The following is a 55,786-nucleotide window of genomic DNA, read 5'->3' on the forward strand; positions in this document are numbered from 1 at the left end:
GTCGCCGGGCCGAATGTCGAAACCTCGCAGCGTGCCGCCACGCCGTTTGCGCTGGTCTTCCACGAACTGGCGACCAATTCGGCGAAATATGGCGCGCTCTCGAACGATACCGGCCACATCACGCTCGACATTCACGAGAGTGGCGATGACCTCACTCTGACCTGGACCGAGCATGGCGGACCGCCGGTCGAAGAGCCGCCGGAAACCGGCTTCGGTTCGCGCCTGGTCGAAATGAGTATCACCGGCCAGTTGCAGGGCACATGGCAGCGGCGCTTCCCGCCAGAAGGCATGGTGATGACACTCACGGTTCCCAAGGCGGCGATCGCCCGTTAGCCTTGTCGCTCCGATGGAGCGTTCCGCCCAACCTTTTCTCCGCTTCGATGCCGTCCGCAAAAGCTATGGCGCTGTGCGCGCGGTCGACGACGTGTCTCTCGATGTCGAGCGGGGCGTATTCGTGGCGCTTGTCGGCGCGTCGGGCTCGGGGAAATCGACGCTCCTGAAAACGGTCAACCGGCTGGTCGAACCCGATGGGGGCCGCGTGCTGCTCGACGGGGCGGATACCGCTCAAGTCCCCGCGCCCGCGCTGCGCCACGGCATCGGCTACGTGTTTCAGGGCGTCGGCCTGTTCAACCACATGACGGTGGGCGAGAATGTCGAAATGGTCCCGCGGCTCGAAGGTCGGCGACTGGATGCCGGTCGCATTGCCGAGCTGCTTGAACTGGTCGAGCTCGATGCGGAGATGGCTGCGCGCTATCCCGATGCGCTTTCCGGCGGGCAACGCCAGCGGGTCGGTGTGGCGCGCGCGCTGGCCGGAAGCCCCCGCCTGCTGCTGATGGACGAGCCGTTCGGCGCGCTCGATCCGATCACCCGGGACTCGCTGGGAGAGCGGGTGAAGCGGCTGCATGGCGAGCTGGGACTGACCACCGTCATGGTGACGCACGACATGGCCGAGGCGCTGCTGCTGGCGGACCGTGTGCTGGTGATGGAAGCGGGGCGCATTGTGGCCGACGCAACGCCCGAGGCACTGCTGGCGGGCGATGGCGGCGAAGTCGCGCAAGCTCTCGTCGCCGTGCCGCGCGATCAGGCGAAAGCGCTTGCGGGGATGACCCGGTGAAAGGCCTGCTCGATGCGCTCCTGAAGCTCGGCCCGCAGCTTGCCGAACATGTCCTGCTGAGCGCGGCGGCGGTCGCGCTTGGCATCGCCGTCGCCCTGCCGCTCGCCGTCTGGGCCGGGCGCTCGCCATCGGTCGCGCGGATATCGCTCGGCTTCGCGAGCCTCGTGCAGACCATACCCGCGCTCGCTTTGCTGGCGCTTTTCTTCCCGATCCTCCTTGCCGCCCGCACCGTGTTCGGCGAAGGGCTGCCCACGCTCGGCTTTCTGCCCGCATGGCTGGCGCTCGCGCTTTACGCGCTGTTGCCGATCCTGCGAAACGCGGTGACCGCACTTACCAATGTCGACGCCGAAGCGTTGGAGGCAGCCGACGGGCTCGGCATGACCGGCTGGCAGCGGCTGCGACTGATCGAGGCCCCGCTCGCCGCGCCGTACGTGATGGCGGGCATTCGCACCGCCAGCGTCTGGACCATCGGCGCGGCGACGCTGGCGACCACGATCGGCCAGCGCAGCCTCGGCGATCCGATCTTTGCCGGACTGCAGACACAGAACTGGGTGCTGGTGCTGGCGGGCTGCATCGCCTCTGCCGGGCTCGCGCTGATCGCAGACGCGCTGCTCGGCCTGATCGAGCGCGGCTTTGCCCTTCGTCGCCCCCGCCAGGCCCTTCTCGGTGCCTTTCTGGCCCTTCTCGGCATCGCTGCCGCTGCCCTTTCGCTTGCCGACTGGCGCGAAGATAGCGGTGAGGCCGTCGTGATCGGTGCGAAGAGCTTTTCCGAGCAATACATCCTCGCCCGCGCCATCGGCACGCTGCTGGAGGAGGAAGGCTATGCGGTCGAATATCGCGACAGCCTCGGCTCTGCCGTGGCGCATAATGCGGTGGCGAGCGGGGAGATAGACATCCTGGTCGATTACACCGGCACGATCTGGACCAACCAGCTCGGTCGCACCGACAGTCCGGACCGCGAAGCGATGTATGACGAGCTGGTGCGCTGGGAGGCGGAGACATCCGGCACCCGCATCCTCGGCCGGCTTGGCTTCGAGAACGCCTATGGCCTTGCCATGCGGCAGGAACAGGCGCGCGCCTTGCAGATCGCCTCTATCGCGGACCTCACCAACTCAGCCGCGCAGCTGACCATCGGCGGCGATCCGGAATTCTTCGAGCGGCCCGAATGGATGGCGGTGCGCGGAGCCTATTCGCTGCGCTTCGGTGAACGGCGCACATTCTCTCCGACGCTGATGTACAGCGCGCTCGGTTCGGGCGCGGTCGATGTCATCAGCGCCTACACATCGGATGGGCGCATCGCCGCCGACAATCTTACCGTGCTGGCTGATCCGCGCGGCGCATTCCCGAATTACGACGCGATCCTGCTCGTCTCGCCGACCTTTGCCGAGGACGAGCGTCTGGCCGCGGCCTTGCAACCCCTGATCGAAAGCGTCGATGTCGAGGCGATGCGGGAGGCCAATTACCTGGTCGATCGCGAAGAGGAAAAACGCACACCGCAGCAGGCCGCCGACTGGCTGCTGGAGCGGATCCGCTAGCCTGCGGGAAAGCCCGCGCCGTCGGGCCAGGTCGGGGCGGCAAGCCCCATGACCTTGAACAGTTCGCCCATCTGGTCAGATGCAGTGAGCCGCGCCTTGGCTTTCATCAGCATATCCCGGTGCTGCGGCGCGCTCGCAGCCAGTGCGTCGGCGCGCGGATCTATGCCGAGCGCGGTCAGGAATTCGCCCTGCGTCAGCGTGCCGAACACCTTGCATTCTTGCGAGCGGGCGACCAGTGCCATTTGCGCGAAATCGACATGGGCGGAGAGGTCCGCTTCACCCGGCGCATCGAACACGCCCACCTTCTGGTGGTTGCGCACCGCCTGCAGGGTCGAGCCGCTGCGACCATGGCGATAGCCGTAATCGATGAAAAGCGCGGCGCCGCCCTGCTCCGCGAGACGTGTCGCGACCTCGCTTACCACTGCAGCGCAGGCCGGGCTCGTCTCGATCACAGTGCCTTTGGGGTCGCTCCGGCGCTCCTCCGGCACAGCGGAGTCCATCGCATGCCTGCCAGGCGTCTCGGCGAAAGCACCCTCGGCATCGACCCCGACCATCACTTCGCGCCAACCCTGCGACGTCCGCACGATCTGGCGTACGGGCAGCGCGTCGAGGAACTCGTTCGCCACGAGCAGGATGGGGGCGTCTGCCGGGATCGAGCCCAGATCGTCATGGTGGACGACATCCGGCACAGCCTGAAGCTGCGCATCGCGCATGCGGGGCGACGTTTCCACGAGGTGGACTCGCGGCGCGAGACCGTGCTGCTTCATCGCCCGCAGGGCATCGCGCGCAAGCGTTCCCCTGCCAGGCCCTAGCTCCACGTAATGAACGAGGTCCGGACTGCCAGCACGCGACCACATGTCTGCCAGCCACAGCCCGATCAGTTCCCCGAACATCTGGCTGATTTCTGGTGCGGTCGTGAAGTCTGCGCCTTCGCCGCCGATAGCCTCGCGCGTGGCGTAATAGCGGGCGTTCGATTCGGCCATGAAATGCGCCAGGCTGATCGGCCCGGTGGCGGCGATCAGGCGGCGAAAGGTCTCGCCGAGATTGCGCTTCGCATGTTCGTCACGCGGGTCGCCCATTGCGCCCGCCTAGCTGTCGATCTTCGGCGGAGCGCCCTTCACCGTCGGCTTGGCGGTCAGCGAAGACTTGCCGCTCGCCTGCGCCGGACGGCGCAGGGCGTAAATCACGAGGCCGAGGCCGAGGATGAGCAGCGGTATGGTCAGCCACTGGCCCATGGAAAGCCCGGTATTCTCGGCCAGCTTGGTCAGTTGCGCATCGGGCTGGCGATAGAATTCGACCGTAAAGCGGGCGATGGCGATCAGCGCGGTGAAGACGCCGACAAGCAGGCCGGGCCGGAAACGCGCGCGCGTCAGCCAGAACAGGCTCATCATCACCACCAGCACCATCAGCCCTTCGCCGAAGGCCTGGTAAAGCTGGCTGGGGTGGCGCGGAAGCTGTTGTGGATCGGTCGGGAAGATCATCGCCCATGGCAGGTCGGCCGAGGCGACACGGCCCCACAACTCGCCATTGACGAAATTGGCCAGCCGCCCGAGCAGCATGCCGACCCCGACATTGACGCTGATATAGTCGCATACGCGCAGGAACGGCAGCCCGGCGCGCCAGCTCACGAACGCGATGGCCGCGACCACGCCTGCGAGGCCGCCATGGAAGCTCATGCCCCCGTCCCAGACGCGCAGCGCGCGCCAGCTGATGAAGCCATCGCCGGAAAAATCGGTCAGCAGTGCCGGTTCGTAGAAGAACAGATATCCCAGTCGTCCGCCCAGGATGACGCCAAGCGTGCAATAGAAGAACAGGTCGTCGACATGGATCTGCGCCATCGGCGCGCCCGGCGCCTTGATCATTTGCGAGGTGTGCCAATAGGCAAAGATCAGGCCGATCAGATAGGCGAGCGAATAGTAGCGCAACTGGAAGAAGCCGAGATCGATGCCGGGTGAAAAACCGAGCTCGCTCCAGCGGATGACCTCGCCAGATGCCTCCGGTGCCCCCGCTGCCATCATCAGCATATCAAGCATGAAATTCGCGCCCCTCGGCCTTTCGGGCCACCCCGGCCCGTTTCGCGCCGCGCTCTATGCCAAAGCTGACTGCGGCGAAACCCCCGCCGCGCCTTTCTCGCTTTGCATAAGATGCGCACCGCGCCTATTTCCGGGGAGTGAGCCTTCCCCGCATCCGCAAACAGCGCAAGATCATCGACCGTCGCGCTCTGTCCGCCGCGATCGCGCAGGTCGTGGCGGATCAAGGCGCGCTCGGCGGACGACAGGACGTGGTCGCGGCGCTGCGGAAGGCGCTCGATGCCGGACGGGAGACGCTGCGTCGGCGCCTCGCCAAGCGGCCCGGCGCGGGGCACGAGCATGCCAATGGGCAGGCCTTCCTGATCGATCAGCTGATCCGCGTCGTGCACGATCATGTGATCGAGGATATCTACCCCGCCGCCAATCGCTCTTCCGGGGAGCGGATCGCACTGCTCGCCGTCGGTGGATACGGGCGCGGAGAGATGGCACCGTTTTCGGACATCGACATCGCCTTCATCACGCCGGGAAAGCCCACCAGCTGGTGCGAGCAGGTTATCGAGGCGATCCTCTATTACCTGTGGGACCTCGGCCTGAAGGTCGGCCATTCGACGCGCTCGCTCGATGAAGCGGTGCGAATGGCGAAGGCGGATTTGACGATCCGCACTGCGCTTCTGGAAGCGCGCTTCCTGTGGGGCGACCAGGATCTTTACGACGCGGCGAGCGCGCAATTCTGGAACGAGATCGTGCCGGGCTCGGAAGGCAGCTTCGTGCAGGAAAAGCTCGCCGAACGAAACGCGCGCCACAAGCGCATGGGCGATTCGCGCTACGTCGTGGAACCCAATGTGAAGGACGGCAAGGGCGGCTTGCGCGACCTGCAGACGCTGTACTGGATGGGCAAATATGTCCACCGTGTGCGCAGCGCGGCGGAGCTGGTGCAGAAGGGTCTCTTCACCGAGAAGGAATATCGCAGCTTCCGACGCGCGGAACGGTTCCTGCTGGCCGTGCGCGCGCATCTGCATACGATCGCCAAGCGCGCCGAGGACCGGCTGACCTTCGACCTGCAGCGCGAAGTCGCCGCACGCATGAATTATGCCGACAGGCCGGGCAAGAGCGCAGTCGAGCGCTTCATGCAATTCTACTTCCTGCAGGCGAAGCATGTCGGCCACCTGACGGGCGTGTTCCTCGCGCAGCTGGAAGAACAGACGGCAGAACGCAGCCGATTGTCCGATTTCGTATCCGCGATCACGCCGCGCCGCACGTGCAAGGTCGAAGGCTATCTGGTGGAAGCGAACCGCATCGCCGCGCCGTCCGACGACTGGTTCCAGCAGGACCCGGTGCGGCTGCTGGAGATCTTCGCCATTGCCGAGCGTGAAGGGCTGGAAGTCCACCCTGCCACCATTCGCATTGCCCGGCGCGATGCGGCGCTAGTTACGGCGGAGGTGCGCAAGGATCGCCGTGCGAACGATCTGTTCATGCAGGTGCTGGCCGGCAGGAACGATCCCGAAACCGTGCTGCGCTGGATGAACGAGGCGGGCGTGTTCGGGCGCTTCGTCCCGGATTTCGGCAAGGTGGGCGGGCAGATGCAGTTCGACATGTATCACCATTACACGGTCGACGAGCACACGATCCGCGCGATCGGCCTACTGAGCGCGATCGAGCGCGGTGCGCTGAAGGAGGATCACCCGCTTGCCAGTCGCATCCTGCAAAAGCTGGGCAATCGACGGGTGCTGTTCCTGGCCGTCCTGCTCCATGATATCGCGAAAGGCCGCGGCGGGGATCACTCTGTGCTCGGCGCCGATGTCGCGCGCAAGCTCTGTCCGCGGCTCGGGCTGGATGCGAAGGAGACCGAGCTCGTCGCTTGGCTGGTGCGCTACCACTTGCTGATGAGCGCCTTCGCCTTCAAGCGCGACTTGTCCGACCCGAAAACGATAATCGATTTCGTCGCCGAAGTGCAGAGCCTCGAGCGGCTGAGGCTGCTCACCGTGCTCACCATCGTCGATATCCGCGCAGTGGGGCCGGGCATCTGGAACAGCTGGAAACGCCAGCTGCTTGCCGACCTGTTCGATGCCGCGCAGGAACGGCTCCGCCTCGGCCACAAGAGCCACGGACGTGCCGAGCGCGTGGCCGCCAAAAAGGCACGGGTCCGCGACCTGCTGGGTGATAAGGCCGGGCTGGTGGAGGACCTGGCCGAGGCCTTTGCCGATGCCTACTGGATTGCCGAGCCGGAGGACGTGATCGCGCTCAACCTGCCGCATTACGCGGCGGCGCAGGAAATGCAGCACACGCTCTCGATCCACACCGAATACGATGCCGCGCTCGGCGCGACGCTGGTAACGGTGATCGGGGACGATCATCCCGGCCTGTTCTATCGCATTGCGGGCGCCATCCATCTTGCCGGTGGCAACATTATCGATGCGCGCATTCACACTAACAGGGCGGGCAAGGCGCTCGACAATTTTGTCGTACAGGATCCGATGGGGCGGCCGTTTCGCGAAGAGACGCAACTGGCCCGCCTGAAGACTTCCATCGCCGACGCGCTGGCGGGCAAGATCGACATGGTGCCGCGCCTTGCGAAAAGGCCGCTGAAGCAGATGCGCGCGGAAAACTTCCGGATCGCGGCGGATGTCAGTTTCGACAATGCCGCATCGAATCGCTTCACCGTGATCGAGGTCAACGCGACCGATCGCCCCGCTTTGCTCAACCGCTTGACCCGCGCGCTTTACGAACAGAGCCTGCTCGTCAATTCGGCGCATATCACCCACTATGGCGAGCGCGCGGTGGATACCTTCTACGTCACCGACCTGACCGGCATGAAAGTGGACTCGCCATCGCGGCTCAAGAAGGTCGCGCGCGCACTGCTCGATGCAATCGCCGCCGGTGAAGGCGAGCTGGCCGACGCCGCTGCCTAGTCGGCGCTCCCCACGATATGATCGAAGACGTAATCGCCGAGCGGTACGGCGAAGCGACAACCGGCGACGTCCGACTTGGCCCAGGCGACTTCGGCCTGCAGCATCTGCAGGCCGGCGAAACGCATTTGCACCGGCGTGCCGCGTGCAGGCATGTCGAGAACGGTGACTTGGAAGCCCTGAGGCGTCAGATCCGCGATCCGTGCCTTGCGCCAGGCGCGCCCGGCGATGCGAATGTCGCAATCGATATCGACATTTGCGCGCGTCGAAACGGCGCGCTTCTCCGGCTGCGTGCCGGAAACAGGCCGTGCTCCATTGTCCATCATCATTCTGTTGACCCCGCAGCGACGGTGAAAACCGTTGCGTGGGCGTCTACGACAAGAAGGTTACCATCGCATTGAGGGCAATTTGGCCGCGCATCTCGCTACCGCAATCGGGCGACGCGAAGATAACCTGAGCGCCCCTCGAACCGCATTTCGTAAGCACCGCTCCAATGCTGCGTCACCGTGGCGACCCAGCCATCGCGCACGCGGTTGCGAAGCGTGGAGCCGCTTATTTCGCGCCAGAGCTGGCCGTTATCCAGCAGCAGCACTTGCGAGCGACGCTGGCCCTGCAGCACTTCGCTCACCGTAGCGGTAAGCGTCGCCTCGCTCTCCTGCTGCTCGATCGCGCGGTCTTCTCCGCGAAAGCCGAAGACCTCTTCGCGCTGCTCCTCCTCGCGCGCTTCCCGTTCGGCAACGACCACACGCTGGCGGGCATAGGTCGCGTCGAAACAGGCAAGGCGCTCGGTATCATCGGTGATTGTTACACAGGAGGCGTAGGGGTCGTCCTGTGCGGTGGCGGACAGCGGTATGAATGTGGTGGCGATCAAGCCGATGCATGGAATGAAGAATTTCATCCGCAAGCAATCCTACGTGGCATGCCTGCGTGTCAAGCGTCCGCCACCGTCGCTAGGCCTGCACGGACCAATGTGACCTCATGATGTGCTCGTACACATACACCGATAGCTTCTGTTCGAACTGACAACCGATTTGTGGACGCCTGATCCAGCGCACCTGCGCCCGCAATGTCTCGAGGCCGGCAAGCCGGACGTAGATCAATGCATTATTTTCGACCGCCTCGCTCGTATGCAGCCGAAACCCTTCGCAGGTCAGATCGGAAATCCTGGTGCGCCGCCATTGTCCTGTGGCGAGACGCGCTTCGCAAGCAATGTTGACCATTGGCCGCTGGCTGCGACCGGAGAAAATTTCATCGGAGGGATCGTAACGCATGGAAGGGCGGGTAGGTCTCAGCCCTTAATTATTCACGAAGCCCTTGAGAGAAAACGGTTTAATATAAATCAATTTGCAGCGTCGCGCGCTCCGAACAGCGCCGTTCCCACCCGTATATGCGTCGCACCAAGCATGATGGCAGTCGCATAATCGCCGCTCATGCCCATGCTGCGCCCCTCCAGTCCGTGATCGTCGGCCAGCTTTGCCATGAGTGCGAAATAGAGTGCGGGCTCGATCCCGTGTGGCGGCACACACATCAGCCCGGCGAGAGGGATATTGGCGGAACGCGCCTGGCCCAGCAGCGCCGGAAGATCGGCAATGGCGCATCCGCCCTTCTGGTCCTCCGCACCGATATTGACCTGGATGAAGCAGGGCACTTGCTGCCCCACCTTGTCGAACGCCTTGGCGAGCGCTTTCACCAGGCTTGGCCGGTCGAGCGAGTGAATGCTGTCGAAAAGCGCCGCCGCGTCCTCCGCCTTGTTGGATTGCAACTGACCGACCAGGTGCAGTTTCACGTCTTCGTAACGCTCGCGCAATTCAGGCCACTTGCCCTGCGCTTCCTGCACGCGGTTTTCGCCGAAGACGCGGTGACCGGCATCGAGCAGAGGTGCGATCGTCTGAGCATCGTGCATCTTGCTGACGGCGACCAGTGTCACATCGTCGGGTTCACGCCGGGCGATCTTGCAGATGCGGGCGATTTCCGCGTGGACGGCGGCGAGGCGATCGGTGGCATTTTCGCTCATGCGCGCGCTATAGCGAAGGCGTGACACAGGGCCACCCTCTACCCGATCTCTGGCTGCTTTCTGACGAGCGCAATGCGCATCGGCTGCACATTGCCTTGCGAAGTTTTCCCGTGCCCGTCGGCTTCGTCTACCGGCACTACCACCTGCCACCCGCAGAGCGTTTCGCCGAATATCGCCGTCTCGCCCGGATCGCCCGGGCCGAGGGTCACCTTGTCATCCTTTCGGACAGCGCGATGACGGCGCGCGAATGGGGCGCGGACGGGATTTATGGCGCGCCGCTCTCCCTCTATCCGCGGCGAGCCGACCTGCTGCGCATCGCCACCGCGCACGATATGCGGGAAATTGCGCAGGCGACCCGGATCGGTGCCGATGCGGTGATGCTGTCCCCAGTCTTCCCTACTCGCTCCCATCCCGGCGCGAAGACCCTCGGCCCGCAGCGCTTCCTGCATATGGCGAAGCATGCGCAAATGCCGGTCATCGCGCTCGGCGGAATGACGGCACGGCGCGAGCGCCGACTGCGCCGTGTCAAATGGGCCGCTATCGACGGGCTCTCCGACTGATCTTTCGCCATTTGCGCCGACCTCCGTCGGAGCGTCCTCGCTAGGCGCGCAGCAAGCCGCCCCCGCTGCGGACGGGCGTTTGCCCTCGCCTCGCTTCGCTCGGAGCTCCGCAGAGCTTCTGAAATGTCGTGCTGGGATCGGTCGCGATAGCGGCTGACAGCCTGCGAATTGCAGGCCCGCAGCTGCCCCGCAGCCGGAACTAATCCCGGCGGAGGGAATAGCAGCGAGGACGTCCGCGCGGATGCGCGGGCACAGAGAAAGCAAATGCGGAGGCCGGATCGAAAGACAAAAAATTTGACCCTCGAGTCCCGCTGTGGGATTCTCCGTCCCGGGACGCAGACGAAAGGGATCGATCATGGCCACGCGGGCCGCAAATCAGGGCGCGGATTGGAAGGCGGCCTTCCGCCGCTCGCTCGCGCGGGCGAGCCAGCTGACAGGCGCGGTGCTGCTTTACGCCTTCACCGCCTTCCTCGCCATTGCTCTCATCAGCCACAGCCAGACGGACCCGTCGCTCTCCACCGCAGCGGGAGACGTGGTCGACAACTGGATGGGCAAGCCCGGTGCCTTCGTCGCCGATCTCGCGCTGACCGGCTTCGGTCTCGTAGCCGTGCTGTTCCTTCCCCTCACTTATGTTTTCGCCCGCAAGCTCTGGCGCGATGCCGATGAGGACGAGCAGTGGGGCGGCGCGTGGTGGCGCACGGTCGCGCTGATGCTGCTCGCGATGGCGCTGCTGGCCATCGTCCTCTCGCTCGTCACGTCCCCGCGCGAATGGAGCCTCCCTGCGGGCACGGGCGGCCTTGCGGGGCTTCTCGGCGACGCGGGCATCCGCGCGCTTGCCGGACTTCTGCCCGAAGCCGCGCGCTTCTGGGCGATTCTTGCCGCCGGCATCGCCGCGCTTATCGGCGGAGCCGCGCTGGCGGGCCGGGTGCTGGCGCTCGACTGGGCGAGCCTGCTCACGATACCCGACTGGATCCGCAACCGCCCGCAGCTTGTCGCCCCGGCCAATCCGTTCAAGCCCGAAAAGCCGCGCAAGTCCCGGCGCAAACCCGATATTTCCGCGCAGGACAATGACGGGGATGCGCCCGACAATCCGCTGGCCAAGCGGGCTCCGCCGACGATCAGCGATGCCGCTGCGCCGCCGCGCCGGGCGAAGCCTGCGGCCAAGGCTGCGCAAAAGGACATGTTCGCCGATTACGATCTGCCGAGCATCGAATTGCTGGAAGAAAATGGCGCCGACAATGCGCCGCCGCTCGACAAGCTGGCGCTCGAACGCAACGCTCGTCTCCTTGAAACCGTGCTCGACGATTTCAACGTCAAAGGCGAGATTACCGCGGTAAAGACCGGCCCGGTTGTCACCATGTACGAACTGGAACCCGCCGCGGGCATCAAGGCCAGCCGCGTGGTCGGCCTGGCCGAGGATATCGCCCGCAACATGTCGGCGATCAGCGCCCGCGTCGCGCCGATCCCGGGCAAGACGGTAATGGGCATCGAATTGCCCAATGCGGACCGGCAGATGGTGTCTTTTCGCGAACTGGTGGAAAGCGAAGCCTTCGTCGGCTCGAAGGGCGGGCTGCCGATCATTCTCGGCAAGGGCATTTCAGGCGATCCGATCGTCGCCGATCTTGCTGCCATGCCGCATCTGCTGGTGGCGGGCACCACCGGATCGGGCAAGTCGGTGGGCCTGAATGCGATCCTGCTGTCGCTGCTCTACCGCTTCACGCCCGCCGAGTGCCGCCTGATCCTGATCGATCCCAAGGTGCTCGAACTCAAGAGCTACGACGACATCCCGCACCTCCTCGCTCCGGTGGTTACCGAGCCGCACAAATCGGTACGCAGCCTGAAATGGGCGGTGGAGGAAATGGAGCGCCGCTATCGCATGATGAGCGAGATCGGCGCGCGCAACCTCGGCGGTTTCAACGAGCGGGTCGCGGCCGCCGCCGCCAAGGGCAAACCGCTCAAGCGCACGGTGCAGACCGGTTACGATCCCGAAACCGGCGAGGCCGTGGTCGAGGAGAAGGAACTCGATTACGAGGTGCTGCCGCAGATCGTGCTGATCGTGGACGAACTCGCCGATCTGATGGTCACCGTCGGCAAGGAAATCGAGGTGCTGATCCAGCGCCTCAGCCAGAAATCGCGCGCGGCGGGCATCCACCTCATCATGGCGACGCAACGCCCATCGGTCGATGTCATTACCGGCGTCATCAAGGCGAACCTGCCCACCCGCATCAGCTTCAACGTCACCAGCCGGATCGACAGCCGGACGATCCTGGGCGAACAGGGCGCGGAGCAGCTGCTCGGCAAGGGCGACATGCTCTACAAGCCGAACACCGGCGCGCTGAAGCGCGTGCACGGGCCGTTCGTGTCCGACGAGGAAGTCGAAAAGGTCGCCGATCACTGGCGCGGCCAGGGCGAACCCGCTTACGTCGACAGCGTGACCGAAGAGCCGGAAGACGGCGGCTTCGGCTTCGAAGACGAATTCACCGCGTCGGACAATCCCGAGGAGCGCAAATACCGCCAGGCGATCCAGATCGTGTGCGAGAACCAGAAGGCGAGCGGCAGCTGGCTGCAACGCCAGCTCGGCATCGGCTACAACACGGCGGCGAAGCTGATCGAGCGGATGGAAAGCGACGGCATTGTCGGTCCGGCGAACCATGTCGGGCGGCGGGAGATTTTCCGGGACCGGGACGGGAATCCGATTTGAGTAGAGCGGCGTGAGGGTATGGCTGGGTCCAATCTTGGCGCTGGCGACTTGCGCGCCGGCTGCGCAAGCTCAGACCGCGACTGCGTCCGAGACAAGCATTGGCGACATTTTGCCGATGGTGCTCGACGATCAAATCATGCCTGCGCTGATCATACTCGAACAGATCATCGCGGAGGATGAGCGGGCGAGCCGGATCGGTGCGCAGTATTGGTCTTTAAGCGGTGATCTCGGAACCGCCGACGAGCTCTGGGTGCGTACCGTTGACCCCCCGTCCGGTGCGTTGCCAGACCTGTCGCAAGCACAGCCGATGCCTGCGATAGAAGAGATCGTACGCCAATCTGCAGGCAAGCGTGTGGTAATTATCAACGAAGCACACCACTCGCCGCGTCATCGCGCGTTCACGCACCACTTGATGCTCGCATTGCGCGAAGAGGGCTTCACCCATTTCGCAGCAGAAGCCTTTTGTTCGGGAGCGCATTGTGGCTCGCTTTTAATGAACGGCGCTCCAATGGGAGGCGGAGATACAGGGTTTTATGTGATTGAGCCGGTATTCGGCGATCTCGCGAGGCAGGCGGGCGCTACCGGCTACAGTTTGGTCGGCTATGAAATGACGCCGGAGCAAAAAGCAAATGCAGGCGCAAATCCAGATATCGATTCGATGAACTTTCGCGAACTTGCGCAAGCCGAAAATCTCAAGGCGGCGCTCGATGCTGATCCGGACATGCGTGTGTTGATCCATGTGGGCTTCGGACACGTGGAAGAGAGCTTGCCAGAGCGGCCGCTGCATCTCTTTGCCGGACGGCTCAAAGAATTGACAGGTGAAGACCCGCTGACGATCGATCAGACTCTGGGAACCCCGCAACCGGGCAACCATGATAACCTGTTGTACCAGGCGTTTATGGAAGAATTTGGCGCTCCGTCATCGTCAATGGCGATTGCGTATGGCCAAGATCGGCCCTCAGGAATTTACCGTACAGACCTCAGTGTCTTTCATCCAGAGTCGCAGATGGTGAACGGGCGTCCCGATTGGCTCTCCATGACGGGTTATCGCAGATCGCATACCATCGCTCTTGAACCACTTAGCCAGCGGAGCTTGGTCCGTGCTTTTCTCGTTGGCGAGCCTGCTGGAGCGGTGGCGATGGACCAGATGCTGACGAACCCAAATGCCGATGCCGTTACACTGATGCTGCCGCGTGGCGAATACAGGTTGATGCGTCAGAACGAGGCGGGCGACAACATACCTCTCGGAAGTGTCAGCATCGACTAGCCCCGCCATGCACATCGTGCTTTAAGCGTCGCCGATGAACACCAAACGCGAAATGCGCATCGTCGGCTGGCGCGAGCTGGTCGAATTGCCGGAGCTCGGCCTCAGCGGCATACCCGCCAAGATCGACAGCGGGGCGCGCACGTCCTCGCTTCATGCCGAACTGCTCGAGGAATTCGAGCGGGACGGCGAGCGCTTTGTGCGTTTCTGCGTAGACTGGGGCGGGGAGAGGCACGAATGCGAGGCGGTGCATGTCGATATTCGCGGCATCACCAGTTCCAATGGCGAAACGCAGCGCCGCTACGTCATCAAGACGCCGCTGAAGATCGGCACGCTGACATTCCGCGCGGAAATCAGCCTGGCCGATCGATCCGACATGAAATTCCCGATGCTGATCGGCCGGTCGTCTCTGCGCCGCCGCTTCGTCGTCGATTCCGGCCATAGCTGGCTGCAGACCCCCGGCAAGGCGCCGGTCAAAGGACACAAACCGGTATGAAAATCGCAATGCTAGCCCGCAATCCTAATCTCTATTCGCACAAGCGACTGGTGGAGGCTGCGGAGGAACGCGGTCACACACTCGATATTCTAAATACCACGCGCTGCACGGTGAATATCGCCAGCCATCGTCCGACGCTCACTTATAATGGCGAAACTCTGTCGGGTTACGAAGCGGTGATCCCTCGCATCGGCGCGTCGATCACGAATTACGGCCTTGCCGTGCTGCGCCAGTTCGAAATGAGCGGTGTGTGGCCGCTCAATGAAAGCGTCGCCATCGGCCGCAGCCGGGACAAGCTGCGGAGCATGCAGATCCTCGCCAAATACGGCCTCGGCCTGCCGCTGACAGCCTATGCCAATGACCCCAAGGCGGCCGAAGAGATCATCAAGGCCGTGAATGGCCCACCCGTGGTCATCAAGCTGCTCGAAGGTACGCAGGGCATCGGTGTCGTGCTCGCCGAAACGATGAGCAGCGCGAAATCGGTGATCGAGGCGTTCCGCGGCGCGAACGTCAACATCCTGGTGCAGGAATTCATCAAGGAAGCGGGCGGCACCGATATCCGCGCGCTCGTCGTCGGCGGGAAAGTCGTGGCGGCGATGAAGCGTACCGGCGCGGCGGACGACTTCCGTTCCAACCTGCATCGCGGTGGCAGCGCGCAGCTTATCAAGATCACGCCGGAGGAACGCTCCACCGCCGTGCGCGCGGCCAAGCATATGGGCCTCAACGTCTGCGGTGTCGATATGCTGCGATCCAATCATGGGCCCGTAATCATGGAGGTGAACTCCTCCCCCGGCCTCGAAGGGATCGAGAAAGCGACCGAGAAGGACGTTGCCGGCACGATCATCGACTACATCGCCGCCAACGCGAAGGCGGGAGCGACCAAGACGCGCGGCAAGGGATAACCCGTAGCCCGCGCAAACCCTTTCGCTTTAGGGTTAGCGTTTCCTAAACCACTCGCTCCGTAATGGCCCTGAGGATGAACGGGGCCGCCATCATTTCCGCCATGTCGCGCAAGCTTGCGCCTGCGATTGCCGTGCTTGCGTTGTTTGGCGCGCCAGCGGCGGCGCAGGATGCGCTTGAGGTCGATCCCTATGCCCGGCTCGAAACTGGCATCGTCCTGTCCGAAAGCGCGGACCGCGAGGACGATCTCATCATCAATGGCAATGGCGGCTATCTGCGCGGACAGATCGGAATGGATTTCGATCTGGCCGACACGAAGCTGCGACTGGAGGCCGACCGTATCGAGGTCCAGCGCTTCGACAGCGCAACGGGGCGGGGTAGCTTCAACCGGGACCGGCTGACGGCCGCGATCTCTCATGAGATCGGCGAGGATTGGGAAGTCGAGCTGGGCGGACGCATCTATGACGATCTCGTCACCGTCGAAGCGGCCGATACGGACGAACGCCAGGTCTCTCTGCAAGTCGAATACGAGCCTGTGCGCGCACATCGCTTTCAGCTTCGCGGCACTTGGCGGGATCGCGAATATGATGACGGAGAAGGCGTGGATGGCGCATCCTCCACCGGAGACGGCCCGCGCGTCGATGCGGGATATCGCCTTCGCATCGGGCGCTATCACTATGTAAATGTCGATCTGCGCGCCGAAGAGATCGGTTCCGCCAATCCACGCCGCGCTTACACGCGTGAAAGCGTGAGCGCGTCCTACACCCGGCCGATCACCTCGACGCTTCGCGTGCGCCCGGCTGCGGAGCTACGCCACAGCCGTTTCGATGGACGCATGACCGATGCGCTGGAAGCGCGCGAAGACACGCAATTCGTGCCCGAAGTCGAATTGCTGTGGTGGCCGGGCCGTTGGCGGGTGGAGGCAGAGGCGAAATACCTCTTCTCCAGCAGCAATGACGCTTTGCGAGAGCGTGAAGGATACCGCTTCAGCCTGAGCGTCGGTTATGTCTTCTAGGTGGTGGCGCAAATGGCGCTTGTCCCGCTGGCGAAAATTCCAGCGCGTGATGGCGAAGGCTACGCCGCAGGTAAAACGGCCCGCCCTGCTCGGCGCGGCCGTTTTCGGCGTGATCGGCCTGCTCGCCGCGCTCGGCATCTCGAACACCACCAATGTCTGGTATATGCCGCAATCTCAGGGGGAGACGGCGGTGTCCTTCCAGGTGTGGGGCATGCGTCCGTCCAACCTGCTGATGGCGCTGCCGATCGGGGCTTTCCTCGTGGTGCTGGCGCGCAGTTTCGTGGGGATGAAGGCGTTCGGGCTGTTTACGCCCATGCTGATCGCCATCGCCTTCCTGCAGATCGGCCCGATCTTCGGACCGATCGTGCTGGGGTCGGCCGTCGGCGTCGGCATGCTGGTCGCGCCATTGCTGCTGAAGCTACACATGACGCGCGTGGGTTTCCTGGGCGTGTTGATCAGCTTTGTGGTGTTCGTGCTCGCCGGTCTGCAGGTGGTGCTGAACACCGAATTGCAGGTCGATGCCTTTCCGGTGGTGGTGACTGCGCTGGTGGTCGAACGCTGGTATCGCCAGTGGGAAAGGGATGGCTGGAAGGAAGCCGCCTGGATTGCCGGAAGCACCTTCGTGCTCGCGCTGATGATTCAGTTCGTGATGGTCAGCCGGGTTGCCCTCACCCTTATCGAAATCTCGCCTCTGGTGCTGCCCGGTTTCGCCGGTCTCGCGATCGCGCTGCTCGGCCGATATCGCGGGCTGCGCCTGTCGGAAATCAAACGCTTCGCCCCAATCTGGCTGGAAGGAAGACGCAATGCTCGGATTCGTGAAATGGTTCAGGAAGGAGCAAAGGCAGCAGAGCTCGATCCTGTCGAGTCAGATTTCGATGCTGGCTTCGGAGGAGACGCCCTCGACGCTGCCCCTGCGCCCGTCCCGGCGATCGAGAGCGCGAAGAAAATTTTCGCGCTTCGCCCGCTCCCAGTATTTCCGGAACCGCTTTTCGGGCGTGCGTTTGCGTTCGCCGGTGCCCAGGGTGGGGGACCTGGACGAGATTCTCGGCATCAACCAACGCAACGCGATTATCGCGAAATACAATCCGCGCTCGGCGATCGAGGAAGCGCGGGACAAAGTGGCGGCCAAGGTCGCCTTAAACGCCGGCGGCGTGACAACCACGGGCACGATCTGCGTAATCTCCAGCTATGGCGACCTGCTTGATTTCGATCCGGTGCGCGACCTGCCGGAAAGCTGGGCAATCAAGCCCGCGCGTGGCAGCCAGGGCGACGGTATCCTGCTCGCCCTGCGACGCGAGGGAAACAACTGGTTCAAGGGTTCCGGCACGAAGCTGACGCCGACCGACGTGATGAACCACCTGCGCCGCATCGTCGATGGCGGCTTTTCGGGCGACGGCGCAGCGGAAGACGCGGCACTGATCGAGCCGCTGATCCGCGCCGACAAGCGCATTACCCAGCTTGTGCCGGAAGGCCTGCCCGACGTGCGGGTCATTTCCCTGCGCGAGCATCCGCTTATGGCGATGATGCGTATCCCCACCAACGCATCGGATGGGAAGGCCAACCTTCACCAGCGCGCCATCGGCGCCGCGGTCGACATCGAAACCGGCATCATCACCCGCGCCATGTGCGTGGGCGAGGAACTGACGCATCACCCCGACTCGGATGCGCTGCTGATCGGCTTCACCGTGCCCGAATGGGACCGCGTGCTGGACATCAGCTCGAAATGCAGTGCCGCCATCGGTCTCGGCTATCTCGGCGTCGATATCATCCTGGACGAAAATGACGGCCCGATGGTGCTTGAGGTGAACGCCCACCCCGGCATCGAAATCCAGAACATCAACCAGAAGGGCCTGCGCCGTCAGATGATCCTGGCTGGCGAGAAGATGTGATCGCGCGCTCCGTCGCATCCAGAATGACCTGAACCGTCTCCTGCGGCTGATCCCACATCGGAAAATGTCCGCTATGTTCGAACCAGTGCAGCTCTGCATCGGGGAAGGCCGCCATGGCGCGTCGTGCCTGCTGGGGCAGACACAGCCGATCCTTTCGGCCCCATCCGATCACGATCGACTTCTGTGTGTCTGGAGGGCCCTGCTGGTTTGCACCGGTGCCGAGATCTTTCACAAGGGCATTGAATGTGCGGGTATCGGCAAAAGACCGCAATTCACCGGAAATAATTGCAGGATCGAGGGCCCACGGCCTTGCCGACAGCTGGGCCATCAGGGCGGTTCGCCCCGCGACATTCCTCAAGATCGTTGGAAGGGCCGGTCGCAGAGCCCGAACCAGACCGATGGATGCCGTTATGGTCGTTCTGAAGAAAGTGCGCTCCCACCCTTTCCAGAAACCACCCGGATCCAGAGCAACGACTGCGCCCGCACTTCCTCGCCGGGCCATTTCGAGGACGAGCCGGGCGCCCAGCGAGCTGCCCACCATATCGATCCCGCGCAAATCTTCTTCCGCGAGCCATGTGTGGAGGCTCCGCGCCAGACCGTCGAACGTGCCGCTGTCGTTCTCTTCGGGCGTCTGGCCATGTCCGGGCAAGTCCACGGCAATGACCTCCCTGACCTGCGATAGCTGAGGTGCGATCGTATCCCAGGAATGGCTGCTTCCCCCCAGCCCGTGGACAAGGAGAAGCGGTCGGCCGCGCCCGGCGCGCGTGTGGTGCATAGGCATACAAGGACAACGCTTCGGAACGAACTATGGCCCGGTCGTGTAGGTAAATCGTTCGGGTTCACCTCGGTGGCCGACAATGGACCACCCTCTGACGGCCGGATTTCCAACCCGCAAAGGACACGCACGCCGAAGGTCGCTCTGCTCCGCCCGCCGGATCGAAATCGACGCTGGATAAATCGCCCGCGCCGCTAGGCCGCGGCGGATCGAGTGCCTATCGTCGGGCGCATGGGCGCAACCATCGACATCGGCACGGACGCACACGGCACGCCTGTGCCTATCGATGTCGAGGAATTGCTCGCCACGCGGCTGCTGGTGCAGGGCAATTCGGGCAGCGGGAAATCGCACCTGCTGCGCCGGCTGCTCGAACAAAGCGCGGGGCTGGTGCAGCAGGTGGTGATCGATCCGGAGGGGGATTTCACTTCGCTCGCCGACCATTTCGACCATGTGGTGATCGAGGGCGCGAATTATTCGCCGCGCGAGATCGAGGCACTGGCTGGACGCATCCGCCAGCATCGCGCCAGCGTGGTGCTTGCGCTTGAAGAGCTCGAGGTCGAGCAGCAGATCCGCTGCGCCGCGCAATTCCTAACTGCGCTGTTCGATGCGCCGCGCGAACATTGGTATCCCGCGCTCGTTGTGGTGGACGAAGCGCAGATGTTCGCGCCCTCCGCCGCGGGTGAGATGGCGGAAGACACGCGCCGCATGACGCTTTCCGCCATGACGAACCTCATGTGCCGCGGCCGCAAGCGTGGCCTCGCGGGTATCGTTGCCACGCAGCGTCTGGCCAAGCTCGCCAAGAACGTCGCAGCAGAAGCCAGCAACTTCCTGATGGGGCGCACCTTCCTCGATATCGACATGCAGCGCGCGGCGGACCTGCTCGGCATGGACCGCAAACAGGCCGAGCGTATCCGTGATCTGCAGCGTGGGCATTTCCTCGGCCTCGGCCCGGCGGTCAGCCGCCGCCCGGTCGCCGTGCATATCGGCAGCGTGAAATCAGGCGGAAGGAATGGGGCAAGTGCGCTCACCCCGCTGCCCCAGGCCGATGCGGAGGAAATGGGCGCGCTGCTCCATGGCGGGCTGGCGGAGGAAGCGGCAGAGCCGGTGCGCACGCCGGCGCCCCGTCCGCCTGCGCCCGATCTCGACACTGTGGCCGAAGCGATAGCCGCAAAGGGAGACAGCGCACCTGACGATACGCAGGAACATCCTCGGCCCGTGTCGGCAGGGAGCGTCGACGATGTGCTCGCCGCCATGCTGGCAGAGGAAGGCGCGAGCTTCCGGCAAGCAAGCGCGCTGTTCCGCGATTTCGCGACGCGTTGCCGAGAGCGCGGGGTGCCTAGCGCGCATATCGACATGCCCGCCTTCCGCCGCCTGTTCGCCTTTGCCAGCGCCGGGGTCGCGCGGCTGGACGATGGGCAGCGCACTGCGGTGGAGCGAATGGCGCAAGACGTCCCTGAAGACGTGCTCGCGCCCTATCTCGCCATCGTGGTCGCCGCCGCCGAAGGCCGCCGCGCGCCCGACGAGGACACGCTCGCTCGCGTCTACGGCACCGCCAGCCCGGGCCGCATTCGTCGCCTGCTCGAACATCTTGAAAAGTGCGGCCTGATCGCCGTCCACGAGGATTTCGGCGGAGAGCGGACAATCACGGTGCCGGGGATCGAGGCGGTGGCGGCTTAGAACGGCCAGTCAAATCGCTTCGCTTGCGCGGAACTGGTCTCAACTGTAACGGCTCGGCCCGAAGGAGATTCCCCATGCGCATCGGCTGTCCACGCGAAATCAAGAACCGCGAATATCGCGTCGGCCTGACGCCGGAAAGCGCCGGGGAACTCGTCATGCACGGCCATGAAGTGTGGATCGAAACCTGTGCTGGCGAAGGCATCGGCGCGTTCGACGATTCCTATCGCGAGCGCGGTGCCAGAGTGATCGATACTGCCGAGGAAATCTTTGCCGAATGCGAAATGATCGTGAAGGTGAAGGAACCGCAGGCGGAGGAAATCGCCCGACTGCGCGAGGGACAGGTGCTCTACACCTATCTCCACCTCGCTCCCGATCCGAAGCAGACCGAAGGCCTCGTCAAATCGGGTGCGACCTGCATCGCCTACGAAACCGTCACCGGGCGGCGCGGCGGACTGCCGCTGCTCACCCCGATGAGCCAGGTTGCCGGGCGCATGAGCATCCAGGCGGGCGCGACCGCGCTGGAGAAAGCGCATGGCGGGCGCGGCGTGCTGCTGGGCGGCGTACCGGGCGTGATGCCGGGCAAGGTCGTCATCATCGGTGGCGGCGTGGTCGGCTTCAACGCGGCACAGATGTCCGCCGGGCTGGGCGCGGACACCGTGATCATGGATCTCGACCCGACAGTGCTGGAAAAGGTCGGCACCCATTTCGAAGCCCGCGCCAGCACGCGTTTCGCGTCTCGCGCCAATGTCGAGGAATCGGTGGCGGAAGCGGATCTGGTCGTCGGCGCGGTGCTGGTGCCGGGGGCCGCCGCACCCAAGCTCGTCAGCCGTGATATGTTGAAGACCATGAAGCCCGGCGCGGTTCTGGTGGACGTGGCCATCGATCAGGGCGGCTGCTTCGAAACGAGCAAGGCGACCACGCATGACGATCCGACCTATGTGATCGACGATATCGTGCATTATTGCGTCGCCAACATGCCGGGCGCGGTCAGCCGGACAAGCACCTATGCGCTCAACAATGTCACCCTGCCCCACGCCCTGCGCATCGCCGATCTCGGCTGGAAGCAGGCGATGAGCCTCGATCCGCATCTGGCGCAGGGTCTGAACGTCCATGCCGGGCGCGTGACCTATCCCGCCGTGGCGCGCGAACTGGGCTACGACCTGCTGTCGATCGAGGACGCGATCGCCTGACGCTAGGGGCGTTCTCAACCGAATCGTAAGCACGCGGATTAATGTCGCTCTAAGCCAAATACCGTAATGTCCCCCGATGGAATGGGGAGTTCGCGTCTGGTTGAAATGGGTGCTGCTGGCAGCGCTTGCCGCCGTGTGGATGCCCGCCAGTGCCGCCGCGCAAACCGCGCCTGCATCCCCTGTCGAGCGCTGTCACGCGGCGAGCACGGTGGACACGCCGCTGGCATCCTCTCTCACATCGCTTCGCTGGAACTGCACCGGTTCCGCGCCATCGCACACGCCGGAAAGGGTGATCCTGCGCTTCGACGCCAGCGTTTATGGCGGCGCAGATGAGCGTCCGCTCGAACTTACCACGCGCCGCGCTCCGCTCGAGACTCTGCACATCCTCGTGGAGGCGGATGACGGGTCTATGCGGATGGCCAGCTATGCGTATGACGACATGCGTCCGACGCTGCACGATGCGGATGTGGCGGCGAGCGTGCCGCCGCTCTTCGACGCCGCGAAATTCATCTACGTCGCCTTCGATGCCCCGACCAATGCGATGACGCTTTCGGAAGCGCGCCTGGCGGAGGAAGGCGTGGCCATGTCGGCCGACGAAATCCTCACGCTCTTGTGGCTGGCCGCATTGTGCGGCGCTCTTGCCATGCCGCTGATCTTCAATGCGTCGGCATACCGGGTGCTGCGCGAACCCTTCGTGCTCTGGCACGCCGTCCTCTCGCTTGCGCTGCTGTTCACCGTCATTCTCGATTCCGGCTTCAGCGCGCATCTCTTCGGCTGGCCCCCCAGCATGCTGAGCGCGCTCAATTCGTTGTGCGTCGGCGTGTCGGTGACGGCGGCGGGGATGTTCTGCCACAGCTTCGTCGAACCGGGTCGGATGAGCCCGGCGCTGCGGCGCGCGATACCCTTCGCCGGCCTGTGGACGCTGCTGGTGACCGCCTGGCATGTCTCGGCCCCGTTCGCGCTTCGCCCTGTCCATACCGAGCTTTTCCACCTGGCCTTCGTCCCGGTGCTATCGCTTTACCTGGCCGCGCTTGTCAGTGCACTCCTGCGCGGCAGCCGGGCGGCGCGCTTCCAGCTTATCGGCTGGCTGCCGCTCCTTATGGTCGGCGCGGTGCGCATCGGCAGCCAGACAGTGCCGGACATTGCTCCAGCCGACGTCCAGACGCTGTTCTATATCGGGTGCTTCGTCGAAGTGGTGGCGACCGCGCTGGGTGTCGCCGATCGCTTCATGATCCTGAAACGCCAGCGCGACCGGGCCCGCGCCAAGGCGAATGTGCTGGAAGAGGTATCGGAACGCGATACACTGACGGGCCTCTACAACCGCCGCATCGTCGAAGGCCGCTTCGATGAATTGCGCCGGCAGGGTTTCACCACGCTCGCCGTGATCGATCTCGATCATTTCAAGTCGATCAACGACACCTTCGGCCATGCCCAGGGCGACGAGGTGCTGCGCAGCGTTGCGGGAGCCCTCGAAGGCGATGACGACACGACAGCCATGCGCATGGGCGGCGAGGAATTCGTGCTGCTGCTGCGCGGCGAGAATGCCGAGCAACGCGCCGAGGACAGGCGCACGGCCATCCCCCGCGCCGTCGCCCGCGATACCGGCCTGCCGACCCGCGTCACGGCCAGCATGGGGCTGGTTGTGGCTCCGATCGCGACGATGCCGAATGCCAGTTTCGAGCAACTCTACGCCCGCGCTGACCGACTGCTCTACGAGGCAAAACATGCCGGCCGAGACCGGACGATGAGCGAGCGTTTGCAGGCTTTCAGTCCGCTGGCCCGGAAGGCCCGCAGCCCGCAGGACCGCGCCGCGGCGTAGAACTAGCGCGCCGTCGCCCAGCCGCCTTCGGGCATGAACGGCGCCGCCACTTCGCCCGGCACGCGCATCAGCTTGCCCGTGGCCTTGTCCACCATCGCCCAGGTCGTTTGCGCACGCACCAATTCCTTCCCTTCGGTATCGGTGAATGTGAAATGGCGCACGAAACGAGGCCCGCGCGGCCCCTCGTGGATCGCCGTTTCACCGGTGGTCTCCTCGCCCTCCACGATATTGCCGCGATAGTCGATCTCGTGCCGCAGGACGAGCCAGACATAGAGGTCGCGATCTTCCTCGCGCGCATCGCGCTCCCAATGTTCGCCGGACAATTCCTCCATCCAGCGCAGCCAGACCGCATTGTTCACATGGCCGTTCACGTCGATATGCTCAGGCCGCGCAACAAAAGTGCGCGCGTAAGTGTTGCTCACTCCTCCACCCCCAGCTGCCAGAGGATGAAGGCCACTTCCTCCGCGGTTTCGCGCAGGCCCTCGAACCGGCCCGACTTGCCGCCATGGCCCGCGCCCATATTGGTCTTGAGCAAGAGAATGCGGTCGTCGGTCTTCAGCTCGCGCAGCTTGGCCACCCATTTGGCGGGCTCCCAATAGGTCACGCGCGGATCGTTGAGCCCGGCGGTCACCATCAGCGGCGGATAATCCTGCGCCGTCACCTGGTCGTAAGGCGAGTAGCTGAGGATGTGGGTGAAGGCCGCCTTGCTCTCCACCGGATTGCCCCATTCGGGCCACTCACCCGGCGTAAGCGGCAGGCTTTCATCGAGCATCGTGTTCAGGACATCGACGAAGGGGACGTGCGCCACCACCGCGCCGAACAGCGCCGGATCCTGGTTGATGACGGCGCCCATCAGCTCGCCGCCCGCAGAGCCGCCGCTGGCACTGATGCGCCCCTCGGCGGTGTAGCCGCGCTCGACCAGCCCACGTCCGACATCGACGAAGTCGTTGAAGGTGTTGGTGCGCTCTTCCATCTTGCCTTGCAGATACCATTCGCGCCCCAGATCGTCCCCGCCGCGAATATGCGCGATGGCATAGGCGACACCGCGATCGACGAGGCTCAGGCGGCTGGTGGAAAAGCCCGGCGGCACGGCATAGCCATAGGCGCCATAGGCGTAGAGATGCAGCGGCCCGCCCATCGCGCGATCCGCACGGTAGAGGATGCTCACCGGCACCATCGCCCCGTCGCGCGCGCGCACCTGGATGCGCTCCACCCGGTATTGGGAAGGATCGAAGCCGGAAGGGATTTCCTGCACCTTCAGCGTTTCCAGTTCGCCGCTCGCCACATGGTAATCGTAGACGGTGTCGGGCGTTATCGGGCTTTCATAGCCGAGCCGCAGGCGGTCCACCGCATATTCAGGGTTGTTGCCGAGGCCCGCCGAATAGGCGGCTTCGGGAAAGGTGATCGCCCGCATCTGCGACGGTTCGCCATATTGCCGGATCTGCACCTGATCGAGCCCGGCCAGCCGCCCTTCGGTGACGTAGAAATCGGCAAACAGGTCGAAATCGGTGAGGTAGAACTCGTCCGATCCGGCAATCAGCGTCGTCCATTCGCCCGGGCTCGCGAGCGGCGCGGTGACGAGGCGGAAATTGACGTGCTGATCATTGGTCAGGACGAACAGCGTGTCGTCGCGGACGTCGACTTCGTATTCGACGCCGGTCACCGCTTCGCGCACGACAGTCTGCTCGCCCAGCGGGTCGCCTGCCGGGATCAGGCGCACCTCGCTCGTCTCGTTGTCGCCGGTCGCCAAGATCAGCCAGTCCTTCTGCGCCGAAAGGCCGGGCGATACGGTGAAGCCGGTGCGCTCTTCATGGAAGATCTGCGTGTCCTCGCCGGTCTCGCCCAGCCGGTGCGCGAAGATGCGGTCGACGCGCCAGTTCTCGTTCGCCCGGCCATAGACGATCATGCTGTCGTCTGCCGCCCAGACGAGGCCGGAATTCACGTTCGCAATCCGGTCGGGCAGCAATTCGCCGGTCTGCAGATCCTTGATGAAGCCGGTGTAATACTCGCCGCCCGTCGTGTCGGTCGAGTAAGCGAGATAACGCCCGTCCTCGCTCACCGAAAGCGCGCCGAGGCTGAAATATTCCAGACCATCGGCCAGCGCCGGTCCGTCGAGGATCAGTTCGCGCGCATCGGAGCCTGCCCGGCGGCGGTAATATTTGCGATATTGCCCGCCTTCCTCGAATTCGGACCAGTATTCGTACTCCCCATCGCGCTGCGGCACGGTGGCATCGTCCTCCTTGATGCGCGCGCGCATTTCCGCGAACAGCTCGTCCACCAGCGCCTGCCGCCCCGCCATCTGCGCTTCGAAATAGGTGTTCTCGGCGCGGAGATATTCGAGCACGTCCTCGTCGTCGATCTCAGGGTAACTCTGGTCGCGCAACCAGTTGTAGGGATCGGAAATGGTGATGCCGTGTCGCGAATATTCGTGGGGGCGCTGCTCGGCGCGCGGCGGCTGGATGCTGGTGTCGTAATTCGCTGTCGATCTCACGGGCTGGCTGTCGCTTTCTTGCGCAAGTGCGGGAGTGGAGACGGCAAGTAGGGCCGCGAGCGCCCAGATGAAACTCGTAAATCGCATATCGTGCCCCCCTCAGGAACGGCTCGCCCCGCATGACTGGAAAGGGGCAGAGCGAAGGTCTATGTTCGGCGGCGTAAATCAAAGAATACCGAGTAGGAAAGCGAAAACACGCCATGCTGATGCAAACTCACGAAGCCCGCCTGTCCGCCCTGAGGGAGGAGCTCGCCCGCCGCGAGCTCGACGGTTTCGTGGTGCCGATCAGTGATGAGCACCTGTCCGAATATGTCGGCGACTATGCCCAGCGCCTCGCCTGGCTGACCGGCTTCGGCGGCAGCGCTGGCGGCGCGGTCGTCCTGAAGAACGACGCGGCGATGTTCGTCGACGGGCGCTACACCATCCAGGTGCGCGACCAGGTCGACGGCAAGCTGTTCGATTACAAATCCGTGCCGAAAGACACGATGGGCGACTGGATTGCCGAAAAGAGCGCCGAGGGCGCGCGCATCGGTTTCGACCCGTGGCTGCACACGCGCGGCTGGGCGCAGGCGATGGAAAAGCGCCTTGCCAAAGCGGGCGTTGAACTCGTCGCGGTGAACGGCAATCCGATCGACGCCGTATGGGCCGATCAGCCAGAACCTTCCCCTGCCAAGGCCTTCGTGCAGGACGACGAACTGGCAGGCCGTTCGAGCGCGGAAAAGCGCGCCGAGATCGCCGATTGGCTGAAGAGCGAGAAGCTGGACGCGGTGGTTATCAGTGCGCTCGATTCGGTCGCCTGGACGCTGAACATTCGCGGCGCGGACGTATCGCATACGCCGGTCGCGCTGAGCTACCTCATGGTGCAGGCGGACGGCACGGCGGATTGGTTCATTGCGCCCGACAAGGTGCCGGGTGAAGTCGCCAGCGCGCTCGGCAATGCGGTGCGCATTCGCCCGAAGGACGGATTTTCCGATGCCTTTGCCGCACTCGCCGGAAAGCGCGTCGCCGCCGATCCGGAGCGCAGCGTGTATGCGATTTTCGACCGGCTGGACGAAGTCGGCGCTCAGATCGCGCTCGAGACCGATCCCGCGGTCCTGCCCAAGGCGATCAAGACGCCCGCCGAGCAGCAGGGCCACCGCGACGCGCAAGCCCGCGACGGTGCAGCCGTCAGCCGTTTCCTCCACTGGCTCGAAAACGAAGGGCCGAAGGGAATGGTGGACGAGCTTTCCGCCGCCGCGCGCCTGCACGATTTCCGCAAGGAAAACAGCGAGCTCGTCGATCTCAGCTTCGACACGATCTCGGGCGCGGGCTCCAACGGCGCGCTCTGCCACTATCGGGTGAGCGAGGAGACGTGCCTGCCGCTCGAGCCGAACAGCGTCTACCTCGTCGATAGCGGCGGGCAGTACCGCGACGGCACGACCGATATCACGCGCACCGTCTGGATCGGCCCGGACGCGCCACCGCAGGAAGTGAAGGATCGATTCACTCGCGTCCTGAAGGGCCACATCGCCCTCGATACGCAGACCTTCCCCACCGGCACGCCGGGCAGCGCGCTCGACGTGCTGGCGCGGCAATTTCTTTGGCAGGCAGGCGTCGATTACGCCCACGGCACCGGCCACGGCGTCGGCGCCTTCCTCGGCGTCCATGAAGGCCCGCAGCGCATCGCCAAGGGCCGCGGCGGGCAGGCCGGCACCGATCAGGAGCTGATGGCCGGCATGATCCTTTCCAACGAGCCCGGCTATTACAAGGCGAACGAATACGGCATCCGCATCGAGAACCTGGTGCTGGTGGAGCAGCGGCAGATCGAAGGCATGGAAGGCGAGTGGCTCGGCTTCGAAACGCTGACGCTGGTGCCGATCGATCGCACGCTGGTCGACAAGGCAATGCTAAGCGAAGCCGAAATCGCCTGGTGGGACGATTATCATGCGAAGGTTCGCGAGGTGCTTGCGCCGAAACTCGATGGCGAACAGCTCGCATGGCTCGAAAAGGCCTGCCAGCCGCTCTGATCGGTCGGACAATGTCCCCTTCCCGTCCTTTCCTCGCCCCTCATCGAAACGGCGGATGAACGGCCTCTCCGGCGCGCGACAATTTGCGACAAAAGACGCGTTTCTGGGCAAAACCCTGCGACATCGGCACCCTAGAACGGCTCTCATGGAGCAGCGGGGTGCCGATCATCCCCTCCTCCCCTTCAAGACGGCACCCCGTTGCTCTACCCACCCAATACGGAGAGCAAAAACATGAAAAAGACCCTGATCATCGCCCTCGCCGCGACCGGCCTGACCGTCGGCGGCACCGCCATCGCCCAGGACATGCAGCGCGGCGGCGACACGACCCGCGCCGAAGCACAGGAACGCGCCGCAGAGCGGTTCCAGCGCATGGACGCCAACAATGACGGCCAGCTCGACGCCGCCGACCGCGAAGCCAAGGCGCGCGAGCGGTTCGCCGAAGCCGACGCCAACAATGACGGCATGCTGAGCTTCGAGGAAATGCAGGCAAGCCGTGAAGAGCGACGCGCCAATCGGCAGGAACGCCGTGCCCAGCGCGGAACCGAAGCCGGTGAACGCGAAGGCCGACGCGGCCGCATGGGTCGCCGCGGCAATCGGGGCGAGCGCATGCTCGGCAATGCCGATGCCGATAACAATGGCGTGATCTCGCAGGCGGAATTCACCGCAGCGGCGATGACGCGCTTCGATCGGGTCGATGCCGACAGTGACGGCATCGTCACTGCCGAGGAACGTCGCGAGCAGCGCGGCGAGCGTCGTGGCGGACGCGGCCGCCGCTAATGTCGGAAGAGCAGATCAAACTGCTGCTGGTGGATGACGAAGCCAGCCTGCGTGAACCCCTGGCGGAATATCTGACCCGCCAGGGGTTCGACGTGCGCGAAGCCGAAGATGCTTCCAAGGCGCGCGCCGCGCTGCTCGATTTCACACCGCATCTGGTTCTGCTCGACATCATGATGCCCGGCGAGGACGGCCTGGCGCTCTGTCGGCACCTTACCGAGGCAAGAGACCTGCCGGTCATCCTTCTCACCGCCAAGGGCGAGGCGACCGACAGGATCGTCGGCCTCGAAATCGGCGCCGACGATTATGTCACCAAGCCATTCGAACCGCGCGAGCTGGTCGCCCGCATTCGGTCCGTCCTGCGGCGGATAGGTAAGGGTGCGAACAACGGCGACGCTGCGAATGAAGCGCATTACGAATTCGACGGCTGGCGGCTGGATCCGCTCAAGCGCCGTCTGGCCGATCCCGATGGCACGGTGGTGCCGATCTCGTCGGCGGAATTTCGCCTCCTCGTCGCTCTGCTCGAGCATCCCGGCCAGGTGATGGACCGGGATCGCCTGCTCGACCTGGTGCAAGGGCGCGAGGCGCATCTTTTCGATCGCGCGGTCGATAACCAGGTGAGCCGCCTTCGGCGCAAAATCGAGGAGGACTCGCGCGATCCAAAGCTGATTCAGACTGTCTGGGGCGGTGGCTACCGTCTGGCAGCCGAAGTACGCCGCGTCATGCCGAGCAACGGCTGACGTACAGTATGCGCCGATTCCTGCCGAAGAGCCTACTGGGCCAGATGCTGCTGGCCGTCGCGCTCGCGCTGCTGGTGGCGCAAGCGCTGTCGGCTGTCCTGCTTTATCGCGCCGAGCAACAGCGCAGCGAAGCGGGCATCGTCAACGCGCTGGCCTTCCAGCTGATCGCCGAACCCCGGCGCGAGCGTGGGCGCGAGCGAATGCGGCGGCGCGCGGTCCGCACGCTGGAAAATGCGGACATTCGCGAAGGCTGGCGCGCACCGGGACGCGAGGCGGCACTGCGCAGCGTGCTGGAGCGTGAGGGCGTCGTAATCGCGGAACTGGTCGTGGTCATAAGGCCGCCCGACGCGGCGCGAGCTCTGGCCGCCATCGATGGCCTCGATGCGCAGCGTATTCGCCCCTGGCTTGAACGCGACAGCGGCGTCGTTTTCGCCGGTCTCAAGCGCGAAGGCGAGGATCGCTGGCGCATTGCCCGCGTGCCGCAACCGCCGCCCGGCAGCCGAGCCTTGCGTGGCATAGTGCTCCAGACACTTATCCTTTATCTCGTGCTCGTGGGCGGCCTCGCTCTACTGCTGCGACGGCTGACCCGCCCGCTGGCAGCACTTACGAAGCGCGTCGAGACATTCGGAGGGATGCTCGATGCGTCGCTCGCTCCGCTGCAGCCGGAAGGCCCGCAGGACGCCCGCCGCCTGATATCCGCGCACAACGCCATGGAGGCGCGGATCGCCGCACTGCTGGACGAAAAGAACGTAATGCTGGGCGCGATCGGCCACGACCTGAAAACACCGCTGGCCGCCTTGCGCGTGCGGATCGAAGGCGTCGAAGACGACGCAGAGCGCGAGCGGATGGCGGCCACCATCGAAGACATCACCTCGTCCCTCGACGACATTCTCTCGCTTGCCCGCGTCGGCAGGCCGACCGATCCGGTGGAGCGCACCGACCTCTCGGCGCTCGTGGCCGGTGTGGTCGAGGAATATGAGGATATGGGCGAGGACGTGGCCCTCGGTCGCATCGACAAGGTGGCACTGCCACTGCGCGCAACCTGGCTTCGCCGTGCCATCCGCAATCTCGTCGGCAACGCGCTGCGCTACGGAAAGCGCGCGCGGATCGCCGTGCTGCACGAAAATGGCAGCGCCGTCATTCGAGTCGCAGATGCAGGGCCGGGCATTCCCGAGGACAGCATCGCGGCCATGCTCGAACCCTTCGCCCGGGGGGAAACCTCGCGCAATCGGGAAACGGGCGGCGCGGGTCTTGGCCTGACACTTGCGCGCGCGATTGCGGAGCAGCACGGCGGCACGCTGACGCTGGCCAATCGCATTGGCGAGAATAGCGACGTCGAAGGATTGCTTGCCGAGATCAGCCTGCCGCTCGGCTAGACCAGAAATCGAACGCCTGCTTTTGCAGCCGCTCGACGAAGCCCCGCGCCTTTGTGCCCGTCCATTCACCCGTATAATCGCGCCGACCAGTCCACCAGCCTTGCCCCGGCAACCCATCGCTTTCGCGCACGACAAGCACTGCAAGTTCCGGCTCGCCAGCCTCGGCGGCAGCGCGGTCCACCGCATCCAGCGTCTTGCACAGCGCCCGCATCTTTGGCCGCGTGAACCGATAGCCGAGCTTTCCCAGCGCTTCGGAATAGCTGAGCGCGCGGCCATCGCGCGCCGCATCGCGCACCATTTCGGTTACACGCGCGACATCGTGCAGCGCACTCCAATCGTCCGGTTTCGCCAGCCCGCATTCATCCAGAAATTCGGCGAGCGAGCGGTCCATGTCAGCGCATCAACCCGCCGATAATATTTCGCACGAAGGCGGTCGCGCCGGTTCGCATCGGATTGGCGCGCGATTTCTTGCCCAGCGCCGCGGCAACGGCGATGGAAGTCAGCGAACCTGCCGCGGCGCGCACCGCCGCCTTTCCGGATTTCTCCCACAGGGAGGTGGACTTGCGCTCTCGCTTGGCGACCTCATCGCGGCCCTTCGCCTCGACCTCCTGCGCCGTTTCGGCGGCGTCCTCGGTTTTCTTTGCAAGCACCTCTTCGGCACTTTCGCGGTCGACCGCCTCGTCATATTTCCCCTCGTAAGGGCTGACCGATTGGATGATTGCGCGTTCCTTGGCGCTGACCGGCCCCAGCCGGCTGCGCGGCGGCTTGATCAATGTGCGCTGCACGATCGTCGGCGCACCCTCCTCGTCCAGCGTGCTCACCAGCGCTTCGCCCACACGCAGTTCGGTAATCGCGGTCTCGACATCGAGATCGGGATTGATGCGAAAAGTTTCCGCCGCTGCCTTGATCGCCCGCTTGTCGCGCGGAGTGAAGGCCCTCAGGGCGTGCTGGACGCGGTTGCCCAGCTGCCCGGCAATTTCCTCCGGGATGTCGATGGGGTTCTGCGTGACGAAGAACACGCCCACACCCTTTGATCGGATCAGGCGGACCACGCGCTCGATAGTATCTTCCAGCGCGTCCGGCGCATCGTCGAAAAGCAGGTGCGCCTCATCGAAGAAGAAGACCAGCTTCGGCTTTTCGGGATCGCCCACTTCCGGCAGGGTCTCGAAAAGTTCGGCAAGCAGCCAGAGCAGGAAAGTGGCGTAGAGTTTGGGGCTGCGCATCAGCTGGTCTGCCGCCAGCACATTGACGGTGCCGCGCCCGTCCTCATCGACATGCAGGAAATCGGCGATTTCCAGCGCCGGTTCGCCGAAGAACTTGTCCGCCCCCTGGCTCTCGAAACTCAGCAACTGGCGCTGAATGGCGCCGACCGACTGTTTCGAGACGTTGCCATATTCGCCCGACAACTCCTTGGCATTGTCATAGGACCAGGCGAGGATCGCGCGAAGATCCTCGAAATCGAGCAACAGTAGGCCGTTCTCGTCCGCATAGCGGAAGACGATGTTGAGCACGCCCTCTTGCGTTTCATTGAGATCGAGCAGGCGAGAGAGCAGCAAGGGCCCCATTTCGGACACCGTGGTGCGGATCGGGTGCCCCTGCTCGCCATAGAGGTCCCAGAACACCACCGGATTGTCCGAATAGGCGTAGTCGTCCATGCCGAGCTCCTTCGCCCGGCCTTCCAGCTTGTCGGCATGCTTGAAGTTCGGCGAGCCGGGCATGGCGATGCCGGAAAGATCGCCTTTAACATCGGCCACGAAAACAGGAACACCGTGCGCAGAGAAGCTTTCCGCCATGCCCTGCAGCGTCACCGTCTTGCCCGTGCCGGTCGCGCCCGCAATCAGGCCGTGGCGGTTGGCGCGGGAGAGATCGAGCGCCTGCCGATTGCCGTCCAGATCGTTGCCGAGAAAGATATCCGCCATTCGCCCGCCTATTCGATTGTTGCCGTAATGCGGCACCGACCGTAGAGCCGGGCGGATGGATGGCAAGACCCCCTTCGTCCTGCTCGACGATGCGCGCGCCGATGGTGCGAGCGACGCGCAATATTATGCCGCGCCGCGCGAGGTCTTCGTGGCGCGCGAGCCGAGCGAGGTCGAGGAAGTACTGAAAGCGTCCGAAGCGGCGCAGAAAGCTGGCGGCGGTCATCTGGCGGGCTATATCGCCTATGAAGTCGGTCTGGCGCTGGAAGAGCGGTTGCAGAGCCTCGCATCCGGCCGCGGTGGAGCCGATGGACCACTCCTCTGGCTCGGCCTATTTGACAGCGTCGAGATCATTCCCGCGAACGAAATGCCGGACTGGCTTGCCACGCGGGCGCAGGGGCAGGCCAGTATCGGTCCGATGGGTCCGCAGATTTCGCCCGGCGCCTATTGCGAGGCGTTCGATCGCCTGCAGGACGCAATCCGGGCCGGCGATGTCTACCAGGCCAATCTCACCTTTCCGCTTGCCGGCCCGGCGAACGGCGATCCACTGGCGCTGTATGCCGCGATCCGGCCGAGCGCGGAGGCGGGTTACGGCGGACTGATCTTCGACGGGTCGCATTTTCTGCTCAGCTTCAGCCCGGAACTGTTCGTGTCGCTCAAGGGACGGGAAGCGAAGGTGAAGCCGATGAAAGGCACACGCCCGCGCGCCGCCGAGGAAGGCGAGGACGCAGCCATTGCCGAGGAGCTGGCGACATCGGTGAAGGACAAGGCCGAAAACCTGATGATCGTCGACCTGATGCGCAACGATCTCAGCCGAGTGGCCGAAGCAGGTAGCGTGCGGGTGGAGGATGCCTTCGCGGTCGAAAGCTATCCCACCGTGCACCAGATGGTCAGCACGGTGCGCGCTCGCCTGGCAGACGGACACGGCGCGATGGACATGGTGCGTGCGCTCTTTCCCTGCGGCTCGATCACGGGTGCGCCGAAGATCCGCGCAATGGAATTGATCGCCGAGGTCGAGCGCGATGCCCGCGGCCCTTACTGCGGCGCGATCGGGCGCATCGGGCCGGACGGGGATGCGGCTTTCAATGTCGCGATCCGTACCATCCGCCTCACACCGGGAGAAAACGCGCGGCACAAGGTGACGCTGGGCGTCGGCGGCGCGATCGTGGCCGACAGCGATGCAATGACGGAATGGCGCGAATGCCTCGTCAAAGCCGCATTCGTTCGCGGCGCGGCGGGCGGGCACGACCTGATCGAGACCATGCGCTTCGAGGCTGAAAACGGGATCGTATTGCTTGAATTGCATCTCGAGCGAATGAAAGCGAGCGCCGGCGAGCTGGGCTTCAGCTTCGACCGGCACGAGACGCGCAATCGCATCCAGGCGCTCTGTTTCGAACTTGAGCAGGATGCAAAGGTACGACTGGTGCTGTCCCGCTCCGGTGCCATCACGCTGGCGAGCGAACCGCTGCCGGAAGCTCCGCCAAACCCTGCGCCCTGCATCGCGCTGCCGCATCCCACCGTCGCGCATGACTGGCGATTGCGGCACAAGAGCACGGACCGCCACTTTTACGAGAATGCGCTCGAAGCGGCGCGTGAGGCAGGCGCCTTCGAAGCGATCCTGGTGCGCGAAAACGGTTTGGTGACGGAGGGCAGCTGGACAAACATCTTCGTGCGAGCCGATGATGGCACACTCCTTACCCCACCTGCCGATCTCGGCCTGCTACCGGGTATTTTGCGCCGCTCCCTCATCGAAAGCGGCGAAGTGCGCGAGGCCGAGTTGACGCTGAGTGATCTTGCCGGCGGCTTCTTTATCGGCAACGCCCTTCGCGGCCTGCAGCCAGCCGAACTGAAATGACGGACATATCCGTCCTTTACGAAGACGGCGAAGCGCTCGTCATAGACAAGCCTGCCGGTCTCCCGATCGAACGGCCACGCCGTGGCGGGGCCAGCCTGGAAGATCACGTCGAAGCGCTGAAACTGGGCTTCCAGCGCGCGCCCGTCGCCGTGCACCGGCTCGATACCGATACGTCCGGCTGCCTGCTGCTTGCGCGCAATCCGAAGGCGCTGAAACGCTTCAACGCGGCCTTTCAGGACAAGCTGGTGGGCAAGACCTATCTCGGTATCGTTGCGGGAGCGGTGCAGGACGATGAGGGGTCGATCGACCTCGCGCTAAAGAAGATCAGCTCGAAAGAACGCGGCTGGCGGATGATCGTGGCGCGGGCGGGCAAGCCCTCGATCACGCACTGGACCAAGCGGGCCGAACTGCAAGGTGGGCTCACCCTTGTCGAGTTTCGCCCCGAAACTGGCCGAACGCACCAAATCCGCGTCCATGCGGAACACGCCTTCGGCTATGCCCTGCTCGGCGATCCGGTCTACGGGCACAAAGATGCGCGCGTCGGCCGGACAATGCTGCATGCAAGCGCGCTCGTCGTCGAGCGGCCCGGAAAGCCCGACATCACTGCACAGGCCCCGCTGCCAGAGGATTTTGCGAGGCTGGGCGCGGGCTGATGAGCAAGACGCTCGACCGGGCGAACGCCATCGCAGAAGAGAGCTTCATCGCCGCCTCGGGCCCTGGCGGGCAGAACGTCAACAAAGTGGCGACGGCCGTGCAACTGCGCGTCAATATCTACGCGCTCGGCCTGTCGCCGCGCGTATTTCACCGTTTGAAGGACGCGGCTGGGAATCGTCTGAATACCGCCGGCGAGATCGTCATCGATGCTCGGAATCACCGCACGCAGGAGGCCAATCGCCGCGAGGCGCGCGAAAGATTGGCAGAGCTGATCGAAAGCGCGCTGAAAGAGCCGAAGAAACGCGCGAAGACGCGGGTCAACCGTGTCGGCAAGCGCAAGCGCCTCGCCAGCAAGAAGGCGCACGGCCAGAAGAAGGCCCTGCGCGGCAAGGTCGACCTCTAAGACAGCGCGGCGGCGCTTGACTTTTAACCGATTCTCTAGCAGAGGCGCGCACCGTGAGGGCGGCGCCGTGCGTCGCCCATGTTTTTTCGGGCCGCTGAGGCCTCTCAAACCTTTACGAGACAGACCATGGCGAAGCCCGCAACCATCAAGATCCGCCTGAACTCGACCGCGGATACCGGCCACTTCTACGTTACCAAGAAGAACCCGCGCAATCACACCGATAAGTTCGTGTTTCGCAAATACGATCCGGTCGCGAAAAAGCACGTCGAGTACAAGGAAGGCAAGATCAAGTGATCTGCCCTTCGCGGCGCATCTGAAAAGTGCTGCGATCAAGCTGAATGCCGGGAACGCGCCGGGTTCACCGATGGTTCAACGCTCCATGACTATTTGCAGGAGCATGAACGCTTTGAAACGCATTATCTCCAAGCCCGTCGCCGCCGCCATTTTCGGTGCTGCGACGCTTGCCGTTCCCGCCTCGCTGGCTGTGCCGGAGGCACCCGCCGTCGCCAGCACGCAGGCGAACGACCTGGATCGCGCCGTGCGCGCTCTTCGGGCGATCACCACCATGCGCGCCGATTTCGTGCAGACGGACCGCGCCGGCAACGCCCTTCGCGGGGAACTGACGCTGCGCAATCCGGGCCGTATCCGCTTCGAATACGACGGCGATACCAATATGCTCGTCGTGTCCGATGGCCGCGCTCTGACGCTCGTCGATTACGATGTAAGCCAGGTCGAACGCTGGCCAATCAGCAATTCGCCATTGGGCGCGCTGCTCGATCCGGATCGCGACATGCGTCGCTACGGCACCTTGCAGTCTTCGGGCAGCGACAATGTGATCAGCGTCCTCGTACGCGATCCCAATCGCCCCGAATTCGGTACGATCACGCTGATCTTCCAGGAAAATGCCAACGCACCGGGCGGTTTGCAGCTCGCGAGCTGGGTGGCGCTCGATTCGCAGAACACCCGGACGACGGTTCGCCTGCGAAATCATCGCTACGGCATGTCCGTGCCTAACAGCGCGTTTACCTATCGCGATCCGCGCCGTTCGTCCCGTCGCCCGGGATAAACGGACGCGCGGCGGTGCGTTGTAAATTTGCGACAAGCGCCTGTCGAAAAACGTTGGAGAGTCGAGCAGGTCGGCTTACTTTGCAGATACAGGACGTGGTGAGGCGGGTTTCCCCCCTGTTGCCTTAGCCTCGAAAGAGCCCGGCCTGCGAAGCGTGACGAACGCTCGATAATGAACCCCCGCCGCAATGCCCCCGCGGTGGGGGTTTTTATATGCAGCGACGAGCCCACGGGCCTTGCCGCCCGCCGCGCCGCTCCCTATCCCCCGCGCCATGCTTTCTGTCGCCACCTGGAACATCAATTCCGTCCGCCTGCGCATGCCCATCGTAGAGCGTTTCCTGAAAGAAGAAGCGCCGGACGTCCTCTGCCTGCAGGAAATCAAGTGCCAGGAGGACCAGTTTCCCTACAAAGCGTTTGAGGCGCTGGGGTACGACCAGATCGCGGTCCACGGGCAGAAGGGCTATCACGGCGTCGCCACGGTCAGCCGCGTGCCGCTGCGCGAATTCTCGCGACATGACTGGCAGGATAATGGCGAGGCGCGCCATGTCGGTATCGAGCTGCCCGATCACCAGGGAATGGTGGTCGAGAATGTCTACGTCCCCGCGGGCGGCGACATCCCGGACCGCGAGCAGAACGTGAAATTCGGCCAGAAGCTCGATTTCCTCGAGCGGATGACGCGCTGGGCGGACAAGGTGGATCGCCCCACGCTGATCGTCGGCGATTTCAACATCGCGCCCCTCGAAAGCGATGTCTGGAACCACAAGCAATTGCTAAAGGTCGTCAGCCACACGCCGGTAGAGGTCGACACGTTGCAGCGCTTCAAGGATGCGCATGGATGGACCGATATCGGACGCGAGCACATTCACGACCCGGAACGCTATTACAGCTGGTGGAGCTACCGCTCGAAGGACTGGAAAGTGAACGATCGCGGACGGCGATTGGACCATATGTGGGCAAGCCCTCAGTTGGCGGCGCAGTCGACCAGGCACTGGCTGCGCGAGGATGCGCGCGACTGGGAAAAGCCGAGCGACCACATCCCGCTGATCACGGAGTTCGACATCTGAGCGAGCGGGCGTCTCCTACAAGGCGCGTTGCGCAGGCGGTGGACGCGCTGCGCCATGGCTGGCCGGTGCAGGTGGGAAGTTCGCCTGCGCTGTTGCCGGTTGAAACGGCTCCGAACCGCGCTGCCGCCTCGCGGCGCCTGCTCATCAGCGCCGCGCGGGCAGAAACCCTCAAGCTCACCAACCAGCGCGAGGCAGCCGGCGGGCACGCGCCAGTGCTGATGCGCGCGCCGGAACTGCTAGACCTTACGGGGGCGCTGCCGATCGCCGATCCCGCGCTCGACCTTGCCAATCCGCTCAAAGGCCCGTTCCGCGCGGAACCGCTGGAATGGCAGGACGAAGCGGTGGCTGCCATGGCGCTGGCCCGGATTGCAGGCGTGCTGCCGGCATTCCTGGTCGATCCCCGACCGGAGGGCGAAGCGGTTGCGCTCGAGGCGGGCGATCTGGCCGAATGGTCTTCGCCAGACAATCTCTCGATAGCTACCCGCGCGCACCTTCCGATCGCGCGCGAAGAAGAGGCCGAGATCGTTGCCTTTCGCAGCGTCGACGACATGCGCGAGCATGTGGCGCTGATATTGGGGGCGCCGCATTCCGACCGGCCTCCGCTCGTCCGACTGCATTCCGAATGCCTGACGGGCGATATCTTCGGCAGCCTGAAATGCGATTGTGGCCCTCAACTTGACGGTGCGCTGGGCGCGATGAGCGCGGAGGCGGCGTGGGATGGCTGGGGCGTGCTTCTCTATCTGCGGCAGGAGGGCCGCGGCATCGGCCTTGTCAACAAGCTGCGCGCCTATCGCCTGCAGGATGAAGGGGTGGACACACTGGAGGCCAATCGCCGCCTCGGCCTGCCCGAGGAAGCGCGCGACTTCCCGCTCGCGGCGCGTATGCTGGATTTGTTGGGGGTCGGCTCTATACGGCTGATGACGAACAATCTCGAAAAGGTGGTCGCGCTGGAGGATGCGGGCGTGAAAGTGATTGAGCGCGTGCCGCACGAATTGCCTGCCAACCCGCACAATGTCCGCTATCTCGCCACCAAGCGCGACCGGGCGGGCCATCTGCTCACATGAGCTGTTCGATCCGGGACGAAGCGGCTTGCGATGCGGATGCCATACGTGGCGTCGTCGAGCGGGCCTTCGCGGGCCACGCCCACTCGGACGGGACCGAGCCGGACATCGTGGAACGCCTGCGCCGCGATCGCTCACCGAGCGTCTCGCTGGTGGCAGAGGATGCCGGTAACATCGTCGGTCATATTGCCTTCTCGCCGGTGACCATAGACGACGGCGCGATCGGATGGTTCGGTCTGGGCCCGGTCTCGGTCGACCCGTACCGGCAGGGTGAGGGCATCGGCAGCGCACTGTGCCGTCACGGACTGCTGCGTATCAGGGAACAAGGCGCGATGGGCTGCGTGGTGCTTGGCGATCCCGGGTTCTATGCCCGCTTCGGATTCGCTTGCGATCCTGCACTCACCTTTCCGGGCGTGCCGCCGGAGTATTTCCAGCGTCTGCGCTTCGGCGGGCGGGCACCGCGCGGCGAAGTGACTTACGCGCCCGCTTTCGGCTGAACCCAGCGCCCCAGCGCCTCGCCCATCTTAACGCTGTCGCCCGCCGACAGAGCGGCATCCCATTCGACCCGGCCCGGCTCGAACAGCAAGACCACCGTGGAGCCGAGAAAGAAACGGCCCATCTCGTCACCCGCTGCAAAACGGTGCTCACCTTCCGCGAATGTCGCGCTGCGTACGCGCGGCGCATGCGCGTGCTCGCGTCCGCCCCAGACCGTTTCGATGCCGGCCACGATCATTGCACCGACCATGACGCTCGCAAAACTGCCATGTGGTCCATCGAACATGCAGGCGAGGCGCTCATTGCGTGCGAAGAGGTCGTCGACATTCTCCGCCGTTACTTGGTTCACGCTGAACAGGTCGCCCGGAACGTAGATCGTCCCGAGCAGCTCGCCCGCGGCGGGCATATGCACCCGGTGATAGTCCTTCGGGCTGAGATAGATTGTGGCGAAGCTGCCGCCGTTATAATGCTCCGCAAGCGCAGGATCGCCGCCGAGCAGCTGGGTGGCCGTAAATTCGCGACCTTTCGCCTGAAACACGCGGCCCTTCTCGATCCGCCCGATCTGGCTGATCGCGCCGTCGGCGGGCGAGAGCACATGCGTGTCGGCATCGGCGAAGGGCCGGGCACCGGGCTTCAGCTCGCGCGTGAAGAAGTCGTTGAAGCTTGCATAGGTCTCCACGGGGCGCGCTGCTTCGCTCATGTCGACATCGTATGCGGCGATGAAGCGGCGGATGAGGCGATCCTTGATCCATGGCTTTTCGGACTTGGCGAATTTGCCGGCGAGCCGGGACACCGCGTGGTGCGGCAGCGCGTGCTGCAGTCTGATGAAAGAATTCGACATGGAAAGTGCCCCTAGCGCAGCTGGCTGTCCTTGGAACCGCGGCGATTGATCGACGAGTGGCGCAACGTGCTGTCCCTGCCCGCCTGGCATTCGACACAGGTGCGTACCCCGGGCACAGCCATGCGGCGCTTCTCCGGAATATCTTCCCCGCAAATATCGCAATATTCCGCGCTCTCGCCACGCGGCAAACGTGCGCGAGCGGCGGCGACCGCATCTTTTACACTATCGTCGATCTGGTCCTGAACCGCGCCATCGCGCGCCCATCCGCCTGCCATTGCAAAGCTCCTTTGCCCCCCAACGGGCGTCGGATGCATGCAGTTCCGCCGCTCAGCGAACCTCGTAAGGCGTCAGACCGCGACCGAGGCGATTTTCATCCACGCCGCCCATCTGCCCGGACCAATCGGCGACGAACACCGTATTGCGCTCGACACCGGGCGCGAGCCGTGCGTCGTTGCCGACCACGCGCAGGTCGGAGGAATTGTTACCGCCTCCTTCCGCTGCGACTGCGATGAAGGCGGAATAGTTCTCCTTGTCCTGCCCCTGCACGAACCAGTTGTTGCTGATCTGGCCGGAAGCGCCACCTGGCAGGTCGATCATGTAATTTGTCGCGCGGCCCGCGGCATCATCGAAGCTGTTCGCCGCGATAGCGACCTGCGCCGCGCGCGACTTGACGTAATGCCCTCCGCGACCCTGCTCGAAGCGCGAATTCGTGATCCGCACCTGCCCGAGATCGCCGGTATAGACCGAATGCGCACAGCCGCCCGCGCCCTCGCACGTGCCCAGCCGGGTGAAGGTCGAGCGGTCGATAATGAGTTGCGCCGACGAGTCGCTGGCGGTCAGAATGCCCTGCTGACTGTCGCGGAACCAGCTTTCGGCAACGGTCAGATTGCCGGTTTCGAGCCGAATGCCCGCACCGTTGAAATCGGGCACGCGCATGTTTTCGAACACGAGGCCGGAGATTTCCGCGCCGCGCCCGCGCAACACGAGCGCGGCCTTCCCCTCACATGTCACGCCGTCGAACACGGCCGAACCGATATCGCTCGCGAGATAGGAGATCGTCCCCGCCGTTTGCACTACGCATTGTTCATGGCGACCTGGCGCAATGGCAATGGTGCCTCTTGCATCGCCGATCGCGTCGACCGCATCCTGTAGCCGGTCGAAGCTTTGGCCCGTCTCGAGGACGCGGTAGGGCGCGGGACGATCCTGCGCCAATAGCGCCGCCGCCGGAATGGCGATCACCGCCATGGCCGCGATGGCAAGCGTCGCGCGCAGGTGCCGCCGTGTGGCTTGGGGACAGGCCAGTGTCATTGCGAGGCTCGGCCTAGCGGATAATGGTTAACGCCCCGGTATCATCCGGGCGGCCTTATCCGCGCCAGCGCCAGCCACCACGGGTGTGCCGCTTGGCAAGCCAGAGGAACGGGATGGTGAGCGCGAGGATGGCGGCCATGCTCACCACAAGGCCGATGCGCTGCGCCGACATGGCGATGAAGATTACGCTCGCCAGGTAAGCGACGAGAAGCACCCATCCTTGCCACGCGCAAGGCAGGCCCGCCCCGTAGCCGAATGCCTTCGGCTCAAACCACGGCTCCGTGCCTGTCAGGGCTTTCCACACATCACTCTCCTTTTGTGGGGCGTCCGCGCTTCGCGCGCGGCGTCACCGGCACGTCAATGCCGCGCTTCTTCAGCGCTTCGCGCATCAGGACTTCGATCTCGGCGTTCACCGAGCGCAGTTCCTTGGCAGCGAGACGCTCCACCGCATCGTGGAGCGCCGGATCGAGCCGCAGCGCGAACGCTTTCGTTGGTTTCGGCTTCGCGGCCATTGGCAGCTACTGGTAAAGCGACCCTGCATTGACGACCGGGTTCACATCCCGCTCGCCGCACAGCACCACCATGAGGTTCGACACCATGGCCGCGCGCCGTTCGTCATCGAGATGCACGATATCGTCGGCGCTCAGCTTCTCCAGCGCCATTTCTACCATGCTGACCGCGCCCATCACCAGCTTGGCACGCGCAGCGATCACCGCTTCGGCCTGCTGACGGCGCAGCATCGCTCCGGCAATCTCGCTCGCATAGGCCAGGTGTGTCAGGCTGGCTTCGTCCACCACGACGCCGGCGGGGGCCAGCCGCTCGTTGAACTCGGCCTGCAATTCGGAATTCACGACGTCCGGGCTGCCGCGCAGCGTTGTCTCGTTTTCCTCGAAATCGTCATAGGGATGGCGCGCACCGACCGTGCGCAGGCCCGCCTCGATCTGGATGTTCACGAATTCCTTGTAATCATCGACATCGAACACCGCCTGTGCCGTGTCCTTCACGCGCCACACCACGTTGCAGGCAATGTCGACCGGGTTGCCGCGCTTGTCATTGATTTTGATCCGTTCGGAATGGATATTGTGCGCGCGCACGCTCACCTTCTTCTTGCCCATCCACGGCCAGATCCAGCGAAGGCCTTCGGTACGATCGGTTCCACGATATTCGCCGAATAGCGTGATGACTGCGCCCTGATTGGGCTGGATCATGTAGAAACCGATGGAAGCGAATAGGCTGACGAAGAAGGTGATCACGCAGGCCCACATCGGCACGGCAAAGGCGGCGCCCATGTCTTTCAAATCCATCGCCATCACGAACAGCCAGACGGCCACGCCAAGCAGGGCGAGCGTGACTGCCAGCATCAGAAATCCGTTGAAGCCGCTCGCCGAGCGCTCCCGGCTACGCACCATTGGCGTGTGTTCGTCGATCATCCCATGTCCTCCTGTTCAATAAATATGATATCACTATTATATCGCTTATCAGGTTTTGGCAAGGATGATCGCTTCAATCTTCAGTGGTCCCGCACCGCTTTCAGAAAAGCGCCTCCATAGGCGGCAAGCTTTTTCTCTCCCACGCCCGGCAGTGCGGAGAGTTCGGCCAGCGAGGAAGGCCGGGTGGCGGCGATTTCGCGAAGCACCGCATCGTGGAAGATCACGTAGGGTGGGACGCCCGCTTCCACCGCAAGATCGCGGCGCAAGGTGCGCAGTGCATCGAACAGCGGATCGCCAACCGGATTCGGCGTCTGATCGCCACGGCTCTTGCGCCGACGCTCTCGCTTGGGCGGCAGGACGATTTCGACCTCGCGCTCGCCTGTCAGGATGGCGCGGGCCTCGCCCGCCAGCTCGAGCCCGCCATGGGCATTCGCCACCAGCGCGCCCTGAGCCTGCAGCGCGCGGGCGAGCGGCTTGAGTAGCGGGGCGTCTTCTTCCGCGACGATGCCGAAGACCGATAGATCGTCATGTCCGCGCTGGCGCACTCGCTCATCCGCATCTCCCGTTAGCACCTTGGCCAGATGGCCGAGGCCGTAGCTCTGGCCCGTGCGATAGGCGGCGGAGAGCAGCTTGCGCGCCAGCTCGGTGGCGTCGGCAACCTTGGGCGGATTGAGGCAATTGTCGCAATTGCCACAGATCTGCGGCGGATCTTCGCCGAAATGGCGCAGCAGCACCGCTCGGCGACATCCCGGCGTCTCCACGAGGCCCGCCAGCGCATCAAGGCGAGCGCGCTCGCCGGCCTGCCGTGCATTTTCCATCTCTCCGAGGCGCTGACGTGCGGTGGCGAAATCGCCAGCGCCCCACAGCATGACGGCGCGCGCGGGATCGCCATCCCGCCCGGCTCGCCCCGTTTCCTGGTAATAGCCCTCGATGGATTTCGGAATGCCCGCATGCGCGACGAAGCGGACATCCGGTTTGTCGATCCCCATGCCGAACGCCACTGTGGCGACGATCACCATGTCCTCGCTGGCGACGAAAGCGGCCTGGTTCTCGCTGCGGACCTGCGGATCGAGTCCGGCGTGATAGGGGCGCACCGGCCTTCCAGTCTGCTCGCCGAGCTGCTGGGCCAGTTTCTCGACCCGCGCCCTGGTGGGGGCATAGACAATGCCCGGCCCGGGCGTCGCCGCCATCAATTCTGCGACTTGTTTGGCCGCATTCGTGCGCTGGCCGATCTCGTAGCGGATATTGGGCCGGTCGAAGCCCGCCAGCACGAGGCCGTCTTCAGGGACACCCAGCTGGGTGAGGATGTCGGCCCGAGTGTGCGCATCCGCGGTCGCGGTCAGGGCCAGGCGCGGGACATGCGCGAACGCGTCCATCAACGGGCGCAGCTGGCGATAGTCCGGGCGAAAATCGTGGCCCCATTCGGAAACGCAATGGGCCTCGTCCACTGCGAAGAGCGCCAGCGGTGCGCTCTTCAACAGATCGCGAAATCCGGGCTGCGAAGCGCGTTCGGGCGCCACATAGAGCAGGTCCAGATCGCCTGCCCTGAAGGCATCCATGGTCTCACGCCAATCGGCATCGACGCTGGTGAGTGTCGCTGCCCGAATCCCGTTCGCCCGGGCGCTGCGCAGCTGATCGTGCATCAAGGCGATCAGCGGCGAAATGACGATGCAGGTGCCCTCGAGCATGACGGCGGGAAGTTGATATGTCAGCGATTTGCCCGCGCCCGTTGGCATGACAGCCAGCGTCGATTCCCCGCCGAGCACGCGCGCCAGCACGTCCTCCTGCGCGCCGCGAAAGCTCTCATAACCGAAAATTCGCCTCAGTTCCTCGCGCGCGTTGTCGAGATTGGGCGAGGCAAGGCTGGCTGTGGAGGACATGGCGCTCCGTCTGCCAGATCGGTCCTCTCGCCGCCAGCCGGGCATAAGCGCGTTTCCACGTGCGGCGCGCCGCGCTATGGCGGTGCCGGACCCACCACAGGATGAGAGTACCTGACATGAAGAAACTTGCATTCGCCACCGTCGCCGCCGCTTTCGCGCTCAGCGCATGCGGGGAGTCCACCGATGCTTCCGAAGAAGCGGTGCCCGACACGGTCGAAGTGGAAGCCGATGAAGCCATGGCCGACATGCCCGAGCCCGTCGAGGACGACGCAGGCACTGCGATGACCGACGAGGAAGTCGAAACAAACTTGAATGTCGGCGAGGAAGAGGCTGAGGCCGCTGCCGACCGCGCGACCGAGACCGTCGACGATGCACTCGCCGCGGCAGAAGCCGCAAGCGCCGAGATGGAAGGCGAAACCGAGGTCGAAGCCGAAGACTGATGCCACCGCGCCGCACCCTCGGTCTGCTGGCCCTGGGTGCGGCGCTGGCCGCATGCGGCGACACGGCTGCGCGCGAACCTGCCGTGGAGCCGGTGCATGAAAACGAGAGCCGCGCCCTCGCCGATGCCGCCGCCATGCTCGAAGAGCGGCCCGAGGATGGTATCGAGTGAAACTGGATCGCAAGTTTTGCGTATGATAGACTGCGCATGATGACCGAGCTTGCCGAAAAAGAGCGCCTTGGCGCCGATCGCGCGGAAGATTATTCCGCGCTTCCCGAAATTTCGCTCGACGTCTTCACCGCGCCGCTGAAGCGGCCAGAGCATGTCGGGCATGACTGGCTCGAACCGAAGCAGACCGAATACACGTCCGAAGACGACCGCATCTGGGACGATCTGTTCGCTCGCCAGATGGGGATACTGCCCGGGCGCGCTTGCTCCGCCATGCTCGAAGGGCTGGAGAAACTCGATCTCGGCAAGGGCGGCGTGCCCGATTTCGGTGAGCTTTCCGAAGAGCTCGGCAAGCGCACCGGCTGGAGCGTCGTGCCGGTGCCAATGCTCATCCCCGATCACGTGTTTTTCTGGCATCTTGCCAACAGGCGTTTCCCGGCAGGCAATTTTATTCGCACACGCGAGACATTCGATTACATCCAAGAACCGGACGTCTTTCACGACGTCTTCGGGCACGTGCCGCTGCTGACCGATCCGGTGTTTGCCGACTACATGCAGGAATATGGCCGCGCCGGATGGAAGGCGATGCGCTACAACCGGCTGAAAGCACTCGGTGCCCTCTACTGGTATACGGTCGAATTCGGTCTGATCATGGAAAATGGCGAGCCGCGCATCTTCGGCGCGGGCATATCGTCAGGGCCCACCGAGGCAGTTTTCGCGCTGGAAGCGGAAAGCCCCAATCGCATCATGCTGAACGTGGACCGCGTTATGCGTACCGATTATGTGATCGACGACCTGCAACCGACTTATTTCGTGATCGAGAGCTTCGACGACCTCTATCGGCAGACGGTGGAGCGCGACTTCGACCGACTTTATCGCAGTCTCGGCCCAAGCTTTACCTACGCCAATTCGGCCATCATCGATGTCGACAATGTGCTGCAGCGCGGCACGCAGGAATATTTTCTTCGTGGCGGTCGTGGTTCTTCGGCGGATCCCGTCTGAGGCAAAGCGAAGTTCGACACGGCGACAAAAAACCGGCGCTGGATCGCTCCAGCGCCGGTCTTTCGTAAGTCGGAAAAACCGAACTTACATTTCGTCGATTTCGTCGGCCTGCTCTTCCATGGACTCTTCCATGGCGTCGGTCTGGTCGTCCATCGCGTCGGCCTGCTCGTCGGTGATGGCACCTTCGGCTTCCATCTCGTTGACCTGCGCGTCGCGGGTATCTTCCATCTCTTCGATGTTTTCTTCGGCTTCGTTTTCGGCGGCGCTGTCACAAGCGGCAACACCGAGGCCGAGAGCGGCGGCGGAAGCGAAAGCAATAATCTTCTTCATTTTTATTCCCCTTCAAAAGGCGAGGCGGCCCAACCGGGTCGCCTCGAAAAAGAATGACCCGGCTTCCGGGCATTCCCGACTCGCTTAACGCAAAATGCGTCGTTGCAACAGGTTCAGGAAAAAAAGTGCGATGAGTGCGCCGAAAACGGACACGAACAGAGCGCCGACACTGTAGCGAGCCGACACCAGATCGCCGGCACCGATGGCGGGGGCGAACAGCAATCCCCCCAGTAGTGCACCCGCTACGCCCGAAGCAAGATGCTGCTGCATGCATCCCATGTCGCCCTCACGGCACTGCAGAAAAGCGGTGAGCCATCCCAGAATACCTCCGACAACAATCATGAACACAATGCCCATCGGGCCAATTCCTTGTGATACCTTCCTTCGCTCAAACACGTGCGAAAGTCGGTAGTTCCAAGCAATTGCGACGAATGGAGTGCGCAGATCAGAAGAAAGCCAGCAGCGCGGCGCCCATCGCGATGCGATAGACGACGAACACCATCATCGACGCTTTCTTCAGGAAATTCATGAGGAACGCCATGGTGAGGAACGCCGCGACGAAGGTCAGCGCGCCGGTAATGATCGCTTCCTGCAACAATGCACCATCGGCCGCCAGCAGGTCTGGGACGATCAACACGCCCGCACCAGCCACGGCAGGGATCGACAGGAGAAAGGAGAAGCGCGCCGCCTCCACCCGCTCGAAACCGAGCGCGCGGGCAGCCGTCATCGTCACGCCGGAGCGGCTGGTGCCGGGAATCAGCGCAAGTGCCTGCGCAATGCCGACGAGCAGTCCGTCCTTCCACGTCATGTCTTCATAACTGCGGTGGGTCGGGCCGAACTTGTCCGCGAGGCCAAGCAGGATCCCGTAAACGATGAGGTTCACCGCGATCAGGTCCGTGAAACGCAGCGAAGCGAGCAGGTCGTCATCGACGACGGTCAAGCCGAACCAAGCCTCGGCAATCGAATTCAGAAAACCCAACTTGATGGAGAGGCCGAGGATGACCGCCGGAATCGTGCCGAGGATGATCCACCAGAAGAGCCGCTTTTCCCGCGGAGCGCTGCCGATGCCGATCGTGGCGAAACCTCCGCGCGCCAGGCCCGCCACGTCCTTGAAGAAATACACGATGATCGCGAGCAGCGAGCCGACATGAACCGCGATGTCCAGCATCGGGCCCTGATCTTCCGCTCCGGTGAAAACCGGCACCAGGATCAAGTGGCCGGAGGAGGAGATCGGCAGAAATTCGGTGACCCCCTGCACGATGGCGAGAATCAGCATCTGGAGGAAAGTCATGCGCGGGCGGCGTCCCTGATAGTCGGCGCTTTCGGAAGTCTCAGCGCCTCATACGAGAAGGGGGCGAAGTCAACCCTCGCCCCCTCCGATCGATATTCCGTTCGATACACTTACCAGATGCGGATGCGATCTTGCGGCGCCAGGTACAGATCGTCGTCAGCCGTCACGTTGAACGCATCGTACCACGCGTCGAGGTGACGCACCGCATTGTTGAGGCGGAATTCGCCCGGCGGGTGGTTGGCCGTCATCACGCGGTTGCGCAGCGATTCCTCGCGCTCCATCGAACGCCAGATCTGTGCATAGCCGAGGAAGAAGCGCTGGTCGCCGGTCAACCCGTCGATCACAGGGGCCTCCTCGCCATTCAGCGAAAGGCGATAGGCGTTATAGGCCATCTGCAAGCCGACCACGTCGCCCAGCGTTTCGCCCATGGACTGGCCGGCACGCAGGCAGACCGGGCCTTCCGGGCTGTCGACCGGGCAATAGCTTTCAATGAATTCGCCCATCCGCTGGGTGAACTGCTCGAAGCCTTCGCGGTCTTCGTCCTGCCACCAGTTCCGCAGCGTGCCTGATGCATCGTATTGCGAACCCTGATCGTCGTAGCCGTGGCCGATCTCATGACCGATCACCGCGCCGATACCGCCATAGTTCACGGCCGGATCGTTGTCCGCATCGAAGAAAGGACGCTGCAGGATCGCGGCCGGGAAGACAATGCGATTGGTCAGCGGAGAATAATACGCATTCACCGTCTGCGGCAGCATGCCCCACTCGCTGGGGTCCACCTTCGTGCCGAGGCGCGAAAGGTTGTCGGCAATGCCCCATGCGCGCGCATTGATGGCATTGGCCAACGGGTCGTCCGCCGAGATCTCGAGGCCTTCATAGGTCTCGAACTCGTCCGGATAGCCGACCATCGGCACGAAGCCCTCGAGCTTGCCCCGCGCTTCGGTCACGGTCGCGGGCGTCATCCACTCGTTCGCGTCGAGCGACATGGACATGGCGCGCGAGAGATTGCCGACGAGCTCCTCCATCTGCGCCTTGCTGGCAGCGGGGAAATACCGCTCGACATAGAGCGCGCCGAGCTGCTCGCCCAACTGGCCCTGTACGGCAGAGATTGCACGCTTCCATCGGTCCTGCTGCACTTCCTGGCCGCCGATGGTGCGGCCGTAGAAATCGAACACCGCCTCGTCGAGATCGCTGCTGAGCAGGGACGCATTCCCGGCGAGAAACTGCACGGCCATGTAGGCTTTCAGGGTCGCCAGCGGTGTCTCGGTCAGCAGCTCCATCATGGCCGGCAAGCCGCCGCCCATCATTGCCAGCTGCGCTTCGGTGAGGCCGAGTTCTTCGACCTCCTCCTCGGTCGGAAGGATCTGACTGGTAAGGAAGCGCGTTTCATTGCCGAAACCGCCGGTCTCGATCACGGTATCGATAGGGAAATCCCCGGCCATCTCGCGCAGCTGATCCGGCGTCAATTCGTTGTAGATCAGCTGCGGCAGGCGCAGCATCTGGCGCGCCCATTCCAGCTCCGCCACGTCGCGCTCGAAAGCGTAGACCGAGCGGGCCGCTCCGGCGGCGTCCTCGTAACCGGCAGCGGTGAGCATCGTGGTCAGATAATCGACATATTTCTCGCGGATTTCCAGATTGCTCTCGGAATCGATGAGATAATAGTCGCGATCGGGCAGGCCCATGCCATCGAACCCGACTCGCGCAACATATTCGGTCGGGTTGCGGGCATCTGCGCCTACGCTCAAGCTGACGAGACCGGCATAGGCGGGCTCTTCGAACAGGGCGGCCAGTTCGGTCAGGTTCTGGGCCGAGTAGATTTCCTGTAGATAGGGCTGCGCCGGAGCGAGACCCGTGGCGTCGATCGCTTCGACGTCGTAATATGCGTTATAAGCGTCGACGATGCGGCGGGCGGTGGTGCCTTGCGCGGGGTTCGAAGCGAGCAAGTCGTTCATCAGCGTGCGAACGTCCTCGCGCGACTGCTCGCCCAGCAGATCGAAGGCCCCGAAGCGGGATCGGTCCGCCGGAATTTCGTTCTCGCGGATCCACTTGCCGTTGACATAGGCGTTGAAATTGTCGCCCGGATCCACCTCGGTGTCGATGGCGTCGAGCCCGACGCCCCACGTACCGAAGTTCATTTCCGGCAGTTCGTTCGTGTCGTCCTGCGCCATGGCGGGCGCGGCAAGCATCAGCCCGACGGCGGATACGGTAGTCGTAAGCATTGTGCGGATCATGCGATCTGTCCCCAAAACAAGTTGTGCGTTGAATTTTCTGGCTTCGGCCCGGCTGCTGCCTTGGTCGCGAAGAGCGTGCAGGCGCGCCGGTTTCTGTCGTTACCTTATCGATTAAGCGTCGATTCTACTCGGCGCAAGCTTTACACGGCCTGACGCGGGCGCGCCTTCAGGCGACGGCGGCTTCGTCGAATTGCAACGAGGCGAGCCGGGCGTAGAGACCGCCCGCACCAGTCAGAGTGGCATGATCGCCCTGCTCGACAATGCGGCCATCCTCCATCACGACGATCCGATCCGCGGCCCGGACCGTGGCAAGGCGGTGGGCGATGACGAGCGTGGTGCGATCCGCCATCAGCTTTTCCAGCGCATCCTGCACCAGCCGCTCGCTTTCGGCATCGAGCGCGCTCGTGGCTTCGTCCAGCAGCAGGATCGGCGCATCGCGCAGCAAGGCGCGGGCGATGGCAAGGCGCTGGCGCTGTCCACCGGAAAGGCGCGCGCCCCCTTCGCCCAGGAAGGTCTCGAGCCCGTCCGGCAAGGCGCGCAGGAAGTCCTCCGCATTGGCCGCGCGTGCCGCACCCCAGATCGCATCCTCCGTCGCGTCCCACGCGCCGTAACGCAAATTGTCGCGCGCGCTGGCAGCAAACAGGATCCCTTCCTGCGGCACGATCGCCATGCGGCGGCGAATATCCGCGGGATCGGCCTCGGTCAGCTTGACGCCGTCGAGCTTGATGGTGCCGTGCTGGGGATCGTAGAACCGCTCCGACAGCTGGAAGATCGTCGATTTGCCGGCACCCGATGGGCCGACGATTGCGACCGTTTCCCCCGGCTCCACCGTCAGCGTGAAGTCGCGGATCGCGCACTCATCTGGGCGTGTGGGGTAGCAGAAAGTGACATTGTCGAAGGCGAGCGCGCCGCGCGGCGGCTCCGGCAGCGATTGCGGGCGGGCGGGTGCAAAGATCTCCGGCTCGGCGTCGAGCAATTCGCGCAGGCGACTGGCCGCACCAGAACCACGCAGCAGGTCACCGAACACCTCTGTGAGCGCCCCGGCAGACCCGGCGACTACCATACTGGCAAAAACGAATGCCGTTATTGTGCCACCCGTGAGCTCGCCCGTCGTTACCAGAATTGCACCACGCCACAGCAGGAGAGTGATCGCTCCCATAATCAGCGTCATCAGGATTGCCGTCATCAAAGCGCGAATGATTATGCGGCGACGCGCTACATCGAAGGTTTTTTCCACTGCGGCGCCGAAGCGCGAACCTTCGCGTCGCTCCTGATTGAAACCCTGCACGATCTTCATCGCGGACAGTGTCTCCGTTACCATTGCGCCAACATCGGCCACTCGATCCTGACTCGTTCGGCTGATATCCCGTAGCTTGCGCCCGAATATAGCGATTGGCGCGACCACCAAGGGTATTCCTGCCACCAGCCAAACAGCCAATTGCGGAGCGAGCCAGAAGAGGGCACCGGTGCCAAGCACAGCTGTAATGACGTTACGCAAAGCAACGGAGATGGTCGTCCCTACCACCATCTCGATGATAGCCGTATCGGCGACCATGCGGCTTGAAATCTCTTTGGGGCTGTTCCCTTCGAAAAATCCCGGAGATAGGCGCAACAGGTTATCGTAAACCTTTGTGCGGATGTCTGCGACCACCCGCTCGCCCACCCAACTTACGAAATAGAAGCGTACCGCCGTCGTCGCGCCGAAGATGACAACCAGCCACAGCAGATAGCTGAACCAGCGGTCGATATCGCCATCGCCGGTGAACCCGCGATCCACGATCAACCGGATCGCATTCGGCAACGCTAGCGAGAATATCGTTGCGGAGATCAAAAGAGCGGCCAACGCGATACCGACCTGAACGGGATACTTCTTCGCTTCGCGCCATATCATCCGCAAAGGGCCCAGCGTCTTGGCGGGCTTGGCGTCGTCGATGGGGTGCTGGGTGGCCATTTGCGCCCGGCCCTAGACCAAAGCGGAGCGCTCTTGAAGCGACTCTTCGTCCACATGGACAGAACCCGTTCGCCTCATGCCGCGTTGCAACATGAAACGAATCCATGCATGCTCCGTCGCCGACGCTTCCCGGCAGACGGAAGTGCGGGTTCGCAGCGGCCGCCACGGCCACCCACAGGGGACAATCTTGCTCTATTCCGCTTACGAAATGCAGAAGGCCTGGCTGAGCTCGGCCAGCAACATGGCCGCGGTCGGTGCGCGCCTGCTCGACAATCCGGCCCTGCCCATGGGCTATTTCGGCATGGGGCCGATGGCGGCGAGCGCGCTGAAACTGTTCGCGCATCTCTATGAGGAGCGGGGCAAGCCCGATTTCGATCTCCAGCCGGTGCAGAAAGACGGGAAGGCGTTCTCGGTCAACGAAGCGGTCGTCTTCGAAAAGCCGTTCGGAAACCTGCGACGCTTCGTGCGCGACGATTTGCCGGATGATGCGCCCAAGCTGCTGATCGTAGCGCCAATGAGCGGGCACTATGCCACGCTCCTGCGCGGCACGGTGCAGCGCATGGTCGAAAACCAGCAGGTGTGGATCACCGATTGGGCGGACGCCCGCATGGTGCCGACCGATGCCGGACGTTTCGATCTCGACGATTACATCGATTACCTTATCGAGTTCCTGCAGTTCATCGGGCCGGACACCCATGTGCTCGCCGTATGCCAGCCCTCCGTTCCTGCTTTCGCGGCGACGGCGGTGATGGCCGCGGAGGGCGATCCCTGCCGACCCAAGACGCTGACGATGATGGGCGGCCCGATCGACACCCGCGCCAGCCCGACCAGTGTGAACGATCTGGCCATGGAAAAGCCGCTCAGCTGGTTCGAGAACAACGTCATCGCAACCGTGCCGTTCAATTACCCGGGCACCGGTCGAAAGGTTTATCCCGGTTTTCTGCAGCTTGCCGGCTTCATCAGCATGAATCTCGCCGATCACATGATGAGCCATTACGAAATGTTCAAACACATGACGCTGGGCGATCAGGACAGCGCCGATCGCACCAAGCTGTTCTACGATGAATATCTCTCGGTCTGCGACATGACGGCGGAATTCTACCTGCAGACGATCGAGCATGTGTTTCAGGAGCACTCGCTGCCGAAGGGCGAATTCGTGCATCGCGGCAAAGCCATCGATCCCGATGCTATTCGCGATACCGCGCTCCTCGCAATCGAGGGTGAGCTCGACGATATTTCGGGCATCGGCCAGACGCGCGCGGCACTCGACTTGGCCGAGCATCTGCCGATGGCGAAAAAGAAATATCACCTTGCGCGCGATTGCGGGCATTACGGCATTTTCAACGGCAGCAAATGGCGCGACCGGATCGCGCCAGTGGTCGAGGAATGGATGCGGAGCGCCTAGGTCTCGATCTCTCGCCGACCGAACACTTTGCGCAGCAATCTGCGCAGCGCGAGGGTCAGTCCGATGGCAATAGCCGTGAGAACGACCGCCACGCCCACTGCCGCCCACGGATATTCATACACGAACCAAAGCAGCCCGACGGTCGCCACATCTTCCGCGGTGGACATGGCGACATTGCTTACCGGTTCGGGTGAGGTGTTGATCGCGGCCCGCGCACCCGCCTTGCCGCCATGCGCCAGGAGGGCGCCGCCACCGCCCGCAAGAAATGCGATGACCTGCAGCGCCGGATCGCCCGGATCGACGATCGCCAGCGCCAGAAGCGCGCCACCTATCGGGCGCACCAGCGTATGGGCCGTGTCCCACGCGCTGTCCAACCACGGCACCTTGTCGGCGAAGAATTCCGCCGCAGCGCCCAGCCCGGCAATGCCGAGCACCCACGGATTGGCCAGAACCTGCAGCGACTCCAGATGATCGGGCAGGGGAACGATACCGCTGCGCATCGCCAGCCCTGTCCCCAGCACGACAAGGTAGAGCCGCCATCCCGCCAGCAGGCTGGCGCTGGCGGCGATGCCGAGAATTTCGACGATGCCGAGACTTGCGGGCGCATCCATGGCGGTGAGTATCGGCCCAGCCTGCGCGAATGTCGAGAGGCGCTCAGCCCGCTACCGGCTGGCGCGAGGCGGCGAGCTTTTCGGCGACAGGGGACGGGGCGAAGCCATGGCGATCCTGCTTCCACTGACTCCACAGCGCGCATTGCATCGCGATCAGCAGGAAGATGAAGGATTGGTACGCGATGCCGACAAAGGCCGCGCCGACGAGGAAGATGACCTGCGCATGCTGCAGCGTCGTGGCGAGATCGAACATCCATTCGTCGCGATCCGCCTGCCCCGGACGCTCACGTCGGCGGATGCGCTCCATCTGCCACAGGCCGAGCCCATGCAGCGCCAGCCATAGGCCGAGGCCGATCCAGCCCTGCTCTCCCAGCATCTCGAAATAGGAAGAGTGGTAGGCGCGCGCTTCATCGGTCACTTCCTGATAAGTGATGCGCCGATTGTTTCCGTCGCCCTCGATCTGCGGCATCTCGTAGGTGAAGCTGTTCTCGCGATAAGCATCGAACCCGCCGCCTGCCGGATTGGCGAGCGCGTAATGGTAGGTCCATTTCCATACTTCGAGCCGCGTCGATGCGCTTTCATCGGAGCGGAAGCCGGTGATGGTGCTCATGCGCTCTGTATATTCGGCGGGCAGGAACGGGATGGAGGCGACCAGCGCACCGCCCGCGAGTCCAGCGAACATGAAGCGGTGCCGCACCTGCCTCAGCATCAGAACGCCCAGCACGCCGATGCAGACCAGGCCCGTCCGCGCGCCCGTTCCGACCGGGATAAGCAGGCAGGCGAAAATGGTGGCAAGAGCGAAGATCCACACCGCGCGGCCCGGCGCGAAGATCGTGCCGCGCTTCGCCAGAAACAGGATGAGGGGAATGGTGGCGATGGCGGCAGTCGAAATGATCGATCCTTCGTAGATCCCCGAATTCTCATCGACCAGCAGCGTAAGCGTGCCGTAACCGCCGCCGCCGAAAGCGGTCTTGATCCCGCCATTGATGGCGATGGCGGCAATGGAAAGGGCGAAGATGAGCACGGCGCTTTCGAGACGCAGCCGCGTGCGCAGCGTAAGCGGCAGGAAAGCGCCGAAGAACATGCTCTTCCACACCCAGCTCCACTTTTCCCA

Annotated in this window: 56 protein-coding genes (2 of these 56 cut by a window edge); 31 read left to right on the top strand and 25 right to left on the bottom strand. The window is 63.8% G+C overall.

Annotated elements, in window-relative coordinates:
- The 3 genes in view from D6201_RS08480 to D6201_RS08490 are tightly spaced (at most 13 nt apart) and all read left to right on the top strand, a layout consistent with a single transcriptional unit that may run on beyond the window.
- Positions 1–333 carry the final stretch of a sensor histidine kinase gene (locus tag D6201_RS08480; RefSeq protein WP_133303979.1) on the top strand. 1,185 nt of this gene lie to the left of the window's left edge, so only the last 333 of its 1,518 coding nucleotides appear in the window; its start codon lies off the left edge, out of view; its stop codon occupies positions 331–333.
- Positions 334–346: 13 nt separating this feature from the next.
- A complete protein-coding gene (locus D6201_RS08485; protein ID WP_120048394.1) occupies positions 347–1,114 on the top strand; it encodes an ATP-binding cassette domain-containing protein in 768 nt (255 codons plus the stop codon).
- Entirely contained in the window at positions 1,111–2,649 is a 1,539-nt protein-coding gene (locus D6201_RS08490; protein WP_120048395.1) for an ABC transporter permease/substrate-binding protein, read from the top strand. The genes D6201_RS08485 and D6201_RS08490 overlap by 4 nt, the downstream gene beginning before the upstream one ends.
- On the opposite strand, the gene D6201_RS08495 is transcribed toward D6201_RS08490, so the two are convergent.
- The gene (locus D6201_RS08495; RefSeq protein WP_120048396.1) at positions 2,646–3,728 is read right to left on the bottom strand and encodes a class I SAM-dependent methyltransferase; all 1,083 of its coding nucleotides are present in this window, start codon (positions 3,726–3,728) and stop codon (positions 2,646–2,648) included. The two genes, D6201_RS08490 and D6201_RS08495, sit on opposite strands and share 4 nt — an antisense overlap.
- Before the next feature lie 9 nt (positions 3,729–3,737).
- A complete protein-coding gene (gene lgt, locus D6201_RS08500) occupies positions 3,738–4,682 on the bottom strand; it encodes a prolipoprotein diacylglyceryl transferase (protein WP_422664696.1) in 945 nt (314 codons plus the stop codon).
- Between the two features lie 137 nt (positions 4,683–4,819).
- On the opposite strand from lgt, the gene D6201_RS08505 reads away from it, so the two are divergent.
- Positions 4,820–7,588 carry a [protein-PII] uridylyltransferase gene (locus tag D6201_RS08505; RefSeq protein ID WP_120048398.1) on the top strand — a complete coding sequence of 923 codons (2,769 nt, stop codon included), beginning with the start codon at positions 4,820–4,822 and terminating at the stop codon, positions 7,586–7,588.
- On the opposite strand, the gene D6201_RS08510 is transcribed toward D6201_RS08505, so the two are convergent.
- The 4 genes from D6201_RS08510 to D6201_RS08525 form a co-directional block, all read right to left on the bottom strand.
- Positions 7,585–7,914: a PilZ domain-containing protein gene (locus D6201_RS08510; RefSeq protein WP_120048399.1), complete on the bottom strand. Its 330-nt coding sequence runs from the start codon at positions 7,912–7,914 to the stop codon at positions 7,585–7,587. The two genes, D6201_RS08505 and D6201_RS08510, sit on opposite strands and share 4 nt — an antisense overlap.
- Before the next feature lie 95 nt (positions 7,915–8,009).
- Entirely contained in the window at positions 8,010–8,483 is a 474-nt protein-coding gene (locus D6201_RS08515) for a hypothetical protein (protein ID WP_120048400.1), read from the bottom strand.
- A gap of 52 nt (positions 8,484–8,535) precedes the next feature.
- Complete coding sequence (locus D6201_RS08520; RefSeq protein WP_120048401.1) at positions 8,536–8,856, bottom strand: PilZ domain-containing protein; 321 nt, start codon at positions 8,854–8,856, stop codon at positions 8,536–8,538.
- A gap of 68 nt (positions 8,857–8,924) precedes the next feature.
- Positions 8,925–9,599, bottom strand: coding sequence for a YggS family pyridoxal phosphate-dependent enzyme (locus D6201_RS08525; RefSeq protein ID WP_120048402.1), 675 nt, complete (start codon positions 9,597–9,599; stop codon positions 8,925–8,927).
- A gap of 20 nt (positions 9,600–9,619) precedes the next feature.
- Between D6201_RS08525 and D6201_RS08530 the strand changes: the two genes are divergently transcribed.
- From D6201_RS08530 to D6201_RS12955, 8 genes are all read left to right on the top strand, one after another.
- Positions 9,620–10,159, top strand: a complete 540-nt coding sequence (locus tag D6201_RS08530) for a thiamine phosphate synthase (RefSeq protein WP_120048403.1) — start codon at positions 9,620–9,622, stop codon at positions 10,157–10,159.
- A gap of 355 nt (positions 10,160–10,514) precedes the next feature.
- Positions 10,515–12,860, top strand: a complete 2,346-nt coding sequence (locus D6201_RS08535) for an FtsK/SpoIIIE family DNA translocase (RefSeq protein WP_120048404.1) — start codon at positions 10,515–10,517, stop codon at positions 12,858–12,860.
- Between the two features lie 34 nt (positions 12,861–12,894).
- Positions 12,895–14,127, top strand: coding sequence for a hypothetical protein (locus tag D6201_RS08540; RefSeq protein WP_120048405.1), 1,233 nt, complete (start codon positions 12,895–12,897; stop codon positions 14,125–14,127).
- A gap of 34 nt (positions 14,128–14,161) precedes the next feature.
- Positions 14,162–14,620: an ATP-dependent zinc protease family protein gene (locus tag D6201_RS08545; protein ID WP_165853525.1), complete on the top strand. Its 459-nt coding sequence runs from the start codon at positions 14,162–14,164 to the stop codon at positions 14,618–14,620.
- Positions 14,617–15,522: a 30S ribosomal protein S6--L-glutamate ligase gene (rimK, locus tag D6201_RS08550; protein WP_120048406.1), complete on the top strand. Its 906-nt coding sequence runs from the start codon at positions 14,617–14,619 to the stop codon at positions 15,520–15,522. The genes D6201_RS08545 and rimK overlap by 4 nt, the downstream gene beginning before the upstream one ends.
- A gap of 74 nt (positions 15,523–15,596) precedes the next feature.
- The gene (locus D6201_RS08555) at positions 15,597–16,535 is read left to right on the top strand and encodes a hypothetical protein (RefSeq protein WP_133303980.1); all 939 of its coding nucleotides are present in this window, start codon (positions 15,597–15,599) and stop codon (positions 16,533–16,535) included.
- A gap of 109 nt (positions 16,536–16,644) precedes the next feature.
- Complete coding sequence (locus D6201_RS08560; RefSeq protein WP_165853526.1) at positions 16,645–17,739, top strand: 7TM domain-containing protein; 1,095 nt, start codon at positions 16,645–16,647, stop codon at positions 17,737–17,739.
- Entirely contained in the window at positions 17,654–18,424 is a 771-nt protein-coding gene (locus D6201_RS12955; RefSeq protein ID WP_242447490.1) for a sugar-transfer associated ATP-grasp domain-containing protein, read from the top strand. The genes D6201_RS08560 and D6201_RS12955 overlap by 86 nt, the downstream gene beginning before the upstream one ends.
- Here D6201_RS12955 and D6201_RS08570 read toward each other — a convergent pair.
- A complete protein-coding gene (locus D6201_RS08570; RefSeq protein ID WP_120048409.1) occupies positions 18,372–19,205 on the bottom strand; it encodes an alpha/beta fold hydrolase in 834 nt (277 codons plus the stop codon). The two genes, D6201_RS12955 and D6201_RS08570, sit on opposite strands and share 53 nt — an antisense overlap.
- A 225-nt stretch (positions 19,206–19,430) precedes the next feature.
- On the opposite strand from D6201_RS08570, the gene D6201_RS08575 reads away from it, so the two are divergent.
- The 3 genes from D6201_RS08575 to D6201_RS08585 all read left to right on the top strand — a co-directional run bounded on the left by D6201_RS08575 (position 19,431) and on the right by D6201_RS08585 (position 23,885).
- Positions 19,431–20,876 (top strand): helicase HerA domain-containing protein, encoded by a 1,446-nt coding sequence (locus tag D6201_RS08575; RefSeq protein ID WP_120048410.1) that lies wholly within the window; start codon positions 19,431–19,433, stop codon positions 20,874–20,876.
- A gap of 74 nt (positions 20,877–20,950) precedes the next feature.
- Positions 20,951–22,066, top strand: coding sequence for an alanine dehydrogenase (ald, locus tag D6201_RS08580; protein WP_120048411.1), 1,116 nt, complete (start codon positions 20,951–20,953; stop codon positions 22,064–22,066).
- A 76-nt stretch (positions 22,067–22,142) separates the two neighbouring features.
- A complete protein-coding gene (locus D6201_RS08585) occupies positions 22,143–23,885 on the top strand; it encodes a sensor domain-containing diguanylate cyclase (protein WP_120048412.1) in 1,743 nt (580 codons plus the stop codon).
- Between the two features lie 2 nt (positions 23,886–23,887).
- Here D6201_RS08585 and D6201_RS08590 read toward each other — a convergent pair whose 3' ends face one another.
- Positions 23,888–24,307 (bottom strand): acyl-CoA thioesterase, encoded by a 420-nt coding sequence (locus D6201_RS08590; RefSeq protein WP_120048413.1) that lies wholly within the window; start codon positions 24,305–24,307, stop codon positions 23,888–23,890.
- Positions 24,304–26,463, bottom strand: coding sequence for a S9 family peptidase (locus D6201_RS08595; RefSeq protein ID WP_120048414.1), 2,160 nt, complete (start codon positions 26,461–26,463; stop codon positions 24,304–24,306). Before D6201_RS08595 ends, D6201_RS08590 begins: the two co-directional genes overlap by 4 nt.
- Positions 26,464–26,576: 113 nt before the next feature.
- On the opposite strand from D6201_RS08595, the gene D6201_RS08600 reads away from it, so the two are divergent.
- The 4 genes from D6201_RS08600 to D6201_RS08615 all read left to right on the top strand — a co-directional run bounded on the left by D6201_RS08600 (position 26,577) and on the right by D6201_RS08615 (position 31,272).
- Positions 26,577–28,382, top strand: a complete 1,806-nt coding sequence (locus D6201_RS08600) for an aminopeptidase P family protein (RefSeq protein ID WP_120048415.1) — start codon at positions 26,577–26,579, stop codon at positions 28,380–28,382.
- Between the two features lie 231 nt (positions 28,383–28,613).
- Positions 28,614–29,159, top strand: a complete 546-nt coding sequence (locus tag D6201_RS08605) for an EF-hand domain-containing protein (RefSeq protein WP_120048416.1) — start codon at positions 28,614–28,616, stop codon at positions 29,157–29,159.
- Positions 29,159–29,896, top strand: coding sequence for a response regulator (locus D6201_RS08610; protein WP_120048417.1), 738 nt, complete (start codon positions 29,159–29,161; stop codon positions 29,894–29,896). The genes D6201_RS08605 and D6201_RS08610 overlap by 1 nt, the downstream gene beginning before the upstream one ends.
- A gap of 8 nt (positions 29,897–29,904) precedes the next feature.
- The gene (locus D6201_RS08615; protein ID WP_120048418.1) at positions 29,905–31,272 is read left to right on the top strand and encodes a sensor histidine kinase; all 1,368 of its coding nucleotides are present in this window, start codon (positions 29,905–29,907) and stop codon (positions 31,270–31,272) included.
- On the opposite strand, the gene D6201_RS08620 is transcribed toward D6201_RS08615, so the two are convergent.
- Complete coding sequence (locus D6201_RS08620) at positions 31,253–31,663, bottom strand: ribose-phosphate pyrophosphokinase (RefSeq protein ID WP_422664697.1); 411 nt, start codon at positions 31,661–31,663, stop codon at positions 31,253–31,255. The two genes, D6201_RS08615 and D6201_RS08620, sit on opposite strands and share 20 nt — an antisense overlap.
- A 1-nt stretch (position 31,664) precedes the next feature.
- Complete coding sequence (locus D6201_RS08625; RefSeq protein WP_120048419.1) at positions 31,665–33,191, bottom strand: helicase HerA-like domain-containing protein; 1,527 nt, start codon at positions 33,189–33,191, stop codon at positions 31,665–31,667.
- Positions 33,192–33,246: 55 nt separating this feature from the next.
- Between D6201_RS08625 and pabB the strand changes: the two genes are divergently transcribed.
- The 8 genes from pabB to D6201_RS08665 all read left to right on the top strand — a co-directional run bounded on the left by pabB (position 33,247) and on the right by D6201_RS08665 (position 39,787).
- Entirely contained in the window at positions 33,247–35,043 is a 1,797-nt protein-coding gene (pabB, locus tag D6201_RS08630) for an aminodeoxychorismate synthase component I (protein WP_120048420.1), read from the top strand.
- A complete protein-coding gene (locus D6201_RS08635) occupies positions 35,040–35,696 on the top strand; it encodes an RluA family pseudouridine synthase (RefSeq protein ID WP_120048421.1) in 657 nt (218 codons plus the stop codon). Before pabB ends, D6201_RS08635 begins: the two co-directional genes overlap by 4 nt.
- The gene (gene arfB, locus D6201_RS08640; protein ID WP_120048422.1) at positions 35,696–36,100 is read left to right on the top strand and encodes an alternative ribosome rescue aminoacyl-tRNA hydrolase ArfB; all 405 of its coding nucleotides are present in this window, start codon (positions 35,696–35,698) and stop codon (positions 36,098–36,100) included. The genes D6201_RS08635 and arfB overlap by 1 nt, the downstream gene beginning before the upstream one ends.
- A gap of 126 nt (positions 36,101–36,226) precedes the next feature.
- Entirely contained in the window at positions 36,227–36,394 is a 168-nt protein-coding gene (gene rpmG, locus D6201_RS08645) for a 50S ribosomal protein L33 (RefSeq protein WP_120048423.1), read from the top strand.
- 103 nt (positions 36,395–36,497) lie between these two features.
- Entirely contained in the window at positions 36,498–37,166 is a 669-nt protein-coding gene (locus tag D6201_RS08650) for a LolA family protein (protein WP_120048424.1), read from the top strand.
- Positions 37,167–37,437: 271 nt separating this feature from the next.
- Entirely contained in the window at positions 37,438–38,229 is a 792-nt protein-coding gene (xth, locus tag D6201_RS08655) for an exodeoxyribonuclease III (RefSeq protein WP_120048425.1), read from the top strand.
- Positions 38,230–38,267: 38 nt separating this feature from the next.
- The gene (ribA, locus tag D6201_RS08660; RefSeq protein WP_242447491.1) at positions 38,268–39,293 is read left to right on the top strand and encodes a GTP cyclohydrolase II; all 1,026 of its coding nucleotides are present in this window, start codon (positions 38,268–38,270) and stop codon (positions 39,291–39,293) included.
- Positions 39,290–39,787 carry a GNAT family N-acetyltransferase gene (locus D6201_RS08665; RefSeq protein ID WP_120048426.1) on the top strand — a complete coding sequence of 166 codons (498 nt, stop codon included), beginning with the start codon at positions 39,290–39,292 and terminating at the stop codon, positions 39,785–39,787. Before ribA ends, D6201_RS08665 begins: the two co-directional genes overlap by 4 nt.
- Here D6201_RS08665 and asd read toward each other — a convergent pair.
- From asd to recQ, 7 genes are all read right to left on the bottom strand, one after another.
- Positions 39,766–40,626, bottom strand: coding sequence for an archaetidylserine decarboxylase (asd, locus tag D6201_RS08670; RefSeq protein WP_120048427.1), 861 nt, complete (start codon positions 40,624–40,626; stop codon positions 39,766–39,768). The two genes, D6201_RS08665 and asd, sit on opposite strands and share 22 nt — an antisense overlap.
- 11 nt (positions 40,627–40,637) lie before the next feature.
- A complete protein-coding gene (locus D6201_RS08675; RefSeq protein ID WP_120048428.1) occupies positions 40,638–40,901 on the bottom strand; it encodes a DksA/TraR family C4-type zinc finger protein in 264 nt (87 codons plus the stop codon).
- 52 nt (positions 40,902–40,953) lie between these two features.
- Positions 40,954–41,934, bottom strand: coding sequence for a right-handed parallel beta-helix repeat-containing protein (locus D6201_RS08680; RefSeq protein WP_242447492.1), 981 nt, complete (start codon positions 41,932–41,934; stop codon positions 40,954–40,956).
- A 55-nt stretch (positions 41,935–41,989) separates the two neighbouring features.
- Positions 41,990–42,238, bottom strand: a complete 249-nt coding sequence (locus D6201_RS08685; RefSeq protein ID WP_242447493.1) for a hypothetical protein — start codon at positions 42,236–42,238, stop codon at positions 41,990–41,992.
- 1 nt (position 42,239) lies between these two features.
- Positions 42,240–42,446, bottom strand: coding sequence for a type II toxin-antitoxin system antitoxin (locus D6201_RS08690; RefSeq protein ID WP_120048430.1), 207 nt, complete (start codon positions 42,444–42,446; stop codon positions 42,240–42,242).
- Between the two features lie 6 nt (positions 42,447–42,452).
- Positions 42,453–43,364: an SPFH domain-containing protein gene (locus D6201_RS08695; RefSeq protein WP_120048431.1), complete on the bottom strand. Its 912-nt coding sequence runs from the start codon at positions 43,362–43,364 to the stop codon at positions 42,453–42,455.
- Positions 43,365–43,444: 80 nt separating this feature from the next.
- On the bottom strand, positions 43,445–45,244 hold the full coding sequence (gene recQ / locus D6201_RS08700; protein WP_120048432.1) for a DNA helicase RecQ: 1,800 nt from the start codon (positions 45,242–45,244) through the stop codon (positions 43,445–43,447).
- Between the two features lie 116 nt (positions 45,245–45,360).
- Here recQ and D6201_RS08705 point away from each other — a divergent pair, with 116 nt between their 5' ends.
- The 3 genes from D6201_RS08705 to phhA are packed head-to-tail and all read left to right on the top strand — an operon-like array spanning position 45,361 to position 46,853.
- Positions 45,361–45,684 (top strand): hypothetical protein, encoded by a 324-nt coding sequence (locus tag D6201_RS08705; protein ID WP_120048433.1) that lies wholly within the window; start codon positions 45,361–45,363, stop codon positions 45,682–45,684.
- Positions 45,684–45,854 carry a hypothetical protein gene (locus D6201_RS12960; protein WP_165853527.1) on the top strand — a complete coding sequence of 57 codons (171 nt, stop codon included), beginning with the start codon at positions 45,684–45,686 and terminating at the stop codon, positions 45,852–45,854. Before D6201_RS08705 ends, D6201_RS12960 begins: the two co-directional genes overlap by 1 nt.
- Before the next feature lie 36 nt (positions 45,855–45,890).
- Positions 45,891–46,853, top strand: coding sequence for a phenylalanine 4-monooxygenase (phhA, locus tag D6201_RS08710; RefSeq protein ID WP_422664698.1), 963 nt, complete (start codon positions 45,891–45,893; stop codon positions 46,851–46,853).
- Between the two features lie 84 nt (positions 46,854–46,937).
- Here phhA and D6201_RS08715 read toward each other — a convergent pair whose 3' ends face one another.
- The 5 genes from D6201_RS08715 to D6201_RS08735 all read right to left on the bottom strand — a co-directional run bounded on the left by D6201_RS08715 (position 46,938) and on the right by D6201_RS08735 (position 52,656).
- A complete protein-coding gene (locus D6201_RS08715; protein WP_120048434.1) occupies positions 46,938–47,183 on the bottom strand; it encodes a hypothetical protein in 246 nt (81 codons plus the stop codon).
- Between the two features lie 84 nt (positions 47,184–47,267).
- Positions 47,268–47,540 carry a GlsB/YeaQ/YmgE family stress response membrane protein gene (locus D6201_RS08720; RefSeq protein ID WP_120048435.1) on the bottom strand — a complete coding sequence of 91 codons (273 nt, stop codon included), beginning with the start codon at positions 47,538–47,540 and terminating at the stop codon, positions 47,268–47,270.
- 88 nt (positions 47,541–47,628) lie between these two features.
- On the bottom strand, positions 47,629–48,474 hold the full coding sequence (locus tag D6201_RS08725; RefSeq protein ID WP_120048436.1) for an undecaprenyl-diphosphate phosphatase: 846 nt from the start codon (positions 48,472–48,474) through the stop codon (positions 47,629–47,631).
- Positions 48,475–48,584: 110 nt separating this feature from the next.
- Positions 48,585–50,705, bottom strand: a complete 2,121-nt coding sequence (locus D6201_RS08730) for a M13 family metallopeptidase (protein WP_120048437.1) — start codon at positions 50,703–50,705, stop codon at positions 48,585–48,587.
- Between the two features lie 166 nt (positions 50,706–50,871).
- Entirely contained in the window at positions 50,872–52,656 is a 1,785-nt protein-coding gene (locus D6201_RS08735) for an ABC transporter transmembrane domain-containing protein (RefSeq protein WP_120048438.1), read from the bottom strand.
- 187 nt (positions 52,657–52,843) lie between these two features.
- Between D6201_RS08735 and D6201_RS08740 the strand changes: the two genes are divergently transcribed.
- Complete coding sequence (locus D6201_RS08740) at positions 52,844–54,061, top strand: polyhydroxyalkanoate depolymerase (protein ID WP_120048439.1); 1,218 nt, start codon at positions 52,844–52,846, stop codon at positions 54,059–54,061.
- Here D6201_RS08740 and D6201_RS08745 read toward each other — a convergent pair.
- Positions 54,058–54,672 carry a DUF4126 domain-containing protein gene (locus tag D6201_RS08745; protein ID WP_120048440.1) on the bottom strand — a complete coding sequence of 205 codons (615 nt, stop codon included), beginning with the start codon at positions 54,670–54,672 and terminating at the stop codon, positions 54,058–54,060. The two genes, D6201_RS08740 and D6201_RS08745, sit on opposite strands and share 4 nt — an antisense overlap.
- Before the next feature lie 43 nt (positions 54,673–54,715).
- Positions 54,716–55,786: the 3' portion of a putative O-glycosylation ligase, exosortase A system-associated gene (locus D6201_RS08750; RefSeq protein WP_120048441.1), read on the bottom strand. 297 nt of this gene lie beyond the right edge of the window; the window shows 1,071 of its 1,368 coding nt (coding positions 298–1,368); its start codon lies off the right edge, out of view — the gene reads right to left on this strand; the stop codon is at positions 54,716–54,718.

This window comes from Aurantiacibacter aquimixticola (assembly GCF_003605475.1).
Lineage (GTDB): Bacteria > Pseudomonadota > Alphaproteobacteria > Sphingomonadales > Sphingomonadaceae > Alteraurantiacibacter > Alteraurantiacibacter aquimixticola_B.

What these genes read in the sequence shown, in the direction of transcription:
- D6201_RS08730 (WP_120048437.1), bottom strand. Translation starts at nt 50,705, where the DNA reads ATGATCCGCACAATGCTTACGACTACCGTATCCGCCGTCGGGCTGATG.
- D6201_RS12960 (WP_165853527.1), top strand. Translation starts at nt 45,684, where the DNA reads ATGCCACCGCGCCGCACCCTCGGTCTGCTGGCCCTGGGTGCGGCGCTG.
- D6201_RS08675 (WP_120048428.1), bottom strand. Translation starts at nt 40,901, where the DNA reads ATGGCAGGCGGATGGGCGCGCGATGGCGCGGTTCAGGACCAGATCGAC.
- D6201_RS08680 (WP_242447492.1), bottom strand. Translation starts at nt 41,934, where the DNA reads ATGACACTGGCCTGTCCCCAAGCCACACGGCGGCACCTGCGCGCGACG.
- D6201_RS08595 (WP_120048414.1), bottom strand. Translation starts at nt 26,463, where the DNA reads ATGCGATTTACGAGTTTCATCTGGGCGCTCGCGGCCCTACTTGCCGTC.
- asd (WP_120048427.1), bottom strand. Translation starts at nt 40,626, where the DNA reads ATGTCGAATTCTTTCATCAGACTGCAGCACGCGCTGCCGCACCACGCG.
- D6201_RS08575 (WP_120048410.1), top strand. Translation starts at nt 19,431, where the DNA reads ATGGGCGCAACCATCGACATCGGCACGGACGCACACGGCACGCCTGTG.
- D6201_RS08485 (WP_120048394.1), top strand. Translation starts at nt 347, where the DNA reads ATGGAGCGTTCCGCCCAACCTTTTCTCCGCTTCGATGCCGTCCGCAAA.
- D6201_RS08495 (WP_120048396.1), bottom strand. Translation starts at nt 3,728, where the DNA reads ATGGGCGACCCGCGTGACGAACATGCGAAGCGCAATCTCGGCGAGACC.
- D6201_RS08520 (WP_120048401.1), bottom strand. Translation starts at nt 8,856, where the DNA reads ATGCGTTACGATCCCTCCGATGAAATTTTCTCCGGTCGCAGCCAGCGG.
- D6201_RS08555 (WP_133303980.1), top strand. Translation starts at nt 15,597, where the DNA reads ATGAACGGGGCCGCCATCATTTCCGCCATGTCGCGCAAGCTTGCGCCT.
- recQ (WP_120048432.1), bottom strand. Translation starts at nt 45,244, where the DNA reads ATGTCCTCCACAGCCAGCCTTGCCTCGCCCAATCTCGACAACGCGCGC.
- D6201_RS08695 (WP_120048431.1), bottom strand. Translation starts at nt 43,364, where the DNA reads ATGATCGACGAACACACGCCAATGGTGCGTAGCCGGGAGCGCTCGGCG.
- D6201_RS08525 (WP_120048402.1), bottom strand. Translation starts at nt 9,599, where the DNA reads ATGAGCGAAAATGCCACCGATCGCCTCGCCGCCGTCCACGCGGAAATC.
- D6201_RS08585 (WP_120048412.1), top strand. Translation starts at nt 22,143, where the DNA reads ATGGAATGGGGAGTTCGCGTCTGGTTGAAATGGGTGCTGCTGGCAGCG.
- D6201_RS08665 (WP_120048426.1), top strand. Translation starts at nt 39,290, where the DNA reads ATGAGCTGTTCGATCCGGGACGAAGCGGCTTGCGATGCGGATGCCATA.
- D6201_RS08745 (WP_120048440.1), bottom strand. Translation starts at nt 54,672, where the DNA reads ATGGATGCGCCCGCAAGTCTCGGCATCGTCGAAATTCTCGGCATCGCC.
- lgt (WP_422664696.1), bottom strand. Translation starts at nt 4,682, where the DNA reads ATGCTTGATATGCTGATGATGGCAGCGGGGGCACCGGAGGCATCTGGC.
- D6201_RS08715 (WP_120048434.1), bottom strand. Translation starts at nt 47,183, where the DNA reads ATGAAGAAGATTATTGCTTTCGCTTCCGCCGCCGCTCTCGGCCTCGGT.
- D6201_RS08625 (WP_120048419.1), bottom strand. Translation starts at nt 33,191, where the DNA reads ATGGCGGATATCTTTCTCGGCAACGATCTGGACGGCAATCGGCAGGCG.
- D6201_RS08615 (WP_120048418.1), top strand. Translation starts at nt 29,905, where the DNA reads ATGCGCCGATTCCTGCCGAAGAGCCTACTGGGCCAGATGCTGCTGGCC.
- D6201_RS08635 (WP_120048421.1), top strand. Translation starts at nt 35,040, where the DNA reads ATGACGGACATATCCGTCCTTTACGAAGACGGCGAAGCGCTCGTCATA.
- D6201_RS08510 (WP_120048399.1), bottom strand. Translation starts at nt 7,914, where the DNA reads ATGATGATGGACAATGGAGCACGGCCTGTTTCCGGCACGCAGCCGGAG.
- D6201_RS08690 (WP_120048430.1), bottom strand. Translation starts at nt 42,446, where the DNA reads ATGGCCGCGAAGCCGAAACCAACGAAAGCGTTCGCGCTGCGGCTCGAT.
- D6201_RS08535 (WP_120048404.1), top strand. Translation starts at nt 10,515, where the DNA reads ATGGCCACGCGGGCCGCAAATCAGGGCGCGGATTGGAAGGCGGCCTTC.
- pabB (WP_120048420.1), top strand. Translation starts at nt 33,247, where the DNA reads ATGGATGGCAAGACCCCCTTCGTCCTGCTCGACGATGCGCGCGCCGAT.
- phhA (WP_422664698.1), top strand. Translation starts at nt 45,891, where the DNA reads ATGATGACCGAGCTTGCCGAAAAAGAGCGCCTTGGCGCCGATCGCGCG.
- xth (WP_120048425.1), top strand. Translation starts at nt 37,438, where the DNA reads ATGCTTTCTGTCGCCACCTGGAACATCAATTCCGTCCGCCTGCGCATG.
- arfB (WP_120048422.1), top strand. Translation starts at nt 35,696, where the DNA reads ATGAGCAAGACGCTCGACCGGGCGAACGCCATCGCAGAAGAGAGCTTC.
- D6201_RS08605 (WP_120048416.1), top strand. Translation starts at nt 28,614, where the DNA reads ATGAAAAAGACCCTGATCATCGCCCTCGCCGCGACCGGCCTGACCGTC.
- ald (WP_120048411.1), top strand. Translation starts at nt 20,951, where the DNA reads ATGCGCATCGGCTGTCCACGCGAAATCAAGAACCGCGAATATCGCGTC.
- D6201_RS08725 (WP_120048436.1), bottom strand. Translation starts at nt 48,474, where the DNA reads ATGACTTTCCTCCAGATGCTGATTCTCGCCATCGTGCAGGGGGTCACC.
- D6201_RS08720 (WP_120048435.1), bottom strand. Translation starts at nt 47,540, where the DNA reads ATGGGCATTGTGTTCATGATTGTTGTCGGAGGTATTCTGGGATGGCTC.
- D6201_RS08610 (WP_120048417.1), top strand. Translation starts at nt 29,159, where the DNA reads ATGTCGGAAGAGCAGATCAAACTGCTGCTGGTGGATGACGAAGCCAGC.
- rimK (WP_120048406.1), top strand. Translation starts at nt 14,617, where the DNA reads ATGAAAATCGCAATGCTAGCCCGCAATCCTAATCTCTATTCGCACAAG.
- D6201_RS08705 (WP_120048433.1), top strand. Translation starts at nt 45,361, where the DNA reads ATGAAGAAACTTGCATTCGCCACCGTCGCCGCCGCTTTCGCGCTCAGC.
- D6201_RS08515 (WP_120048400.1), bottom strand. Translation starts at nt 8,483, where the DNA reads ATGAAATTCTTCATTCCATGCATCGGCTTGATCGCCACCACATTCATA.
- D6201_RS08620 (WP_422664697.1), bottom strand. Translation starts at nt 31,663, where the DNA reads ATGGACCGCTCGCTCGCCGAATTTCTGGATGAATGCGGGCTGGCGAAA.
- D6201_RS08545 (WP_165853525.1), top strand. Translation starts at nt 14,162, where the DNA reads ATGAACACCAAACGCGAAATGCGCATCGTCGGCTGGCGCGAGCTGGTC.
- D6201_RS08735 (WP_120048438.1), bottom strand. Translation starts at nt 52,656, where the DNA reads ATGGCCACCCAGCACCCCATCGACGACGCCAAGCCCGCCAAGACGCTG.
- D6201_RS08600 (WP_120048415.1), top strand. Translation starts at nt 26,577, where the DNA reads ATGCTGATGCAAACTCACGAAGCCCGCCTGTCCGCCCTGAGGGAGGAG.
- D6201_RS08570 (WP_120048409.1), bottom strand. Translation starts at nt 19,205, where the DNA reads ATGCCTATGCACCACACGCGCGCCGGGCGCGGCCGACCGCTTCTCCTT.
- rpmG (WP_120048423.1), top strand. Translation starts at nt 36,227, where the DNA reads ATGGCGAAGCCCGCAACCATCAAGATCCGCCTGAACTCGACCGCGGAT.
- D6201_RS08650 (WP_120048424.1), top strand. Translation starts at nt 36,498, where the DNA reads ATGAACGCTTTGAAACGCATTATCTCCAAGCCCGTCGCCGCCGCCATT.